The following is a 57,671-nucleotide window of genomic DNA, read 5'->3' as shown; positions in this document are numbered from 1 at the left end:
TGGATATGAAGATATATTGAATCCTTATAATATAGACCTTGAGGATTTTGATTTTGATTTAGAAAAAACTACACAGGAACCGAAGGAAAGTGTGGGAACAAAAATTGTTAATAACAATTTCTTCTATTTATACCTGAAAATACCGACTTCTAAATTATTAAAGGAATATGATATAGGTTCTTCTATAAAAGTTAAGATTGACAAAACTTATTTAACTGGAGAAATTGAAGATAAGTTTGAAGACGAGGAATTTACTAAATTATTATTATATTTTAACTCAGGTTTTAAAAATGTTGAAAAAACAAGATTTATTAAAACGCAGTTGATAAATTATGAAAAAAAATCTTTTATCCTTCCCAATTCGGCTATAGTTAAGAAAAAGAATCTTTGGGGAGTATATACGAAGACAGCATCAGGAATTGTAGAATTTAAGCCCGTTGAAATAATTAAGGAAGATGATAATGAGACCTATGTTTCAATAGGGGACAATTCTAAGATTTCCTTAGGAGGTAAAAAACATAGCACTATAATGCTATATGATGAGGTAATTTTACATCCAAATTTAGTAAAGGATAATGAATTATTAGAATAGGTGAGAATTTGAGCATTAGCGATAATATTGATAGAATAAAAAAAGATATCGAACATATAAGACAAATAAAGAACATAAACTATGATATTAATTTGATTGCAGTTTCAAAAACTGTAGATTCTGCTAGGGTTAAAGAGGCCTATGATCATGGTCAAAGGGACTTTGGAGAAAATAAAGTTCAAGAACTCATCAAGAAGAAAGAGGAATTAAAGGATTTAGATATAGATTTTCATATGATTGGGTATCTTCAAAGTAATAAAGTAAAATATTTGGTTAACAATACAAAACTAGTACACTCTCTAGATAGAAAATCTCTGTTAAAGGAGATGGAAAAAAGAGGTAGTAAGGAAGATTATACTTTTAATTGCTTGGTCCAAGTCAATTTGGCAAAAGAAGAGTCAAAATCTGGTATTTATTTAGAGGATTTGGACGAGTTTTTAAATCTTGTCGAGGACACTACTCATGTAAAAGTTCATGGACTTATGATGATAGCACCTTTTGTTGAGGATGTAGAAGAGATAAGACCATTATTTAGAAGGATGAACAATCTCTTTTTAGAGTTAAAAGACAAAGATTTTAAGAATATTTCTATGAAATACCTATCTATGGGTATGAGCCATGATTATAAGGTTGCAATTGAAGAGGGAGCTAATATAATAAGAATAGGTACGGATATTTTTGGAAAGAGAGTATATAATTAGGAGGGAATATGAGCGTATTTGATAAATTTAAAAATCTTCTAGGATTAGAAGATGATTATATTGATGAAGATTATTATGACGATGATTATATTAACAAGGACTATTATGATAAGAAGGAAGAGTTTACTGACAATCAAGAACCTGTAGTAGAATATCAGGAACCGGTTAAACCTACAACAAATAGATTTAAAAAGAGCAATGTGGTTAGTATAAATGAAAATTTTGCATCTGAAAGAGTTAAAATTTTGATTCATGAACCTATTAACTACGAGGATGCACCACCTGTTTTAGATGATATTATAGCTAAAAATGTGGTTGTGTTAAATTTAGAAATGTTAGAAATTGACGTAAAGAAGAAGACTTTCGACTTTGTTAGTGGAGGTATTTACGCTATCGACGGAAAGATACAAAAAGTTAGTAAGGATATTTTTGTTATAGCGCCGAAAGAAATTGAAATAGATGGAAAATTAAAAGATCAGATCCAAAGCAAAGGATTTTATCAATTATAATGCAAAGAGATATTGATAGGATTCTAGGCCATATCACAGATATAGATACAAAAAAGACTATCAAAAGCTTTGCTGATAGTCTATTTGTTGTTATGGACAAAGAAATTATTTATTGTACTGATTTTTTAACTCCTGGGGAACTAAAATATTGCATAAGCCTGCTAAATACTTATGGTTTTGAAGATTATATAATCTATCCAAGTAGAGAAGAATGTGAAAGAAATGTAATTATTTTACATGGTAATTACAATGTTCCAAATCCAAAAGAGTATATTAAAATTCTTTCTTTTAAAACTGAAGGGACAAAAATAAACCATAGAGATGTACTTGGGGCAATACTATCTTTAGGAGTAATGAGAGAAAAAATAGGGGATATTCTTTTCAAAAAGATAGGTCCGTTATTTTTTTAAGAAATACAATTTCAAATTTTATTCATATCAACCTGAATAAAATTAATAATTACAATGTTAAAATTAGTGAGCTTGAAGAATTTGACTTCAATGAAGTTGAGAAAAATTATATTAAGAAAAATATCGTAGTGTCATCTCTTCGCTTGGATACTATCTGTTCTGGGATAATGAACGTATCTAGAAATAAAGCGAGGGATAAGATATTAAAGGGTGATGTCAAAGTCAACTATATTGAATCTAAGATCACCCATGAAGTATTAGAAGATAAATCTTTAATATCCATACGGGGATATGGCAGGTTTAAATTTATGGAAATCTTAGGAAGAACTAAAAAAGATAATTATATCGTAGAAATTTTAAAATATGTGTAGGAGAGTCAACTTGGGATTATTAATAATTATTTTAGCTATTTTAATAGACCAAATCACTAAGTATTTGGCAATTGGACTAAAAAAGGGTTCAATCGGAATCATAGATAGTTACTTAAACCTTATCTACGTTGAAAATAGGGGTGCTGCATTTGGTATTTTGCAAGGCAAGAAGTTTTTTTTAACATTTGTAACCCTTGGGGTTATTTTGGCAATGTCTTTTTATCTCTATAAGGGATATAATAAGTTTTCTCTTATAAGTAAAATTGGATTGTCATTAATAATTGGAGGAGCTATAGGCAATTTGATAGATAGGGTTTTTAGACATTATGTAATAGATTTTATATCCGTTACATTTCCAAATGGATATGATTTTCCTGTATTTAATGTTGCGGACATCTGTGTTGTAATTGGAACGATATTTATCATTTTAGCATTTTTTACTACTAAGGATTTTGAGGGTGTTTTATGATAATATTCAATAATAGTTGGGATGAATTATTAAAAGAAGAATTTAAGAAGGATTACTATCAAAGGTTAAGAAAAATATTAATCAATGAATACAAAAATTATGAAGTGTTTCCAGACATGAACTTAATCTTTGATTCATTGAAAAAAGTCAGCTATGAAGATGTCAAAGTTGTGATTATAGGCCAAGATCCATATCATGGTCCAGGTCAAGCGCATGGTCATAGCTTTTCTGTTATGCCAAAGGTGATGATACCTCCTTCTTTAAGAAATATCTATAAGGAAATTGTAGATGATGTAGGAGGTTATATTCCAAATAATGGATATCTAATGAAGTGGGTAAACCAGGGAGTTCTTCTTTTAAATACTACTTTGACCGTTAGAAGGGGAAAGGCAAATTCTCACAGGGACATAGGTTGGCAGGTGTTAACGGATAGAATAATTGAAATATTGGGAGAAAAAAAAGACCCATTAGTATTTATTCTGTGGGGAGCTCATGCTATATCTAAAAAGCGTTTTATTCAAAATAAAAACCATCTTGTAATTCAATCACCTCATCCTTCACCCCTTTCGGCCTATAGAGGTTTCTTTGGCAGCAGACCATTTTCTAAAACAAATAGATATTTAAAAGATAATGGGTTAAATCCTATTGATTGGCAGATTGAGAACATATGAAAAAAATAAAAATACTTATTAAAGAGGATTCAAACTTATGTGAATCTAAAGATAAAACGCCCTTAGAATTTGGTCGTATTGATAAATATCTCTCAGAATATATGGAAGACTATACCCGTAGTTATATAAAATCTCTAATCAAAGCTAAAAAAGTTTTTGTTAACGATAAAATAATAAAACCATCCTATATTCTAAAGATTGGAGATTCGATAACTGTAGAGCTACCAGAGGATGACACTTTTGAAATATTGCCTGAAAATAAGCCTTTAGATGTGATATATGAAGACCAGTTTCTTGCTATCTTAAATAAACCACCACATCTTATAGTTCACCCAACACAGAGCATAAAATCTGGAACATTGGTAAATAGGCTTAAATATTGGTTTGAAAACCTATCCGATATTTATGCCCCATTTAGGCCTGGTATTGTTCATAGATTAGACAAGGATACAACAGGGCTTATTGTAATAGCTAAGGATAATGTTACACATGAAAAGCTTAAAGATATCTTCAAAGCTCGTAAAATTGAAAAACATTATGTAGCAATTGTCCAGGGTACTATTGATGAAAAGATAGTCATTGAAAAGCCTATAGGAAGGGATTTGAATAACCGAACAAAGATGGCTGTTGACGAAGAGCTAGGTAAATATGCAAAATCCATAGTTCTACCTTTGGAGTATAATGAGGATTATTCCTCGGTAGATGTAGAAATTTTAACGGGAAGGACACACCAGATTCGAGTACACTTATCTTCTATCCATCATCCCATTTTAGGAGATAGGACCTATGGACTTAAAAAAGAGAAAGTCAATGCTACAAGGCAGATGTTACACGCCTACTTTCTTAAATTTTGCCATCCTATTACAGGTAAAATGATATCTGTAGGCGCTTTACCTGGAGAGGAGTTTATTACCATTCTTAAAAAGTGTAACTTGGATAAAAATAAATTGTATAGGCATCTTGATTCCATGGAGGTAAATAATGGATAAAAATCTCGTTTTATTTTGTAATATTTTATCAATTTCAAATCCGGTAACTATAGCCTTATTAGAAAAATTTACCAGCTATAAGGAATTTATAGCTAATATACCGGATTTAAACGAAATACTTAACTTAGACAAGAGAACTGTTAATAAAATAATTAAAAATCGAGATCTCAATTTAAATGAATACCTAGAAAAGCTAAAGAAACTTGGTATATCCATGACTTTTTTTGGGGATGATGACTATCCGGAAAATCTTAACTATATAGATGATCCTCCTTTGATGTTATATTATATGGGTACTCTAAGCAAAGAAGATGGTCTAGGACTTTCCATAGTTGGATCACGAAAATGCACATCCTATGGCGCATGGGCTTGTAAGGAATTGGCTTATGAACTTTCAAGAAATAAAATTCCAATTATTTCCGGGCTTGCCTATGGTATAGATAGAATTGCACATGAGGTTAGCTTAGAAAATAATAATAGAACAGTAGCGGTTATAGGAAACGGTTTGGATATTGTATATCCATATAAGCACAAGGAGCTTTATAAAAAAATAGTAAATAATGGAGTGATTTTTTCTGAATACGCCCTGGGAGTTGAGCCTCTTCACTATAATTTTCCATATAGGAATAGAATTATATCTGGAATAGGCCAAGGCGTAGTCGTAATAGAAGCTCAAAAAAAATCTGGAACTTTAATAACTGCCAATTATGCTGCAGACCAGGGGAAGGATGTTTTTGCACTACCAGGTAATATAAATAGCTTTTATAGTGTTGGAACAAACGACTTGATAAAAGACGGTGCTAAAATAATAACGGATGTTGATGATATACTGGAAGAAATCCACTGTCCAAATAAAAAGCAAGAGGAAGTTATTCAACTGACTTTAGATGACCCGATTGAAAACAACATCATTAATTTACTTATTTCCAGTCCATGCACTTGTGATATTATTTCAAATCAGTTAGGATTACCTATAGATGAAGTCAATGCTAATTTGACAAAGTTAGAAATGAAAGGATATGTTATAGAGGAAATAGGAGGGGTTTTTTACCCTGTAGTTCAGAAAGGATAGATAGATGGCTAAAAATTTGGTTATAGTCGAGTCGCCTACAAAAGCAAAGACAATAGGTAAAATTTTAGGAAGAAACTATAAGGTAGTTGCATCTGTAGGTCACTTAAGGGATTTACCCAAGAGTAAAATGGGAATTGACATAGAAAACAACTTTGAACCTCAATATATAAATGTGAGGGGAAAAGGTGACATAATAAAAAGTATAAAAAAAGAAGCGAAAAATTCAGATAATGTATTTTTGGCAACTGACCCTGATAGAGAGGGGGAAGCCATTTCTTGGCATATATCGAATTTGCTAGGAATGGATCAAAATTCAAAAAATAGAGTAGAGTTTAATGAAATTACAAAGGACACTGTAAAAAAATCTATTAAAGAACCTAGGACCATAGATATGAGTTTAGTAGATGCTCAGCAAGCTAGGAGGGTATTGGATAGACTAGTTGGTTACGAAATCTCTCCAATACTTTGGAAAAAAGTAAAAAGTGGGTTAAGTGCAGGAAGGGTTCAGTCCGTTGCCCTTAGGCTATTATGTGAGAGGGAAAAGGAAATTAGGGACTTTAAACCTCAAGAATACTGGACTATAAGTGCAAAGCATGAAAAAGAGGGTATGGAATTTGAATCTTCTTTTTATGGCTTTTATGAAAATGGCAAGGAAAAGAAATTAGATATTAAGACTAAACAAGGAGTAGATAAAGTTATTTCTAAACTTGATAGGAATGGATTTAAAGTTGAGGATGTAAAAACTGGGACCAAAAAAAGAAATCCATATCCTCCATTTACTACTAGTACTTTACAGCAGGATGCAAATAAAAGATTAAATTTCTCTGCTTCTAAGACCATGACTCTGGCACAACAACTCTACGAAGGGATAAGTATTGGTAAAGAGGGAAATGTCGGTTTAATATCTTATATGAGAACCGACTCTACTAGAATTTCCTCAGGAACTATTTCCGATAGTCTTAAGTATATCCAAGAAAACTATGGAAAGGAATTTGCATCTAAAGGCAATCCCTATGGAAAGAACAAAAAGGGAGCACAGGATGCTCATGAGGCAATTAGACCAAGTTCCATGATGAGAAATCCAAAATCAATTGAAAGATATTTAAGTTCTGATCAATACAAATTATATAATCTCATTTGGTCAAGGACTTTAGCAAGTCAAATGACGCCTGCTAAGTATAAAACAACTTCTGTAATCATAAATAACAATAATTTCATTTTTAAAATAAATGGAAATGTTGAAGCTTTCAAGGGCTTTACTAAGGTTTATCCTATTAATGACACCAATGTAATCATACCTGAGATAAAAAAAGGTGAAGTTTTAAAGACAATGGACATATTGTCTGACCAACACTTTACAAAACCTAAAGCTAGATTTACTGAGGCTAGTTTGGTAAAGACTTTGGAAGAGGATGGTATAGGCAGACCTAGTACCTATGCTTCTATAATCAGTAGTTTAATTAAAAGAAATTATGTTGAACTCAAGCAGAAAAGATTTTTCACCACTGATCTAGGGGAGAATGTAAACTCTTTTCTCCTAAAATATTTTGATGAAATCATAAATGAAAAGTTTACTGCACAGATGGAGTCAGATCTAGATAGAATAGCTGATGATGAATTAGATTGGAAAAAGATTGTAAGTGATTTTTATAAAGATTTTGATAAACAATTGAAAAACGCAAAGAAGGATGATGATAATTTCAAAGTAGAACCGGAGAAAACAGGAGAAAAATGTCCTGAATGTGGTCACGATCTTGTAATAAAACATGGTAGAAACGGGAAATTCATAGGCTGTAGTAATTTTCCAGATTGTACTTTTACTAAGGTTATATTGAAAAAAATAGGGGTCAATTGTCCTAAATGCGGTGGCAATATCATCGAAAAAGTGTCCAAGAGGGGCAAGGTGTTTTATGGTTGTGACAATTACCCAAAATGCGACTTTGCATTATGGGATAAGCCAATTGATGAAAAATGTCCGAAATGCGGTTCAATCCTTATTCATAAGAAAAATAGAAATGTAGATGAGATACGATGTTCTAATGAAAATTGTGACTTTAAAAAATAAAAAAAGTTGCGAAATTTCTTTAAGTATGGTATTATACACGAGGAAAACACACATTTGACGATTGGAGAAGAGTTGCTTAAAAGTCCTTCTTCAAGCTGACTCAAATGGAGGTAAAAACAAGGAGGAAATATTTAATGGCAGTAGTATCAATGAAAAACCTGTTAGAAGCAGGAGTACACTTTGGACATCAAACTAGAAGATGGAATCCAAAGATGAAAAAATTTATTTTTACAGAGAGAAATGGAATCTATATTATAGATTTGCAAAAAACTGTAAAACAAGTTGAAGAAGCTTACAAATATGTAAGGGATCTTGTAGCTGATGGCGGAACTATAATGTTTGTTGGAACAAAGAAACAAGCTCAAGAAGCTATAGAAACAGAAGCTAAGAGATCAGGACAACCTTATGTAAGCCAAAGATGGTTGGGTGGTATGTTAACTAACTATAAGACCATCAAAGGAAGAATTAATCGTCTTCAAGAATTAGAAGAAATGGAAAGTAATAATACTTTTGATCTTTTACCGAAGAAAGAAGTTATTCAATTACGTCATGAAATGGAAAGACTTGAAAAATTCTTAGGTGGTATTAAAGACATGAAGGGACTACCTGATGCACTTTTCATTATCGACCCTAAAAAAGAAAAAATCGCAGTAAATGAAGCTAAGATTTTAGGTATTCCAGTAGTTGCTGTAGTAGACACAAATTCTGATCCAGACGAAGTTGACATTGCTATTCCTGGTAATGATGATGCTATTAGAGCGGTAAAACTAATTACTGGCGTTATTGCAAATGCAGTTGTAGAAGCAAATCAAGGAGCTCAACACGATGATGTGGAATCTGAGGCTTCAGAAGAAGATTCAGAAGAAACAAAAGAAGTAAATGAAGAGGGAACTGAAGAAGTAACCGATGAAGAAATCGCAGAAGTTTCCGATGAAATAAATTCTTAATCTATAGGTAAGAGTTATTCTCTTACCCTTTGTAAGTAACCGAGCACTCAAGTTTTTGAGTGCTTGATTTTCAAATATTTTAAAGGGGGAATATCAATGGCTATAACAGCATCAATGGTTAAAGAATTAAGAGATAAAACCGGTGCAGGTATGATGGACGCAAAAAGAGCGTTAGAAGAATGTGACGGAGATATAGAAAAAGCACAAGAACTTTTAAGGGAAAAGGGACTTGCTGCATCAGCTAAAAAAGCTGGTAGAATTGCAGCAGAAGGACTTGTTCAATCTTATGTTCATGGTGGAAGAATAGCTTCAATAGTAGAAATCAATACAGAGACAGATTTTGTTGCTAAAAACGAAGAATTTATACAATTCACTAAGGATATTGCTATGCAAATAACTGCTTCTGCTCCTAAGTATGTTTCTAGAGAAGAAGTTCCTGAAGAAGAAGTTGCTAAAGAAAGAGATATTTTAATTCATCAAGCTATGAATGAAAATGCTGAAAGAGGCATGGATCCTGAACGTTCTAAAGAAATTGCTCAAAAGAAGGTTGAAGGAAGATTAAACAAATTCTATGAAGAAATTTGTCTTCTTGATCAAGCTTACATTAAAGATCCTAGCATTAATATTCAAACTCTTTTAACAAATCTTATTGCGAAAATTGGTGAAAACATCAAGATTAGAAGATTTGCTAGATTTGAAGTTGGTGAAGGTTTAGAAAAAAGAGAAGAAGATTTTGCTGAAGAAGTTGCAAAGCAAATGAATAACTAATATTTTTGAAGTCGAAAGCGAGTATAATACTCGCTTTTTTTCTAAAATGAAGCACTCAAATTGCTGAGTGCTTCATTTATTGAGAAAATACACTGGAATAACTTTAACCAGTTGAATTGTAGCGGTTTTGATGATATTATTATATAGAATATACAAAGTTTTGGGAGGTAAAATTGGGATTAGCTTTTAAGAGAGCAATAATAAAATTAAGTGGAGAAGCTTTATCTGGAGGCAAGGGACATGGTCTTGATGATAAAGTCATTGAAAATATTTGCAAGTCCATTAAGGAAGTACATGAACTTGGAATGGGAATAGCGATTGTTGTTGGTGGAGGTAATTTTTGGAGAGGACGATCTTCTGAAAATATAGACAGACCTACATCCGACAATATGGGTATGTTGGGAACGGTGATTAATGCATTGAGGTTACAGGCTAGTCTAGAAAACCTCGGAGTTGACACTAGAGTTCAAACTGCAATTACTATGCAGGCTGTTGCAGAACCTTATATTAGAAGAAAAGCAATAAGGCATATAGAAAAAGGTAGAGTTGTGATTTTTGGAGCTGGTTCTGGACTTCCATTTTTCTCAACGGATACAACTGCTGCTCTGCGTGCCGCTGAAATTAAAGCAGATGTAATTTTACTTGGTAAAACTGGAACAGATGGGATATATGATAAGGACCCTAATAAGTTCGACGACGCTGTAAAATATGACAGATTAAATTATATTGAAATTATCAATCAAGGTTTGGGTATAATGGATTCTACAGCAACATCCCTTTGCATGGATAATGACATCCCAGTTTTAGTCTTTGGAATTGATAATCCTGAAAACCTTATAAGGGTTGCAAATGGCGAAAATATAGGAACGATAGTAAAAGGAGATTAATATGTATTCAAGTGTAATTAAAGATTTAGAAGATAAAATGAAGAAGAGTATCTCTTCTTATGTTGATGATTTGAAGAATATCCGTGCAGGTAGAGCAAATCCATCTCTTTTGGAAAATATATCTGTGGAGTATTATGGTACGATGACTCCAATTAACCAAGTGGCAACTATAAATGCTGCTGAGGCAAGACTTTTGACTATTCAACCTTGGGATCAAAGTGTGTTACCAGAAATTGAAAAAGCTATTCTAAAATCAAATCTTGGAATAACTCCTTCAAATGATGGTAAAATAATCAGGTTACCATTCCCTGCGTTGACAGAGGAAAGAAGAAAAGAATTGGCTAAAGTTGTAAGGGAATACTCTGAAAATGCTAAAATTGCTTTGAGGAATCAAAGAAGAGAAGCTATGGATACAGTCAAAAAAATGGAGAAGAATTCAGAGATTTCTGAAGATGAGTTAAGGGCTGCTGAAGAAGACATTCAAAAGACTATTGACAAATTCACAGCAGAGGTAGATAAGATTACGAAGAATAAAGAAGACGAGTTAATGGAAATTTAGGAGTTTAAAATTAATGGAAGAAAGCTTACTTAGTAAATTAGATTCCAATAGAATACCAATCCATGTGGGGATTATTTTAGATGGTAATGGACGATGGGCCAAAAAGCGATTTTTACCAAGGGTCGCTGGACATCGCGAAGGAATGAAAAGGGTTGTAGACATTGTTGAAGCCTCTAGTAATCTAGGGATAAAGTACCTTTCTCTATATGCCTTCTCGACAGAAAACTGGAAACGCCCAAAGGAAGAAGTAAGCGCATTAATGGATCTTCTAATAATTTATGTTGAGTCACAACTACAAAGACTAATGAATAACAATGTTATTGTTAAGACCATGGGAGATATTTCGGCATTACCAGTAAAATCAAAACAAGCTATAGAAAGAGCCTGTGAAAAAACAAAGGAAAATACTGGAATGGTTCTAAACCTTGGTTTAAATTATGGTAGTAGAAGTGAGATTGTTAGGGCTGTTGAGAAGCTAATCAACAGCCCCAAACAGATGCATGAATTGACAGAAGATTCTTTTAAAGAACTTTTATATACTAAGTCTCAACCGGATTTAGATTTACTTATTCGTCCCGGTGGTGAACAGAGGCTTAGCAATTTTATGTTATATCAAATAGCCTATGCGGAACTTTATTTTACTAATTGTCTATGGCCAGACTTTACTGCAGAAGAATTGTATAAAGCCATTTATGATTTTCAAGGTAGAAATAGGCGATTTGGAGGAATTTGATGAGTAATTTAGCTTTAAGAATTATTACTGGAATTTTTTTAGTGATTATTTTAGTAGGTTCCACTTTACAAGGGGGAATCCTTTTATTTTCTCTAATTTTATTTCTTTCTGTAGTTGGGGTATATGAATTTTATAAAATTATGAAAAATTTGGAGTATAAGCCAAATTTACTCCTGGGCATTTTATTTGCAATTGTTCTAGTTCTTATTAATTATCTAGGTTACAATAGATATGAGGGCAATGTTATAATATTGTTTTCTACAATATTGATGTTTATCATGACATTTAAAGAAAAACTAGATATTAACACTGTTTTTCTTCAAGTTTTTACACTAATATATATTCCATTGTCCTTTAGCAGGATATTATTATTAGCGGAAAGCAATTTGGTATGGTTAGTGTATATTTGTGCATGGGGCACCGACACCTTTGCATATATTGCAGGTAGTCTATTTGGGAAGCATAAGTTGGCGGAAAAAGTAAGTCCTAAAAAAACTATTGAAGGTTCCATCGGTGGTATATTAGGGGCGGTTATATTAACCCTTTTATTTGCATATTTTATGAAATTAGATAATTACATCATACTCGTGCTAGGAGCGGTTGTAGGTTCAATTATGGCCCAGTTAGGAGATCTATGTGCATCTAAATTCAAAAGGCTATCTGGAGCTAAGGACTACGGTTACGTTTTTCTTGGACATGGTGGTGTTTTAGATAGATTTGATTCAGTACTTTTTACCGCACCATATATTTACTTAATATTTTTAATGTCATAATTTCAAGGAGGGACAATGATAACAATAATTTCGTCTTTAGTTGTATTTCTTGTTGTCATATTCATACATGAATTAGGTCATTTCTTTATGGCGGTAAAGTCAGGAATTAAAGTTAATGAGTTTTCTGTAGGAATGGGGCCTAAGATTTTACAAAAGAAAAAGAATGATATCAATTACAGTTTAAGAGCTATACCAATTGGAGGCTATGTTTCAATTGAGGGAGAAGATGGTGAATCGTCGGATCCACGATCTTTTGCCAATGCTCCTGCAATAAAAAGACTGGGTGTAATAATAGCTGGTGTAATTATGAATTTTATATTGGGACTCCTAATCCTAATTATATTGAACACTTTTGCATCCTATAGGATTGTGGATGTGGTTCCAAAAAGTCCTGCAGATTTAGCAGGTATTAAACCTGGTGATAGGATAATTAGTATAATGGATAAGTCTGTAGAAAGTTCCTTGGATATTACAGAGATGATTGAAAAATCCGATGGTAATCCTATAAATTTGGAAATTGAAAATCAAGAGGGAAAGAAAACTATCTCCTTAGAGCCTGAAAGGGATAGTAAGGGTATTTATAGAATAGGAATTACCCATGGTAAATCCTATAACTCTTCAGATGCTTCGATTAAAAAGGGGATTATAAATGGTTTTAAGGATTTTAAATTCTACTTTTCTGCAATATTAAAGGGATTTGGTCAGCTTATTACGGGTAAACTATCCATGAAAGAGGTTAGTGGCCCAGTAGGAGTTGTTAAGGCAATAGGAAATTCGTTTAAGGCAGGACTGGTTACATTCCTATCTTTCATTGCTTTACTGTCAATCAATCTAGGTATATTTAATATTTTACCTTTTCCAGCATTAGATGGTGGTAGAGCTGTTTTGATACTTTTTGAAATGATAACTGGTAAGAAGTTACCAAGTGAAAAAGAAGGAATTTTAAATCTAATAGGGTTTATAATCCTATTGGGATTGATAATTGTAGTTACTTTTAAAGATATAGTCCAACTATTTTAAGAGGAGTTTAAATGAGAAATAATACTAAGCAAATTTATGTAGGTGATGTACCCGTTGGTGGAACATCACCTATTACTGTTCAATCGATGACAAATACTATTACAAGTGATATAAAAAGTACTGTAGAACAAATATTAAGACTGGAGAGTTATGGATGTGATATTTCTAGATCTGCCATTAATAGCATAGATGATGCGTTGGCTATCCCTGAAATAAAGAAGAACACTCATATTCCGATTATTGCAGATATTCAATTTGACTATAGATTAGCCCTTGAAGCGGTAAAAAATGGGGCAGATTGTCTTAGAATCAACCCTGGAAATATAGGTAGTAAAGACAGAGTTAAAGAAGTGGTTAATTGCTGCAAAGAGTACAATACTCCAATTAGAATTGGTGTAAACTCGGGAAGTATTCATCAAAAATTCATTGACAAGTACAAAGGTGTGAATTCTGATTCTCTTGTCTATAGTTGTTTAGACCAAGTTGAATATTTGGAATCCCTTGGGTTTACGAATATGAAACTAGCTTTAAAGTCTAGTGATGTAAACATGACCATTGAATCTTATAAAAAAATCGCAAAATTAACGGATTATCCTCTTCATGTGGGAATAACTGAAGCTGGTCCAAAATCCACTGGTATAATCAAATCTAGTGTTGGAATAGGTTCGTTATTAAGCCAAGGTATAGGGGATACTATTAGAGTTTCGCTAACAGCTCCACCAGAAGAAGAGGTAATTGTTGGAAGAGAGATTTTGAAATCATTAAAACTTCGCACAGAAGGAATTAATATCATATCATGTCCTACCTGTTCAAGGACTAAAATAGACCTAATAAGGATAGTTGAATTAGCAGAAAAGAAATTAAAATCCATAAACAAAAATTTGACTGTCGCTGTTATGGGTTGCGTTGTAAATGGTCCAGGTGAAGCAAAAGAAGCGGATATTGGTATAACTGGTGGAAATGGTGAAGGATTGATTTTTAAAAAGGGGAAAATAATAAAAAAGGTTCCTGAAGAGGAATTGTTGAATGAATTATTAAAAGAAATAGAAAAGATGTAGGTGTTCTATGAATTTAATAGAATTAGGCAGTAAGTTTGGTTATAATTTCAATCTTAAAGAAGAACTTGAAGTAAAACAAGTTAAATATTCTAAATACTTTGATAAAGTTGAAATTCTCCTTTCCGGGAATGTAGATGATAATTCTAGAGAAAGTATAACTTCGTTTTTTAATGAAGTTCTAAATGGTATATCAACTATAGAAATCAACTATCTTCAACATGATTCTGAGTCTGTATCTTTTGAAGATATATCAAAACTGTGTTTAACATTTTTTTCTAAGGAAGGATTTGATAGAGATGATATTAAAATTTTTTGCATCAATGAAATCTTAACAATTACACTTCCGCAAATTGCCAATGCTCCTAAGCTAGAAGAACTTGAGTTAAAATTATCTAAATTGTTGCAGGATAATAATGTTGAGATTAACTCTATGAATATCTCTTATGAAAATCTGGATGATACAACTGAAGATTTTATTGAAGGATTAAAGAGTCAGGAGAAAAAAATAGCCAAGGTAGCGGTGGATAGAATAGAGAAAAAAGAAATGGAGCAAGTAAAAGCTAAAGATGATTCTAAAAAAGAATCCTTTGGTAGAAAGATAAAGAATACTGTTACTAAGATCAGTGAGTTAGGTGATAGCTGGGATTTTGTATGTGTTGCAGGAGAAGTGTTAGATTGTAGCGAAGTTAGAACGAAAAATGATAAATATATTATATTAACTTATGATATTTATGATAATACATCATCGGTTACATGCAAAACATTTTTTCAAAGTGATAAATACGAGGAATACTCTGATATAGTAAAGCCGGGAAAATGTATCAAAGTTGAAGGAAAATACAGTTATGACAATTTTTCCAGGTCAAATATTATAAATGTTAATTCAATTGAAGTTTACAAGATGTCTAAAAGGGAAGATAAGGCAAAGGATAAGAGGGTAGAACTTCATCTCTTCAGTCAATATAGTGCTATTGATGGATTCATTAAAATTGATGAATTTATCCAACAATTGGAAGAATGGGGATATTCAGCCATAGGAGTAACAGATAAGGGAGTTGCCCAAGGTTTTCCAGAGATTAGTGAAGCGGTAAATGGGAAAAATATTAGAGCTCTTTATGGAATAGAAGGAAAAATTTTAAAGGACAACCTTAGAGTTGTGACGGATTTTCATAAAACTTTTAATAATGACAGTTTTGTGGTTTTTGATATTGAGACTACAGGTTTTTCTAAAGTAAGAGATAGAATTATAGAAATTGGAGCTGTAAAGGTTAAAGACGGAAAAATAGTTGATGAATTTAATCAACTAATAAATCCCAATGTTCAACTGCCTCAAAAGATAATTGAAATTACAAATATTACGGATTCCATGCTAATAGACAAGCCAACTATTGATAAGGTATTACCAGAATTTATGGATTTTGTGTCAGATGCAACTCTAGTAGCACATAATGCTGAGTTTGATATTGGATTCATTAGGGAAAATTGTAAAAGAGAAAAAATTGAATTTGTAAATGCTTATCTGGATACCTTAGCACTTTGTAGAGGTGTGTTCCCAAATTTAAAAAATCATAAATTGGATACAATTTCTAAACACTTAAATGTTTCACTGGAAAACCATCATAGGGCCTGTGATGATGCAATGGCTACTGCACAAATTTTTATAAAGACTTTGGAAGAGGAAACTATTTGTGAAATTAAAGATTTAACTGAGTTAAATTATATAAAGACAACTTGGCCAAAGTATAAAAACGAAAGCTATAATTCGGTTATTTATGCTAAGAATCTAACGGGGCTTAAAAATTTGTATAAGCTTATTTCTATCTCTTCGATGGAATATTTCAACAATTCTCCAGGAATACCAGAAAATCTACTTCAAAAATACAGAGAAGGCTTAATTATTGGTTCTGGTAATTTTAAAGGAGAATTATTTCAAAGCATTATCAGTGGATATCCCACAGACCATATTAATAAAGTTATGGAACAATATGACTTTATAGAAATTCAACCACCATTAAATTATCGTCCTTTAGTGGATTCTGGAAAGATTGAATCTATGCAAAAAGTGGAAATGATACTAATGGAAGTTATAGTAAGGGCAAAAGAGATTGGAAAATTAGTTGTTGCCACGTCGGACTGTCATTATTTTGAACCTAAAGATTATATTTTAAGGAATATTGTTCAATCTGCTCAGCCCTTTGTGAGAAGAGAAAATATAGAAAAATACCCTACACTATACTTTAGAACAACGGATGAAATGCTTAGGGAATTTTCTTTTTTATCTGAGGAATTAAGGCGAGAAGTGGTAATTGAAAATACCTATAAAATTAGAGATATGATTGAGGATTTCAAACCTATTCCAGATGGGACTTTTCCTCCTGTAATCGAAGGCTCGGATAAAACCTTAAAGGATATAACATATAATAGGGCAAAGGCCTTATATGGCGATCCGATTCCGGAATATGTTAAAAGCAGATTGGATAAGGAATTAAATTCTATAATTTCAAATGGGTACGCCGTTTTATATATCATTGCTCAAAAGTTGGTTAAAAAATCCAATGATGATGGATATTTAGTTGGTTCAAGGGGATCTGTAGGATCTTCCTTTGCAGCAACAATGGCGGGTATTACTGAAGTAAATCCACTATTGCCCCATTATAGATGCGGTGAATGCAAATATTCAAGGTTTATAGATGACATGAATATAGGTTCTGGATTGGACTTGCCAGATGAAAAATGTCCAGTATGTGGAGCAGATTTAATAAAGGATGGTCACAACATACCCTTTGAAGTTTTCTTAGGATTTGAAGGGGATAAGGAACCTGATATAGATTTAAACTTTGCAGGGGAATATCAACCAATTTGTCATAAATACACTGAAGAACTATTTGGAGAAGATAAGGTCTTTAGAGCAGGAACAATAGGTACAATTGCTGAAAACACAGCCTATGGATATGTAAAAAAATATATGGAAATGACGGATGCAAGCTTTTCACAAGCTGAGATAAAAAGATTGCAAAAAAAATTAGTAGGTGTTAAAAGAACCTCAGGCCAGCATCCTGGAGGGGTTATGATAGTTCCTAAGGATAAAGAAATATATGATTTTTGCCCTGTTCAACATCCTGCGGATGATATGAATAGCGATATTATTACTACACATTTCAATTATAAGGCGATATCTGGGAGAATTTTAAAACTAGACCTTCTAGGACACGATGTTCCTTCTATAATTCGTCATTTACAGGATATAACGGGTGTGGACCCATTAAATGTTCCTTTTGATGATGAAAAGACAATGAGTCTTTTTAATTCAACAGATGCATTAAAGTTCAAAGTGCCCTATGACAATTCACAAGTAGGTACCCTGGGGATACCGGAGTTTGGTACAAATTTTGTAAGACAAATGCTTATTGAAACCAACCCAACCAATATCTCTGAACTATTTAGAATTTCGGGGTTATCCCATGGTACAGATGTTTGGACTAATAATGCTCAAGAGCTGGTTAAGAATGGTATTACAACTTTAAAGAATGTAATCTCAACGAGAGATGACATTATGACCTATCTTATACAAAAGGGCCTAGAGAAAAAAAGATCCTTTACTATAATGGAGAGGGTACGAAAGGGCAGGGACTTAGATGATGAAACAGAAGATTATATGAGATCCTTTGACGTTCCAGAATGGTATATAGATTCTTGTAGAAAGATAAAATATATGTTCCCAAAGGCCCATGCAGTGGCATATGTGCTAATGAGTTATAGGATAGCATATTTTAAAGTTCACTATCCAGAAGCTTTTTATTGCACTTACTTTACTACTAAGAATGATTGTTTTCCTGGTCAGATTGTCTTTTCTGGTCTTGAAGCCATTAGAAATGAAATGGAAGATATTAGACAAAAGGGATATGGAGCAACTGCAAAGGAGAAAAATATTCTAACTGTATTAGAATTAGCAGAGGAAATGTATTGTAGGGGAATTAAGATGGATCCTGTTCAATTTCATAAATCTTTAGACTTAAACTTCACCTATGATAAGAAGGGATCGATTATTCCTCCCTTTAGAGCTTTAGAAGGAGTTTCCGATGCCCATTCTATTTCTATATACAATGAAGTATTGAAGGGAGATTTTATTTCAATACAGGATCTTATTTCTAGAACTGGAATTAACAAAGTTGCCGTGCAAGCTTTGAAAGAACATGGAACTTTGTCTGGTATGTCTGAATCAAATCAGATCAGTTTATTTTAGGTGCTACTTAGGTAGTGCCTTTTTTTATTTTCATATTAATATGTTATAATTTACTTGAACCAAAAAGGAGTGATTATCGTAGAAAGCGTAGTAAATGTCATTATAGAAGACCAAGAATTTATAACCCAGCTGTTTGATAATTTAGAATCTAAAGTAAATATAATTAGAGATGAATTCCATGTTCACATCAACCTTTTTGAAAGGGGATTGACTATAGAAGGTTCAAAGGATTATGTTACGGCTGCATCAAATTTACTTGAAGATCTCTATAACTCTTTTAAGCAAAAAAATGATGTTACAGATCAACAGATAAGATATTTCACGAAAATGATAAAGAGTGGTAAAAGTGAGATATCAAATGGGATACTTAGCAATGTAATCGTTCATAATCACAAGGGGAAACCAGTTAAGCCTAAGACCCTGGGGCAAAAGAAATATGTAGATTTAATTGCTAAAAATGATATAGTCTTTGGAATAGGTCCTGCGGGAACTGGAAAGACTTTCCTAGCAATGGCTATGGCTATTAAAGCTTTTAAAAATCATGATGTTGAACGAATTATACTTACTAGACCAGCAGTAGAAGCAGGAGAGAGTTTAGGATTTTTACCAGGTGATCTACAAGAAAAAATAGATCCATATTTAAGACCGATTTATGATGCACTTTTTGATATCTTAGGATATGATCAATATACTAAACTTGTGGAAAGAGGACTAATTGAAGTTGCACCTTTAGCCTATATGAGAGGTAGAACTTTAGATAATGCATATATTGTTCTAGACGAAGCTCAGAATACTACAAATGAACAAATGAAGATGTTTCTGACAAGAATTGGCTACGGTTCTAAGGCAATTATTACTGGGGACATCACCCAAGTAGATTTACCGAGGGGAAAGACTTCAGGTTTAAAAAATGCATCTACAATTTTAAAAAATATCAAGGGATTGGAATTTATGGAATTTGAAACTTCAGATATAGTTAGACACCCTCTAGTTCAAAAGATAATCAATGCCTATGAAAATCAAAAGGTGGATAAGGAAAATGAAAATTCTAATAGATAATAGAGATACAAAATTTGACATTCCAGATTCCATTATTGACGAATATGAAAGTGCCTTGGATTTAATACTAAAGAGTGAAAAGGTGTTTGAACCAGTAGAAGTATCTGTCTCCTTTGTAAAACCCATGGAGATTAAAGTTTTAAATAAAGAATATCGAAATAAAGATGATGTAACCGATGTTTTATCTTTTCCTACAGATATGAATATCCATATAGAAGGGGTCCCAGTTCTTTTAGGAGACGTGGTAATCTGCCTAGAACGAGCCAAGGAACAGTCCATTGAATATGGACATTCATTTGAAAGAGAGCTTGTATACCTCTTTGTTCATTCCATATTTCATCTTCTTGGTTATGATCATATTGATGAAAATGATAAGGTGCTTATGAGAAAAAAAGAAAAGATGATTTTAAAAGAAATAGGAATATTTCGAGATGAAAGACAGTAATTTTTTTAAAAACAAGAATTTGATAGAAAGTTTTAATCATGCAATCGATGGTATTATACATACCTTCAAACATGAAGATAATTTTAAAAGACATATTTTAATGTCGGTTTTGGTTGCTTTGGTAAGCTTGTTTTTTGATATGTCAAGGGTGGAAATGGCAATACTTTGCATAACGATCACCTTTGTATTATTTGCTGAGCTTATCAATACAGCTTTGGAAAATATTGTAAATTTAATTTATGAGTACTATGAACCAAGGGCAAAAATTGCAAAGGATGTTGGAGCAGGAGCGGTATTGATTTCTGCTCTTAATTCTGTATTTGTAGGATATTTCATCTTTTACGACAGAATTATCCCATTATCCAATATTGCGATTTTTAAAATTCAAAAGTCGCCTATACATTTAACATTTATTGCATTGGTTATAGTTATACTAGCTACGCTACTGTTTAAATCTTATTTTTACAAGGATAGAGGAACCCATTTAAAGGGAGGAACTGTAAGTGGCCATTCTGCAGTTGCTTTTTGTTTAGCTATGATAATCATATTTTTAGCACAAAATCCATTTGTAACTATCTTGGCTATATTGTTGGCAGTATTAGTAGCGGAGTCTAGAGTAGAAGCAAAAATACACCATATATCCGATGTGATTTTTGGAGGGATATTAGGTGTTTTAGTGGCCACTATTTTGTTCAAGCTTATTTTAATAATTTAAACGGAGGGAAAATGTTTAAATCTGGATTTGTATCCATAATAGGAAGATCTAATGTTGGAAAATCAACATTTTTAAATAAAATTTTAGGTGAGAGGATTTCTATTGTATCCAATAAACCTCAAACTACAAGAAACAATATTAAATTAATTTATACAGATGAAAAAATGCAATGTATCTTTATTGATACTCCAGGCATTCAAAAGCCTAAAAATAAATTAGGTGAATACATGTTAGAATCGGCAACATCTGCGTTTAAGGATGTAGATGTTGTTACTTATATCGTTGACAATTCAGGAATTATTGGAGAAAACGAAGAATTTATAATTTCGAAACTTAAAGAACTAAATATTCCGATTGTCCTATTGATAAATAAGACCGATATTATTTCTGAGGAAAGATGTCAACAGATTATAAAGAAATTTGAAGAAATAGGAATTTTCAAAAAAATATTACCCATATCTGCTTTAACCGGTAGAAATGTGGATGAATATTTTAATACGATATATGATTTGCTACCTGAGGGACCTTTATATTATGCTGAAGACGAGATTACCGATCAGAGTATACGTGACATTTGTTCGGAGATAATACGAGAAAAGGCTTTGCTTTTTCTTCAGGAAGAAGTGCCTCATGGGATCAACATTGAAGTCAATAAGTTTAAAAAAAGAGAGAATAAGGAACTTTATGATATAGAAGCATCTATTGTGGTGGAAAAGAAAAGTCATAAGGGAATTGTAATTGGAAAAGGCGGTTCCATGATAAAAAAAATAGGTTCAACAGCAAGGCAGGATATTGAGTTGTTTTTAGAAAGTCAAGTAAATTTAAAACTTTGGGTTAAGATTGATACGGATTGGAGAAATAGTGCTTCAAAATTAAAGCACTTTGGTTTTAATTAATGGATAATAAAGAAACTAAAATTATAGTACTTAATTATTTTAATTTAAGAGAAAAGTCTCGAATAATCAGTTGTTTTAGCCGTGACTTTGGAAAGATTGACTTAAATTTAAATTTGACTGGGCTAAATTCAAAAAATAATTTGTTAGATGTTTTTTCAGAACATTATTGTTCATTAACTGTGCGACCAGAAATAAGTATTATGCGGGAACACGAAATTATATCTTCAAATTATGGAATCGTAAAAAACCCACAAAAAAACATATTAGGTAATATTGTTTTAGAACTTTTAAGTAAAATTTATCCAAAATTATATCCAGACAGTAAGACTTACGATTTAACTAGTGTGTACTTGCAGAATATGTCACTAAAAAACAACGAAAATTTACTTACTATTGCCTATATGTTAAAATTATTAGGAATTAATGGATATAGAACTACTTTTAATTTTTCAAAAGAGGAATTGATTCAAGGTAGGAATTATTATTATAATGTAGATGAGGGTGGAATAGACTTGAAGCCTAATAACTATTCGCCAGTGGTGGTTTTAGATTATAACCAATGTAATTTAATCAAAAATCTACTTTTTGCTAAATTTGAGGAAATTCCAGATTTTGATTTTCAAGATGGATACATGCTTTTGAAAACTATTATTCAAACGATTATGAAGATATTTGAGATTGGAAAGTTAAATTCTTTATCATATTTAAGACATAAATAGGAAGGTCATTATGAAAAGAGAAATATTAATAGAGTTGGGAATTGAGGGCTTACCTTATAATCTATACGATGTAGCCGTGAATTCTCTTTTTGAATCTGTGAGGAGACGACTTAAGGATTATAAAATCCAATTCAAAGATTTAAAAATCAACTATAGCAAAAACAGAATATTAATAAATTTTTATTTTTTAGACTCAGAATACAACAAAGGCGATATAGTAAATTTTGTTAAAAATACTATTGAAAAAGTATTTATCCCTATTCGAGGATTAAAACGTTCCAATAGACTGGGAGACTATATTTTATGGGTACAAGGAGTAATTGATCAACAGTCTCTAGACTTTTCTAATTTAGAATTTCATAGGGACACAAAGGTGCCTTTTTATAAAATGAAAGATACTAAGTCCTACAGAGAGGAACTTTCCGATAATAATATAATTTTTGAAAACAAAAAGAGAAAGGAATACTTTTTACAAAAGTCAAATAAATTAGCTAAAGAACACGGTGGTGAAATACATCATGTTGATTATTTAATAGAAAAATTTATTGCAGAGTTCAATCTGCCTCATCCAATTGTAGGAGATTTTAATAAGGAATTATTAGAGTTTCCTAAAGAATTAGTAATTAGTATTCTTATAGATATATGTAATGTAGTCCCGCTATTTACCGATAGAGGGCAATTGATGCCTTACTATATTTATTGTATAGAAAAAGTCCAAAAAGAGGATGAAGAATTTCAAAAAAACAAGTTGAAAACAATCAATGATAAGTTGTCTGAAATTCTAAGTGAATGGAAATTGGTTTTAAATAGGGACTATGAAATATATTCTGAAAGAATGAAGGAAACAAAATTACCCGAAAGGGTCGGTACTCTTTTTGATAAGAGTAAAAGGTTAATGGATCTTTCTGTTATTATTGGAGATTATCTATTAGTTGGAGATGAAACTAAGGATAATGTAAAGGAAGCTGCAGAAATATCTAAATTCGACTTGACTACAAAGATTGTAATAGATTACCCTCAATTAAAAGGAGTTATAGGGTTTTTGTATTCAAAGAATAAAGGCAATAATGATATAATATCAACAGCAATTAAGAGTCATTATAAACCTAAATACTTTCACGATACAATGCCATCGACTACTACTGGTAAAATTCTAAGCTTAGCTGATAAATTGGATGAGATAACCAATTGGTTTATCTATTCTAAATTAAATGACAGTACTTCTGAGTATCAAACTTCAGAAATTAGAAGGTATGCATCAGGAATTATTAAATTGATCATTCAGAATAAATGGAGCTTAAACATTTCAACTTTAATTGACGACAATTTATATTTGTATATTAAAAATGGTAATATGGTGTTAGATACACCAGAATTGAAGACTGAAATTTATAATTTTATAATTTCAAAATTTAGAGAAGATGTTGTAAAAAATTACAATGATTATTGTAAACTGGACATGTTATTAGGTAAAAACCCTAATAATATACTTGAGACATATGAAAAATTATCAGAGGGAGATACCGATGAAAGAGAATAAAAATATCGTTATAATTTCTGATTCAACAGGGGAGACTGCTTCTGCTGTTGCGGATGCCATCAAAGTCCATTTCGATATTGAAAAAATAAATATTTTAAAATATCACAATATTATGACTAAAGAAGAAATAGATAGAATTTTTGAAACTTTAGCTGGAGAAAATTTAATCTATTCAACTATTGTTAATAGAGAGCTATTAAAATATTTAAGGAATAAATCTGCGGACAATAAATTTTTATTTGTGGATTTATTTGAAGCTCCTCTTGCTGCTGCTGAAAAATTCTTTGGCCAGGAGGCTAAGAGAGAGGTTGCATTATCTCATCAGTTAGGTGAGGAATATTTTGATAGAATTAACTCTCTTGAATTTGCAATGAAATATGATGATGGAAAGGATCCTAAAGGCATTGCACTAGCAGACATAGTTTTAATAGGGATATCAAGAACTTCTAAAACACCTCTATCCTTAAATTTGGCATTTAAGAACTATAAGGTTTGTAATATACCTCTAGTGCCTGAATTAACGCCTCCAAAGGAACTTTTTAAAGTAAATCCATCAAAGATCTTTGGACTAATAATCGATAAGAAAAAGTTAAATCAGATTAGAGAAGAAAGATTACAGTCCCTTGGAATTAATTCTTTTGCAGAGTACAGCTCTGATGATAGAATTGACAAGGAATTAAATTTTGCTAAAGAACTTTATGAAAAGTTAGGTTGTACAGTTATAGATGTCAGTAGTAAGACTATTGAAGAAACTTCTGTTGAAATAATTTCCATATTTGAAAGTAATAAACAAAAGGGTGAGTAAATTGAATAAGAAAAAGAAAATTGCCATTCCTGCTATTATATTCCTTTTTATATTTATCACGTATTTTGGTGGAGTGTATTTCTTTTCTAGATATACCTATCCTAAAACGACTATAAATGGTCAAAACATTGCGTTTAAACCTGTAAACGAGATCTTTGAGTCTAGTAGATATGAGGATTTAATTATTCTAGACAAGGATGATGTTTCATATAGGATACAACCTGAGAATTTAGGGTTTAAATCCGAATGGGAAAAAGAAATTATCCTAGATCAAAAGGAATATTTATGGCCAATTCAGATCTTTACTGATCATAATTATGAAAATAAATTGATTCGTGAAGTAAATAAAGAAAATTTGATGAAATGGCTAAATGATACAGAGCTGATAAAAGGACAAGTTGAGCCTCAAGATGCTACTCTTTCCTTCAAAGATCATAAATATGAACTTATAAAGGAAGTTGAAGGAAAGAAATTAGATATTTCTAAGTTGGTCGACAGTATTGAAAAAGCTTATTTAAATTTTGATAATCAAATTGTTTTAAGGGAAGAGTATATTAAACCGCAGATTTATGAAGAGGATTTAAAAGATAAACTTATAGCTCTCAACAAGTTGGCGGATAAAAAAATAGTTTTGGTAATGTCCGATGGAGTCGAAACGACTTTAGATGACTATGAAAAATTTATAGATGAAAAGTCCTTTGTTGTCTCAAAAGATAAAGTTAAAGATTATGTAATAGAATTGAAAAATAAATATGACAATCTAAGAAGTGAAAGAGATTTTAAAACTTTCTCTGGTGATAATATTAAGGTATCTGGTGGTAATTTCGGAATTCAAATCAACCGGGATAAGACAACAGAGGCAATATATAATACCTTGACAACAGAATCTGAAAACAAGGTTCCCATAGTATATACTAGTAAGTCAATCAACAATGGTGTTATAGGAAACACCTATATTGAAATATCCCTTGCCAGTCAAAGGATGATTTTTTATAAAAATGGGGAAGTAGTTGTCGATACACCCGTTGTAACAGGTCTTCCCAATGGTAGATACAATACTCCAAGAGGGGTTTGGGAAGTGTGGATAAAAAACAAGGATAGATATTTGCAGGGAAAAAATGCAGATGGATCCGACTATAAAAGTTGGGTAAATTATTGGATGCAAATAGATTATACTGGCGTTGGAATCCACGATGCATATTGGCAAAGCTCCTTTGGGGGCAATAGATATAAATACGCTGGAAGTCATGGGTGTATAAATACTCCTTATAAGGCTATGAAACTGATATATGACAATGCAGATATGGGAATTCCTGTAGTGGTATATTAGTGTGAATTTATCTAAAATTTAAAATAAAAGTTCCTTAGGTATACCATAGGGAACAAGGAGATAAAATTAGTTTTATAAAGCGGTTTTTAACTTACAATTGGTAGTTAAAGGCCGCTTTCTTTTCTTTTATTCTGTACTATCGCCATATTTAAGAGTAGTTTTTCCATTTCAAATTGCTTTTTTAAGTTATACAAGTTGAAAACAGTAATAAAAAATATAGAATTTGGGATGTTGACTGAAAAAATTTGTACCCAAATAGTATTTTAATATTCAAAATTTGGCAAATAAGCTTTGAACAACTCAAATAAATAGGGGTTTTTTCCTTTAAATAAACTTGAATTTTACTTTTTTGTAACAATTCTGTAACTATTCTGTAACTTTTGTTGACTTTAAAGGCCAATTCAATTACTATAATTGTAGTAGTTTTTTGGGAGGAAAAAATTAACATGAACAAAAAGAAATTAGGAGTCTCAATTGGTTTGGCTTCTGTAATTATGATTTCAGGGGTCTCTTATACTAGTGAAAACTTATCTAATATTGTTAAGGAGAGTCCTGAAAGATATGTTGAACCTATTTCAACAGTAAAAAGAAATAAAATTAATTCACATAATATTTACACTTCTGATTTAGAAGTGGCAAAAGAAAGTAGTTACTTAGAAACTTTAAGAAATTCAAGCGATATTCAGCTTGATTCTAAAGATTATAATAAAACAGAAACTACTAAACCAGTTGAAGCTAAAAATGTAGACCAAGCTGTAGCAAGCACTAATGAACAAGATAATAGTAACTCTGAATTGAGTTCTGTTTCTAGTGAAAAAGTTGTTTCTAAAACTGAAAACAATGATACAGCTCAAGTAAAAGTAGAAGAAGTTAAAGATGAAGTAGAAGTAGATATTGAGAGTTCTGAAGAGGCTGAAGAAGCTACTGAAGCTGACAACAATAATGATTCAGATATTCCAGTTGTAGAAGGAAATGAACTTGTAGCTTCTGAAAAAGATATCGTAGCTCCTACTGTAGAAATCGACGAATCAAAAATAATTGAACTACCTGTTAAGGGATATCTTACAAAAAATTTAAATGTAAGATCTTCTGGTAGAATTGGTGATAATATAATAGGATTACTTCCAGTTGGAACTGAAGTTTCTGGAATAGAGTCCAATGGTTGGATTAAAATTGATTATAAGGGTAGTCCTGCATATATCTCATATGAATATTTATCTAATTCAAAGGTTGTAGTTGAAGAGCAAAAGGAAGAACCAAAGGATAAGCCTCAAGAAGAAAAGCAAGAAGAACCAAAACAAGAGCCAAAACAAGAGCCTAAAGAAGAAACAAAACCAGTAGTTACTACAGAAAATGTTAAGGGTTGGATTACTTCTAATCTGAATTTAAGGCAAGGAAAAGGTACAGACACCAAGATATTGACTGTATTGCCAAAGGGAACAGCAGTTTCTGGTACCTTAGATAATGGTTGGGTAAAAATAACTTACAAGAATTATACAGGATATATTGCTAGATCTTTTATTTCTGACAAGGAAGTTAAGGTTGAGGCACCTAAACCAGTAGAAAGTCCTAAAACAGAAGATAATAATCAAACTGCTACAGGTTCCGCTGCATTAGATAAGATTGTAAATGGCGCTTATGGATATCTAGGATATAGATATGTGTATGCTTCAGCAAACCCTAATGTAGGATTTGACTGTTCTGGTCTTGTATACTATCTATACAAAACTCATGCAGGAGTAACTCTAAATAGAAGTTCTAGAGATCAAGCTTCTAATGGATACGCTGTTAGTAGGAACAATCTAAAAGCTGGAGACCTATTGTTCTTTGCAACATCAGGCGGTTCTAGAATAAGTCATGTTGGTATCTATGTTGGTGGTGGCAAGATGATTCATGCATCCACTCCTGGTACTGGGGTTATTTTGACTGATATTAACACAAGTTACTATGTTAATAATTATGTAACAGCAAGAAGAATCTTAGATTAATAAAAAATAAATGCAGGTGGGTTTTACCCATCTGTTTTTTTAAAATGTAAAATGTAGTTGGGGTATTAATAATAATAACCCAACTTTTTTATTGTATAATTGTTTATAATATGTAACTTTTTAGCCTATTTCTTTAGATTTTGTAATTTTTATGGATATTTTTACCTGTTAATGTTAAGATAAAGAGGGGTAAATATGATTAAAGCAAATAAAGATAAATTCATTTTAATAATTTGTATCATGCTGGCAGGTTTTTTTGGTTTTAAAAAATCTCCTATTGCAAATTCTAAAAATGAAGAATTAAATACCTTACATATTGTTAATTCATCTGAGGGATCTGAAACGAATGCCGTATCAGATATATATGTCCATATTGATGGAGAAGTAAATAAACCTGGTCTATATAAGGTAAAAAATTCCAGTAGAATAAATGATGTTTTAACAATGGCTGGTGGAACTACAGCTCTTGCAGATTTAAAGGATATAAACCTTGCAAAAAAAGTTGAAGATGAAATGAAAATATATATACCTTCAACTCAAGAAATGGTCATAGATCATGTAAGTAGCGATAATAAAGAAAGTTCTTCTAGCAAAGTAAATATTAACACTGCCGATAAAGATACTTTAAAGACCTTACCTGGAATAGGAGACACTAGGGCTGAAGAAATTATCCGATATAGAGAAGAAAATAAATTTTCTAAGCCTGAAGATTTGCAAAATATTTCTGGGATTGGGTCAAAGACTTATGAAAAACTTAAGGATTTAATTTCGGTTTATTAGAGTTTGGAGGAATTATGACAAAAAAACACGTAAAATTAACTGATTATGCAAAAACTTCTGGGTGAGCTGCCAAGTTTGGACCGGATGTCTTGGCGCAAGTTTTGCGTAAATTACCAAAAGAAAATATTACAGATGAAAGATTGTTAGTGGGGATAGAAACTTCAGATGATGCTGCAGTTTATAAATTGACAGATGATATTGCATTAATACAAACTTTGGATTTCTTTACCCCAATTGTAGATGATCCATATAATTACGGAAGGATAGCTGCTGCAAATAGCTTATCTGACGTTTATGCAATGGGAGGAGACCCTCTTATAGCTTTAAATATTGTATGCTTTCCTAGTTGCTTAGATCCTGAAATTCTATCTGAAATATTAAAGGGTGGAGCGGAAAAAGTTAAGGAAGCAAATTGTTTATTAGTTGGAGGACATACAGTTCAAGATGATGAACCGAAATTTGGTTTATCTGTAACTGGAACTGTTCATCCTGATAAGGTTTGGGCCAACTCCAATTGTCAAACAGATGATGTATTGATCATTACTAAACCAATTGGTACAGGCATTTTGAATACAGCCTTTAAAGGTGGAGTAATCGACGATACCTTAGAAAAAAATATTGTTAAGTACATGTCTTTACTTAATAAATATGCCAAGGATGTAGCTTTTAACTATCCAGTGAATAGTTGTACTGACATTACTGGATTTGGATTGGCAGGACATCTTCTAGAGATGGCAGAGGGTAGTAATAAGACAATTAATTTGGAGTTTGATAAAATCCCTATAATAGATGGTACTTTAGATATGCTAAATATGGGACTTTTGCCAGAAGGTGCATACCAAAATAGAGCTTTTATTGGCGACAAAATTAAAATTTTAAATGACAATAAAAATATTGACGTTATATTTGATCCTCAAACTTCAGGTGGATTACTATTTAGTTTGCCAGAGCGTGAAGGAAAGGCATTATTAAAAGATTTGAAAGATAATAATATAGAATCAGCAATCATTGGAAATGTGAAGGAATTTAAGGATAATTCTTTATATTTAGTTTAACTATGAAGAGGTGACTTATGGAGATAAAAATTTTAATCTCTTTTCCCGAATCAAACTACAAAGAGGAAATTCTCTACAATTTCGCTGAGGATACCAATTATTCAATTACAACTAGTGAATCAGTACAGGATACTTTAAAAAAATTCCAAAATAAAGATTTTGATATTGTTCTTTTAGATATGAAATATGAAGATGGAAATGGCCTTGATTTAAAGAAAAAGATGAATGATACAAGGGATGTTCCTACAATTTTTGTAACAAATGTAAATGATGATATCCAAAAGGTGTTAGCATTGGAATATGGAGGAGATGACTATTTAGTCTACCCTTTTAATATTTTGGAACTAAAGGCCAGGATAAGAGCAGTATTGAGAAGAACTAATAAAAAGCTAGATGGTTCTGGTGACAACTTAGAAAAAGAAAATTTAATTATATTTGATAATTATGAATTTAATGTTGTAGGTAGAAAAGTTAAGATAAATGGCGAAGATACTGATCTAACAGGTAAAGAATTCGATATTTTATTTATATTAGTTTCAAATCCTGGTATAGTGTATTCAAGAGTAGATATCGCCAAAGAAATTTGGGGGAATAGCTATGAAGGGCATCTGCGAACTGTGGATGTTCATATTAAAAGGCTAAGAGAGAAGATTGATGACGTTCAAGGTCATATTATTAGAACAAAATGGGGCAAGGGGTATTACTTTGGAAAATTAGAGGAGTAGTTATGACATTACGACAATTTGACATTAAAAATGAAGATAATATTAATGCTGTAATCAAAACAAATAAGGGCGATATATCAATTATTTTATTTCCTGATTTGGCACCTAAGACTGTTGAAAACTTTGTAAAACTTTCTAAAAAAAATTATTATGATGGAGTAATTTTTCACAGGGTGATTCATGATTTTATGATTCAAACTGGAGACCCAACTGGTACTGGTATGGGTGGAGAGAGTATTTGGGGTAAGGATTTCGAAGATGAATTTTCTACAAAATTAAGGAATTATCGTGGGGCTATTTCAATGGCTAATAGAGGTCCTAATACCAATTCCAGTCAATTTTTTATAGTTACTAAAAGGGAAGTTGAAAAAGACTTTCTAGATCAATTAAGGGATAATAATCAAAGTTTATTTTCTGAAAATATCATAGAAAACTATGATAAGCTTGGTGGTACTTTCTGGCTTGACTTTAAGCATACGGTATTTGGTCAAGTTATTGAAGGTATGGATATAGTGGAATTAATAGAGGGATCTGCTACTGATGCCCTAGATAAGCCAGAAGAAGAATGCAAAATTTTAAGCATAGAAATATTAGAATAATAAAAAGCTTCAAATTCAAAATACGAATTTGAAGCTTTTTTAACTTTTGTTTGATATTCAGATTATGATATTCTTAATTGGAAATTATTTTTCATTATTTTTAATCTATTCGAATGACAATGCTTCTTTTTGAATTGATACTGAAAAAACTAGTCCTATTGCGATTAGGTTTATTAATTGGAATGTACCGCCATAGCTAAAAAATGGAAGGGGAATACCGGTAACTGGCATAACGCCTAAAGTCATGCCTATATTTTCAAAGATATGAAATAAAAACATTGCCGCTAAACCCATGATTACCAATTTCGAAAAACTATCTTTTCTTCTATCTGCTAATTTTACAAATCTATATAATAGTCCACCATATAGCCCTATGGCTATTAGTCCGCCTACAAAACCAAACTCTTCAACCAAAACAGGAAAAATATAGTCTGTTTGTTTTTCTGGTATGAAGTTAAACTGACCCTGTGTACCCTTTAGGTAACCTTTACCAAAAAATTTTCCCGAACCAATTGCAATCCTACCTTGTAATGCCTGATAACTGGAATCTGACATATCGTGTTCAGGATTCAAAAAGGTTAAAATTCTTTTCTTCTGAAAAGGCTCCAATTGGCTGTATATTATAGGAGAAGATATTATTCCTGCACCTAAGGCTGCAAAGAAATATTTTAAATCTAATCCTGCGATAAAGAGCATAATTATTATTATAAAAACGAAAACAAAAGCTGTACCCATATCAGGTTGACCTAGTATAAGCAATACAGGTAAACCAGCAAAAGCAAGAATTTTAAGTAGGGTTTTTGGCTTATTAATATTTTTTTGATTTATTTCTAAATATCTAGCAAAGGAAAGTATAAATCCAAGTTTTACTATTTCTGCAGGTTGAAATCTGAAGGATCCTATAACAATCCAACTATTAGAACCCCATTGTTCTCTTCCAGTACCAAATATTAGAACTAAAAGAAGTAGAATATTTCCTATTATATAGATAGGAAGGTAGGACTTTTTAACAAAATCCATATCTATGCATACTATTATTATAATAGCTATAAAACCAATAACTGTAGCAATTATCTGAGATAGAATAGTCTTATGGCTTAAACTCCTAGTTGCACTATAAAGAACTATTAGTCCGAAAAATATTAGTGCTAATAGGATTATGAACAACTTTGCATCTAGTTTTCCTAAGTTTTTTTTACGTATGTTAAACATGAAATCACCTGGTGTAATTATACCACAGAATTTACAATTTATGTTTATGCTATAATATCAATGAGGTGGATTATGAAAATAGGTTTTCACGTTTCAACAAGTAAAGGATATCCTGCTGCATTGTTAAGTGCAAAGGGTATAGGAGCTACTACCTTTCAATTTTTTCCAAGTAATCCAAGGGGAAATGGACGAAGGGATATTTCAGATAAAGAAATTGATGAATTTCAGGCTTTGAGAAATCAGTATAATTTTAAAACACTAGTCAGTCATGCACCTTATATTATCAATTTGGCTTCTAATAAGAATCATGTTATTGAAAACGGACAGGATATATTAAGAAAAGATTTTGAAAGATTGAATCTTCTAGGCGTTGATAAATATGTACTACATCCAGGAAATCATGTGGGTCAAGGAATTGAGAAAGGATTGAAGTTAATCGTCAAAGGACTAAATGAAGTTCTCAGTGATAAATACGATTTTTATTTATGCTTGGAGACCATGTCTGGAATGGGTACAGAAATTGGAAGCAAGTTTGAGGAGCTATCATATCTCATCGATAATATTGAATATTCCAATGTAGGTGTCTGTCTTGACACATGCCATATGTATAGTGCTGGATATGATATCAAAAATAATTATGAAGAAGTTTTTGAGACCTTTGATAAGGTAATTGGAATTGATAAGTTAAAGGTAATTCACATAAATGATACTTTAAAAGAGCTTGGTTCAAAAAAAGATAGACATTGTATTATTGGCGAGGGGAATTTAGGATTTGACACCTTTCATAAATTTATAAACGATGAAAGATTTACAAATATTCCCTTTATCCTTGAGACTCCCAATGATATAGAAGGATATAGAGAAGAAATAAAGATTTTAAAGGACTTAAAAAATGAGTAAACATTTAAAAATTTCTGAAATTTCTAATGTTTTAGATATTTTAGAAGAAACTTTCCCAGATGCAAAGGCAGAACTTAATTATAGTTCACCCTTTGAACTATTAGTAGCAACGATACTTTCAGCTCAATGCACCGACGTTAGGGTAAATCTTACGACAGCGGAATTGTTTAAAGAACATAATACTCCTGAAAAAATGTTGGAACTATCAGAAGAACAACTGGGTAAATTTATTAAAAGTTGTGGTTTTTATAATACAAAGAGCAAAAATATTTTGTTAACGAGTAAAATACTTGTAGAGGAATACAATTCAAAAGTTCCAAATACTATGAAAGAGCTTGTACAACTTCCAGGAGTAGGAAGAAAGACTGCCAATGTAGTATTGTCCAATGCTTTTAATGTGCCTTCTATTGCAGTAGACACCCATGTATTCAGGGTTTCTAATAGAATAGGTATCGCAAATGCAACAGATGTTAAAGAGACGGAAAGACAACTTCGCAGAAGAATAGATAAAGATAGATGGAGCAAAAGTCATCATGTATTAATTTTTCATGGTAGGAGAATTTGCAAGGCTCGAAAACCACTTTGTAGTTCTTGTCCTGTAAATTCTTATTGCCTATATTACAAAAAAGAGGTTAAAAATGTATAATATAGTATTGTTAGAACCTGAAAAGCCAACAAATACAGGAAACATTGGAAGAACTTGTTATTTAACCGAGTCTAAATTACATTTAATTAGACCCTTTAAATTCAATATGGATGATAAAACTTTACGAAGAACTGGTTTAGATTATTGGAAGGATGTTGACTTAGTTATTTATGATGATTATGAGGACTTTTTAAGAAAGAATCCCAATATCAACATATACTATGCTACAACAAAAGCCAGTAAATATTATACTGATGTTGAGTTTAAAGATGGTGATTTCATCATGTTTGGAAAAGAATCTAAAGGTATACCGGAATCTATTTTAAATTTGAATCCGGATAGATGTATCAAGATTCCTATGACTAGTAAGTTAAAAAGGTCTCTAAACTTGTCGAATTCTGTTTCGATTATCCTATATGAAGCGTTAAGGCAAGGGGATTTTTTCGATTTAGAATAGGATTTGCCAAGTTTTGAAGATTATAATAAACTATAATTAGTTGATTTTTTATAACATTTTAGAAATTTTATTTGTCTAGAGTCGTAGAATTTTTGTGATTTATACAATAACGGTTTATTTTATGACATTGTATTAAAGTTATAGTGATAAATTTCCGTTTTTGGGTATAAGTTACATGTTAGTTGATAGTGTACTTATATTCATCTGAAAATTCTTTTCTAGATAAGTAATATTAATGGCAATCTACATGTAATCAATCCATCAAACGTTAAATTTAGTGACGGTTGATGAATTCAAATAAAACTTAGGAGGAATTTAATGAAAGTAGCTGTAAATGGTTTTGGTAGAATAGGAAGAGATGTTGTTAGACAATTATTTGAAAGAAATGAAGAGAATCTAGAATTAGTAGCAATTAACTTTAGTTCTGATATTCATACTATGGCTCATCTTTTTAAGTATGATTCCCTTTATGGAAAATTTGATGGAACTATAGAAGTTAAGGATGACTCCTTTGTTATAAATGACAAAGTAGTCAAAATAGTAAATGATAGAGATCCTGCAAATCTTCCATGGAAAGAATTGGGAGTTGAATTGGTTATTGATTCAACTGGAGCCTTTAAGGATGCTGAAAGTCTTGGAAAACATATCGAAGCTGGTGCAAAAAAAGTTATTTTAACTGCTCCAGGTAAGGGAATTAAAACAATCGTTATGGGGGTTAACTGCGATACTTATAATCCTGATGAAGATCATATAATTTCTAATGCATCTTGTACTACTAACTGTTTGGCACCTGTAACAAAAGTTATTGACGAAAACTTTGGAATCAAAAGAGGATTAATGACTACAATTCATGCTTATACAGGAGATCAAAATATACATGATAACAAGCATAGAGATTTGAGAAGAGCAAGGGCAGCGGCATTGAGTATGGTTCCTACTACAACTGGTGCTGCAAAGGCAGTAGCTCTTGTGCTACCTCACTTAGAAGGTAAATTGAGTGGATATGCTGTAAGGGTACCTGTTCCTACTGTTTCACTTGTAGATGTAACTTTTGAATTGGAAAAGAATGTAACAAAAGAAGAAATAAATGAAGCTATGAAGAAAGCTTCAGAAGGTGATTTAAAGGGTATTTTAGGATATTCTGACGAGCCTCTAGTTTCAATAGACTATCAAAAGGATCCAAGAGCTTCCATTTTCGATTCTGAATTGACAACAATAATTGATGACAATTTTGTAAAAGTTGTTTCTTGGTATGACAACGAATGGGGTTACTCTCAAAGAGTAGTAGACCTTGCGGTTTTAGTAGCAAAAAACTATAAATAAACATGATCGATTGGGTTTAAAACTGTAGTACCCAATTGATAACAATTAAGCCCGGCAAGTCCGGGCTCTAATAAAGTAAAGGTGATAATATGCTAAATAAAAAAACTTTAAAAGATTTAAATTTAGACGGTAAGAAGGTTTTAGTTCGAGTTGATTTCAATGTACCTATGTCTTCAGAAGGTGAAATAACCGATGATACAAGAATTAAAGCTTCTTTAGAGACCATTAAATATCTTGTAGATCATAATGCTAAGGTAATCCTTATGTCCCATTTAGGAAGACCTAAAAATGGTCCTGAAAAGAAATTTTCTTTAGAACCAGTAGCAAAGAAATTATCTGAATTAATAGGAAAAGATATAAAATTCCTTTATTCCGATAAAGTTGTAGACGAAAATGTTAAAAAGAAATGGTCAGAATTACAAAATGGAGAAATAGCTTTACTGGAAAATACCAGATTTAGATCTGAAGAAACAAAGAATGGTGAGGAATTTTCCAAAGAATTGGCTTCATTAGCTGATCTTTATGTAAATGATGCATTTGGAACTTCCCACAGGGCTCACTCCTCAAATGTAGGTGTTTCAAAATATTTAGAATCTGCCATAGGATTTTTGGTAGAAAAAGAAATTGAAGTGATGGGCAATGCACTTGAAAATCCTAAGAGACCTTTTATTGCAATATTAGGTGGAGCTAAAGTCAGTGATAAGATTGGGGTTATTGATAACCTTATCAATAAAGTTGATGGAATCTTAGTAGGTGGGGGAATGGCATGGACATTCCTTAAAGCAGAGGGATATGAAGTTGGTAAATCCCTTGTAGAAAACGACAAGTTGGATTTAGCTAAACAACTTCTACAAAAAGCTATGGAAAAAGGTGTGAAGTTCTTTTTACCAATAGACGCTATTGTTGCGGATGAGATGACTGAAGATTCTCCATCTAAAGTTATTTCAATAAAAGAATTTACACCAGAAGATTCCGCATTTGATATAGGACCTAGAACTATAGATGTTTTTGTAGAAGAGATTGAAAAGTCTAAGACTATTGTATGGAACGGCCCAATGGGAGTTTTTGAAATAGAACAATTTAGTAAAGGGACTTTTGATATTGCAAAAGCTTTGTCAAAGGTTGATGCTATCACAATTATAGGTGGTGGTGATTCAGCTTCTGCCATAGAAAAATCAGGTTATAAGGACAGTGTAACTCATGTTTCTACAGGGGGAGGGGCCTCTTTAGAATTCTTGGAAGGAAAGGAATTGCCAGGAATAGCAGCCATTTCAGACAAATAGGAGGATTTATGAGAAAACCCATAATCGCTGGAAACTGGAAAATGAATATGACAGTTTCTCAGACAGAAGAGTTTATTAATTTATTGAAGGAAAAAGAAATTTCAGGTGATGTGGAAACTATTATCGCAATGCCTTTTACATCTTTATCCAAAGCAAAAGAACTTTTAAAAGATACCAATATAAAACTTGCTTCTCAAAATATGTATTTTGAAGACAAAGGAGCTTTTACTGGAGAAATATCTCCATTAATGTTAAAAGATTTGACATCCTATGTTATCTTAGGTCATTCTGAAAGAAGAGAGATTTTCAATGAAAGTGACGAACTTTTAAATAAGAAATTAAAGTCAGCTTTAAATAATGGTTTAAACCCTATTTTATGTTGTGGTGAAACATTAGAAGAAAGGGAATCCAATCTTCAAGAAAAAAAGGTTAAAAGTCAATTATTGAAGGACTTAGAATCACTTGAAGAAAATGAACTGAAAAACCTAGTAATTGCTTATGAACCAATATGGGCTATAGGTACAGGAAAAACTGCTTCTCCTGAGGATGCAGAACAAATGTGTTCATTTATTAGAAGCACTTTAAAAGAAATGTATTCTGAAAATTTAGCAAGTTCTATTAGGATTTTATATGGTGGCTCTGTTAAGTCTGAAAATATTAAAGATATAATGGAAAAAGAAAATATAGATGGTACCTTAATTGGTGGAGCCAGCTTAAAAGTAGATAGTTTTATTCAACTAATCAATTATTAATTGGAGGTAATAATGAGTAGAATAATAGATATATACGCAAGAGAAGTCTTAGATTCTAGAGGAAATCCTACAGTGGAAGTGGAAGTTGTGACGGAAGCAGGCGGGATAGGAAGAGCAATAGTTCCATCTGGTGCATCTACTGGAGCCCATGAAGCTGTAGAACTTCGTGATAATGATGAGTCAAGATATCTAGGTAAAGGTGTTTTAACAGCTGTTGACAATGTAAATCAAGTCATTGCAGAAGAAATTATAGGCGAGGAAGTATTAGAACAAGTTCGAATTGACAATTTAATGATTGAACTAGACGGTACTGAAAATAAAGGAAAATTAGGTGCTAATGCAATTTTAGGAGTATCAATTGCAGTTGCAAAGGCAGCTGCTGATGAGATGGGATTGCACCTATATGAATATTTGGGTGGAGTAAACTCAAAGGTTCTTCCATTACCTATGATGAATATACTCAACGGTGGAGAGCACGCTGACAATAATGTAGACATTCAAGAATTTATGGTAATGCCTGCTGGTGCAGAAACCTTCAAAGAGGCCTTGAGAATGGGAGCTGAAGTATTTCACTCTTTAAAGAAAGTTCTTAAGGATAAGGGCCTAAATACTGCTGTAGGCGATGAAGGTGGTTTTGCTCCTAATTTAGCCTCCAATGAAGAAGCTTTACAAACGATAGTTACTGCTATTGAAAAAGCAGGATATAAACCAGGCGAAGATGTTTTATTGGCTTTAGATGTAGCTTCAACAGAAATGTATGAAGATGGTAAATACAATTTCAAAGGTGAAGGTATAGTTAGAACAACAGAAGAATTGATAGAATATTATGAAAAATTAGTTGAAAAATACCCAATAATATCCATTGAAGATGGACTTGCTGAAGATGACTGGGATGGATGGGTTAAGTTAACTGAAAAGTTAGGAAATAGGATTCAACTAGTTGGGGATGATCTATTCGTTACCAATGTAGAAAGGTTACGAAAGGGTATTGATATGGGAGTTTCAAATTCAATACTAATAAAATTGAATCAAATTGGTACAATCACTGAAACCCTAGATGCTATAGAACTTGCAAAAAGACATGGTTTTACTTGTGTTATATCCCATAGATCTGGAGAGACAGAAGATAGTACAATTGCAGATTTAGCTGTAGCTGTAAATAGTGGTCAAATTAAGACTGGTTCAGCTTCTAGAACCGACAGAATAGCTAAATACAATCAACTTCTTAGAATAGAGGATTATTTAGAAGATGAAGCTATATTTGAAGGAAAAAATGCTTTCTACAATATTAAATAAAATGTTTGAGTGCCGGAGTCAATCTGGCACTTTTTTTATTGAAAAATATTAGACCTGTAAACCCTTAAATTATATGAAATTGTTTGCTGTTATGTAAAATCTGATTTTTATATTATAATTGAGATGATAAAAATTGATGGAGTCGAATATGAAAAAATACAACTCAATTATAATTTTGATGATAGTTCTATTTTTAATTTTTGTAAATTATTTTTTTCAATTGGATCTAGGGGTTTTAATACCTTTATTTTTTGTGTTTTTATTCGCTTTTTTATTTTTAAAATCCAGATATATATTTTTATCTCTAGGAATAGTACTTGGAATCCTCGTGATTTACAGATATACAAATATTCATTCACAAATTGATTATAGCCAGGATAATAAATTTTTTTATGTTAGTGGAACGGTATCTAGAATATTACCTAAAGAAGAGTATACTATTCTATATATAAAAGATACGGTTTTGGATAACGAAAGCAAAGGTCCGAATATCTATTGCTATTTCTTTGGTGAATTAGAACCTAAAATTGGGGATATTGTGAAATTTAAGAATAAGATTTTTATTCCAAAAAATAAAAAAATTCCCGGAGGTTTTAATTTTTATAATTATCTATTGGCCAAGGACCTTACAAGTTACTCATATGTCGATTCATTGTCTATTGTAGGAAGAAATGAGTCAACTATTTTGAATTTACAAAGAAAATTTGATGAATTTATAAAGGATAAAACTAGCGATTTTAAAGAAAACACTGCTAGATTTTTATACTCAACTTTCACAGGACGAAATATTATATATGAAAATATAAAAGAGGATTATAGAAATCTTGGTATTTCTCATATTTTAGCAATTAGTGGTTTTCATATAATGATAATTTATTCCTTTTTGGTCTCTATACTTGAATTTATAGGAATATCTATGAGTACTAGGAAGATTTTAGGAGTATTATTTGTAGGCTTTTATTGTCTATTAATTGACTTTCCCTATTCATCCCTAAGAGCTTTTTTATTTTTAGCTATTGAGGTTTTAGCCTATCTACTTTATAAGCCAGAAGATAACAAGAAGACCATTTCTGTATCTGCTTTAATAATACTGGTGTTATTTCCAAGTAGTATTTTTGATTTGGGATTTCAACTGTCCTTCCTTGCAGTTTTAGGGATGGAATTGCTTTATCCGGTACTTAAGAATAATAAAGAAAAAGATTCTAGTTTGATTAATAGGATTTGGATTATACTATCAGTAAGTATTATGATATTTCCGCTTCAAAGTTATTATTTTAAAGAGGTCTCACCTTTTATTTTCTTAGGGAACCTATTTGTAATCCCTATTCTTACAGCGGTTACATATTTGTTTATAGTGTTTTTACTTTTAGGTTTTGTTCCGATTTTGGGATTGGTAATTAAAAATTCGATTGAGGGGATTTATAGCTTCTCAGAATATGTGATTTTAGGATTGTCACCATCTAAAGGATTTAATAGTTTTAAAATTACCTTCACTTTAATGGATATCTTGATATATTTTTCAATAATCCTAATCCTTATGTTATTGGTGTATTACAAAGAACACATCTATAAAATCATAAAAGATTATAATAAAGGCTTAATTTTTTATTTGCTAACCATTGTTACTTTAACTTTCATAATACCTGTTTTTAAACCGAAAGCACAACTAGTGATGCTAGACATCGGTCAAGGTGATTGTTTTTTACTGAAATATAATGAAAAATCCTTTTTAATAGATACTGGAGGTAAAGTAGGAGAAGGTGATAATTCCAAAGTGATTATTGATAATTTGAATTACAATAAAGTTAAGGCTCTAGATGGGATCTTTCTATCTCATCTTGATCAAGATCATATTGGAAATTTAAAATACATACTATTTAAATTTCCAAATACTAAATTATATTCCCACGTAAAAAGCTATGAAACTTTGAAAAATGAATATGTTAAAGGACCTATTAACTTGGAAGAATTACACAAAGATGATAAGCTTGTATATGATAGCTTGTCTATAAGGGTTTTAAACTCCCAGGACAAGGAAGAAGAAAATGATAATTCTTTAGTACTAAAAGTTGGAATTGGCAAACATAATTTACTCTTTACAGGGGATATTAGCAGTGAGATAGAAAAGAAAATTTTAGAAGATGATATAGCATCCCAGATTTTAAAAATCTCACATCATGGGTCAAAATACTCATCAACAGAAACTTTTATTGATAAAGTTAAGCCTATGGTTAGTTTAATTTCCGTTGGAGAATATAATTCATATAATCATCCAGATCCAAAAATAATTGATTATCTTGAAAATAACGGAATCAATGTTCTAAGAACAGATACAAAGGGCAATGGCTATGTGGATTTTTATGATGATTATTTTGTGGCATATAATTCTACTCAATATGTGAGAAATATATTTTTTTCTAATTACGGATTGGTTTTACTTGGGCTTTATGGATTATCTATATTTTATTTTTGGTATATTTTCAAAATAGGAGGTGGTACTTATCAAGAATGTAATTGTTTTACAAGGTAATGAAAATTTTCTTATAGAGGAAAAAGCTAAAGAAATTAGAAATAAAATCGTTAATGGATCTTATTCCGATTTTAATGTGTCAAGATTTGATTTCAATCATCTAGATGTTGAAGAATTCAATAATAGCGTTCAAACTTTGCCTTTGATGAGTGAAAATAAAATCGTAATTTTAGATGACGTCCTATTAGATAAGGCTTCTATTTCAAAGTTTAAAACAAAATTTGAAGATTTAATTGATGTTTTAAAAAATATTCCAGATTCTACTTACGTATTGTTAACCTCTTTTAATGACAAGCCCTTTAAAGGCAAGTTTTATAAACAATTAATTAAAATTGCAGAAGTTTATACTTTTAATAAATTAAACAAGCCTGAGCTTTCTTCATATATTTGTAAATATTTAAATATTTCCATAAAAGATAACCCTAGGGCAATCAATTTTATCGTTGAGAATAGTGGATATCTTATAAAAGAGTTAAATATAACTCTATACGATTTAAATAATGAGTTGGATAAGATAAAAAATTTAAATAAAAATTCTAAGTCAAAAGATTTAATCTCCACCTTAACTAAGATGAATACTTACAATATTTTTAATTTGACTGACAGTATTTTGGAAAAGTCTATAAACAAATCCTTGGAAGTGTTTATAAAATTGATTAAGGACAATGAAGATCCTTTTAAGATTTTTTATATGATAGTTCGAACTATACGAAACATATTAATAGTAAAAGAGGCAAGGAGACGAGGGATGAATAGTTTTCAAATTTCTAAAAAATATTCCCTTTCAAACTTTGAAGTAAAAAAAATTGAAAAACATATTAATACATGGACCTATAATAATCTTAAAGAGGCTTTACACGATTCTTATGACCTAGAGGTTAGTTTAAAAAGTCAATCCATTAAACCGAAAATACAACTACAATACTATATAATCAATCTTTGTAATTAGAATAGATTAAATCAAGCACTCAAAGACAGAGTGCTCGACAGGGAAATCAATAAGAGATAATGAAACCATTATCTCTTGAGCCTTAATCTACTATTTAGAAATGTTTAACTTTTTTGCTAATCTACTTAAATGTCTAGAAGCTGTGTTTTTGTGTATAATATTTTTAGAAGTTGCCTTTTTTAATTTTTTATCAATTAATTTTAACAATTCCTTTGCTTCATCAAATTTTTCTGAAGAGACAGCTTCTTCGAATTTTTTTGTATAAGTTTTAATTTCTGACTTTTTTACCTTGTTTTCAAGTGTTTGTCTTTGAGTAACGCCGATTCTCTTAATAGCTGATTTAATATTTGCCATTGTTTCACCTCCTGAACATAACATTGTTATTATAATATAGCAATGGGCAAAAATCAAGAAAATTTATGATATAATGTTACTGATTTCAAGGATTGCAATAAATTTTTGATATTAAATCCTACTTTAAAATAAATAAAGAGCTAATAAAAGTCAACGAGAACCTTCGGTAGGTTGGTCTACTTATTAATATAAAGTTTTAATTACTGTTGTTTAGCAATCCTTATTTACTTTCATCCTATTAATTTGAGATAGGTTTACTTAAAATTTACTTATTAGAATGGAGTATTAAATGAACATAAAAAAATCTAATATTAGAAATTTTTGCATTATAGCACATATTGACCATGGTAAGTCAACTTTGGCTGATAGGTTAATAGAAAATACTGGAACCCTTTCTCGCCGTGAAATGGAAGAACAGGTTTTAGATAGCATGGATCTTGAAAGGGAAAGAGGAATTACTATTAAATTAAAAGCTATCAAACTAAAATATAAGGCAGAAGACGGAGAAGAATATATTTTAAATCTTATTGATACACCGGGACATGTGGATTTCACCTATGAAGTTTCAAGAAGTTTAGCTGCATGTGAAGGTGCAGTTCTTATAGTTGATGCAAGCCAAGGGGTGGAAGCACAAACATTGGCAAATGTATATCTTGCTTTAGATCAAGATTTGGAAATACTACCAGTAATAAATAAAATAGACTTGCCTTCAGCGGATATTGAATTTGCAAAAAAAGAAATAGAGGAAATAATAGGCTTAGATACTGAAAATATTCCATTGATTTCAGCAAAGGCTGGAACAAATATCGACAAGGTTTTAGAAGATATAGTAAATAATGTTCCTGCACCTACAGGTAACGACGATGAGCCTTTAAAAGCTTTAATATTTGATTCCTACTATGATTCATATAAGGGAGTTGTATCATATGTTAGAGTTTTTGACGGATTTATTGAACCTGGAATGGAAATAAAAATGATGTCTACAGGAAAAACCTTTGAAGTTACTGAAGTGGGTTATAGTACTGGAAGTCCCGTTAGTACTAAATCTCTTCGTGCAGGAGATGTTGGTTTTGTAGTCGCATCAATAAAGAATGTAAGAGATTCTCAAGTTGGGGACACAATAACCTCTTTAGATAATCCTACAAAAATTCCACTACCTGGATATAAGAAGGTTACTCCTATGGTGTATTGCGGAATCTATCCGGCCGAGGGAGAAGAATATAATTCTATAAGAGAAGCATTAGAGAAATTACAAGTCAACGACGCGTCCCTAGTCTTTGAACCAGAGACTTCCCAAGCTCTAGGATTTGGATTTAGATGTGGTTTTCTAGGACTACTTCATATGGAAATAATTCAAGAAAGACTAGATAGAGAATTTGATTTAAATATCATAGCTACTGCTCCTTCTGTAATCTATAATGTAAAAAAGAAAAATGGAGAAATGATTTCTATTCAAAATCCATCAAACTTGCCTGATCCATCTGAAATTGAATATATGGAGGAACCCATAGTAGATGCAAATATAATGGCTCCTACTGACTATGTTGGTCCAATAATGGAAATTTGTCAAAACAAAAGAGGAACCTTCATCAATATGGAGTACTTAGATGAGAAGAGGGTAAATATAAATTATATTATGCCATTAAATGAGGTTATCTATGACTTTTTTGACGCTTTAAAATCCAAAACTAGGGGTTATGCATCCTTGGATTATGAATTTAAAGGATATCAAGAGTCCGATTTAGAAAAATTAGATATTTTAATCAATGGTGAATTGGTAGATGCCTTTTCTTTGATAGTGCATAGTGAGAAAGCTTATGATAGAGCGAGAAATATTGTTGAAAGACTAAAAGATGAAATCCCAAGACATCAATTTGCTGTTCCAATTCAGGCGTCTATAGGTTCTAAAATTATAGCAAGAGAAACTGTAAAGGCCCTTAGAAAAGACGTTTTAGCAAAATGTTATGGTGGAGATATTTCCAGAAAGAGAAAATTATTGGAAAAGCAAAAAGAAGGTAAAAAGAAAATGCGTCAAATTGGAGCGGTAGAAGTTCCTCAAAATGCATTTTTAGCAGTATTAAAATATGATGAAGAAAAGTAATAATAATTTAAAGGGGGATTAATGAAAAAGCTTGGATTATATATTCATATCCCTTTCTGTTCTTCCAAGTGTTTGTACTGTGATTTTCCTACTTTACCATATCAAGAAAAAAGATTCGACGAATATTTTTGTCATCTTTTTAAAGAAATAGAACTTTTTTCCGAGAATTTGGACGGTTATGAAATTGATACAATTTACTTGGGAGGAGGAACTCCAAATTATGTACCTTCTAAAAAAATAGTAGAACTAGACGGTTTATTAAGGTCAAAGTTTAACATATCTCCAGTAATAGAATATACAATAGAAGGAAATCCTGAATTTATCAATCCGGAAAAATATTTAACATATCTATCATGTGGAATCAATAGAATATCATTGGGTGTACAAACCTTTAAAGACAGACTACTTAAAAGTATTGGAAGAACGCATAGTGGAAGAGAAGCCTATCAAAAAATTTTATTGTTACAGGATTTGGGGTTTTCAAATATCAGTTTAGATTTTATTATGGGTCTGCCGAATCAAAAACTTGATGATGTAATATTTGACATGGAGCTTATCGATAAGTTGAATATTCAACATATTTCATACTACGATCTAATTATAGAGGAAAATACTAGATTTCATTATGAATATAAAAAAGGGAACCTAAACATTCCATCGGAATCCGAAAATAGAGAGATATATCATAAGGTAATTACAAAATTAAAAGAAAGTGGATTTTTTCAATATGAGATTTCTAATTTTTCTAAAATTGGTTTTAAATCTAAGCATAATCTTAAATATTGGAAAAATAAAGAGTATTTAGCTTTTGGACTAGGAGCGGCTGGATATTTTAAAGGTGTTCGCTATAATAATACCGATAATTATAAGGATTATATCAAGATCTTAGACGAAAATAGGCTTCCAATTAAAAACATTGAGAAGCTAAATGAGTTAGATAAAATCTTTGAAAAAATCATAATGAATATGAGGTTGGTGTCTGGAGTTTCCACTAAAGAACTATTAGAGGAATTTGGATATGATATTTACAAAAAGAATGGAAATCTGATTAAAGATTATGAAAAAAGAGGATTCCTAAAAATAAATGCAGATTCGATTGCCTTTACTGAAAAAGGATTTAATATTTCGAATAAGTTTTTTACAGATCTTTTGATTTAATGTTGACAAAAGATCTGTTTTGTTTTATGATTGTATTAGCACTTGAGGTTAGTGAGTGCTAACTAAAGAAAGGATTTGTTATTTAATGCCTTATTCTAATATTGAAGATAGAAAAAAAGTGATATTGGAATTTATTATAGATGAATATTTGAAAAGTTCTCTTCCTGTAGGATCGAGAACTGTTTCCAAAAATTCTAAACTAGGAGTTTCTGCAGCCACTATAAGGAATGAGATGAGTGACTTGGAGGAGTTGGGGCTTTTAGAAAAGGCTCATACTTCTTCTGGAAGAATTCCATCGAAGCTTGCTTATAAGTACTATGTGGATAATATATTGGGTTTGTTTAATAAACAAAAATCTAATGTAGAGAGCACTTCTTTAACTGTTAGAAACGAAAATCCTAGTATTAAAGGTGAAAGTGCTTTAAACTTAGCCTGCGATATCCTTTCTGAGACTACTAAATCTGTAATTGTGTCATCTTTAGAAAGATTTTATCAACCGAGGATAAAGAAAATTGAAGTCTTGAATATTAGTAAGGACACTTATGTAATTGTATCTATTCTTGATAATTTAGAGGTTTCAAGTAAAGTTTTTACTTTGAAATTTGATATAAATGAGTCAGAACTAAAAAAGATGAATTTCTTAATAAATAGGATATTGGACTTAGGTTACAGTTATAAAAAAGATCTTATAGAACTTCAAGAATTAAACGGGTTGGAAATCAACAAAGATATGATTCAATCTTTTCTCTATTTAATAAAATCGGAGTACGATAGGCTCTCTAAAATTAAAACTAAAATTACTGGCCTAACTAATATATTAGATATGCCGGAATATGAAAATTTAGAGGATATCAAATCCTTCTTAAACTTTGTTGACAATAGGGAAAATATTAAGAGGATTTTAGATAGAGAGTTATCTTCTCATATTAATGCTTTTATTGGAGAAGAAATTGGTTTTAAAGAATTAAAAGATAATAGTTTAATAGTAACTGAATTGATATTGGATAATTCTTATAAAATCAAAATTGGAGTTTTATCTCCTTTAAGGTCTGATTATAAAAAAATAATTTCAAGTTTGTATAACATATCTTGGAAATTAGTTGGTTTATAGCTTAGGAGGGATTTAATGGAATCAAAAGATGAAAGTATAAAAAACAATGAAAAGGAACTAGAAAATGATATAGAAAAAGACGATGAAAAAGTAGAAGATGAGGTTGAAAATATTTCTTCTGATAACGATGATTTAAAAGTTGATGAGGATGAAAAGGTAAAATCATTAAATGAAGAAATATCAAGTTTAAACAATTCTTTAGCACTCCTTCAAGCAGATTTTATAAACTACAAAAATAGGATAAACAAGGAAAAAGCTTTATCAATAAAGCTAGCTAATGAAGGATTGATTATGAAATTACTTCCAGTTCTAGATGATTTGGAAAGAGCCTTTGAACACTTACCAAAGGATTCTGAGTTCTCTGAAGGAATCAGTATTATAATAAGTAATTTTATTGAAATATTAAAGAAGGAAGGACTGGAAGAGATTGAGTCAACGGGTAAGCCCTTTGACCATAATTTCCATCAAGCAATATTGATGGAACCGAATGATGAAATTGAATCTGGAAATATAATTGAGACTTTCCAAAAAGGCTATGTCCTCAATGGAAAAGTTATTAGACCAAGTATGGTAAAAGTTAGTGAATAATTAGGAGGAATAAAATGGGAAAAATTATTGGTATTGACTTAGGTACAACAAATTCAGCTGTTGCTGTAATGGAAGGTGGAACAGCAAGTATCATTACTAATGTTGAAGGTAATAGAACTACTCCTTCAGTAGTTGCTTTTACTAAGGATGGGGAAAGATTAGTTGGAGAAACAGCTAAAAGACAAGCTATAACAAATCCAAATAGAACTATTTCCTCAATAAAAACTCATATGGGTTCAGACTATAATGTAAATATAGATGGCAAGGATTTAACTCCTGAAGATATTTCAGCTATGATTTTACAAAAATTAAAAACTGATGCAGAAAATTATTTGGGAGAAAAAATTACTGAAGCAGTTATAACTGTTCCTGCATATTTTACTGATAGTCAAAGACAAGCAACTAAGGATGCAGGAAAGATTGCTGGATTAAATGTAAAAAGAATTATAAATGAACCTACAGCAGCAGCCTTAGCTTATGGTCTAGATAAGGATCATGATCAACATAAAATAATGGTATATGACCTTGGTGGTGGTACATTTGATGTATCTATTCTAGAAGTTGGAGATGGAGTTTTTGAAGTACTTGCCACTAGAGGAAATAATAAATTAGGTGGAGACGACTTTGACAATGTTATAATTGACTATTTAGCAGAAGAGTTTAAAAAAGAAAATGGAATTGACTTAAGACAAGATCCTACTTCTCTACAAAGATTAAAAGACGCTGCTGAAAAGGCAAAAAAAGAATTGTCTTCTACTTTAAAGACTAATATCAATTTACCGTTCATTACAGCTATTAATGGAGTTCCAGCTCATTTAAATATGGACTTAAGCAGATCTAAGTTTGAAGAATTGACTTCACATCTAGTGGAAAAAACTGTAGAGCCAGTTAAAGCTGCATTAAAGGATGCAGGGCTTTCTTCTTCTGATATTGAATCTGTTTTATTAGTAGGTGGTTCTACAAGAATTCCTGCTGTACAAGAGTCTGTAAAAAAACTTATTGGAAAGGAACCTCAAAAGGATATGAATCCTGATGAATGTGTAGCTATGGGCGCTGCAATTCAAGGTGGGGTCTTAAGTGGAGAAGTAAAAGATTTACTACTTCTTGACGTTACTCCTTTATCTCTAGGAATTGAAACTCTTGGTGGGGTAACTACTAGACTTATTGAGAGAAACACAACAATTCCTACTAAGAAAAGTCAAGTGTTTACAACTGCTGCAGATGGTCAAACAAATGTTGAAGTTGTTGTTTTACAAGGTGAAAGGGAAATGGCAGCGGACAATACACTTTTAGGTAAGTTTACTCTAGCGGACATTCCGGCTGCTCCAAGGGGAGTACCTCAAATAGAAGTAACATTTGATATAGATGCAAATGGTATTGTAAATGTAACTGCAAAAGATTTAGGATCTGGAAAGGAACAAAAGATGACTATTTCTTCATCTACTAAATTGAGTGATGAAGAAATTAAGCAAAAGGTTGACGATGCTGCAAAATTTGCTGAAGAAGATAAAAAGAAAAAGGAATTAATCGAAAGCAAAAACAATGCGGAATCTGTAATTTATCAAACTGAAAAAACCATTAAAGATTTAGGTGACAAAGTAAGTTCCGATGAAAAATCATCAATTGAAAGTAAGATAAAAGACTTAAAAGATGTATTGACTTCAGACAATGCAGAAGATATAAAATCCAAAACAGATAATTTAACTCAAGAACTTTATAAAATGTCCGAAAAGCTATATGCTCAAAACCAAGGGGAACAAGCAAATTCAAATAATGAATCTAATGACGATGTAGTAGATGCGGACTATGAAGTTGTGGATGATGAAGAAGAAAATAACTAATATTATAGGACTGAGTTCACAACTCTGTCCTTTTCTTAAAAATCAATGAATTTTCAATTTTGATATAAGTTTAAAATAACTCCTTGAGAACTTAGTATGTTGTTGTATAAATTGGAAAAAATATGGGAAAATTCCTAAACAAATTTTTGTTTTTCATCAATCTATGATAAGATATTAAGGAAAATTTGGAGTAAATAAATCTCATTTGAAAAAATGAGATTTATTATTTGAACAATTAAGCACTCAAAATTTTGGGTGCTTGATTTTATGGAGGGAAAAATATATGAAAAACCCTTATGAGGTTTTAGGTGTAGATAAAGACTTTACAAAGGATGAATTAAAGAAAAAATATAGGAAACTTGCAAAAAAATATCATCCTGACTTAAATCCTGACAATGAAGAAGCTAAAGAAAAGTTACAAGAGATAAATGAGGCATATGCAATTTTATCAAATGATGAAAATAGAAGAAAATATGATATGTATGGAGAGTCAGCATTCAATGGTAGTGGTGGCTTTGGTGATATTAACTTTGATCTTTCAGATTTGTTTGGGGATATTTTTGGAGATGTTTTTGGTGGTGGATTTTCATCTTCTAAGAGAAGAAATTATCCTCAAAAGGGAGAAGATCTTCAAACTGTAGTAAATTTAGAGTTTGAAGAGGCTGCATTTGGCGTAAAAAAGGACATTACTTTTAGAAGAACAGAAAATTGTACTGAATGTAATGGAACAGGGGCAAAAAAGGGAACAGAAAAAAAAGTTTGTTCAAAATGTCATGGTACAGGTGAAGTAAGATATTCACAACAATCTCCTTTTGGATCCTTTATTAGAACTTCTGTTTGTGATGAATGTCACGGTACTGGTGAAATAATCGAGGAGAAGTGTCCAAAATGTCATGGAAAGAAAAAAATAGTTAGAAATAAAACTATAAATATAAATATTCCTGCAGGGGTAGATGACAATTCTGTTATTAATTTAAGAAATGAAGGTAATTCTGGTGAAAACGGAGGCCCATCAGGAGATCTTTATATTGTAATGAAAGTAAAAGAACATGACTTTTTTAAAAGACAAGGCTATGATTTATACTTCCAGATGCCAATCTCCTTTTCTCAAGCAGCTTTAGGAGACACTTTAAAAATTCCTCTATTGGATGATGTTATGGAATATGAAATTCCTGAATCTACTCAAACTGGAACGGTTTTTAAAATTAAAGGAGAGGGGATTCAAAAATTAAATACTAGTCCAGGAAATAAAGGTGATTTATACTTTGAAGTTAAAGTAATAACCCCAAAGAATTTAAACGATGAGCAAAGAGAGATTTTAAAAGAGTTTGCAGAAAAATCCAATGAAGAATTAAGCCCTAATAAAAAAGATAAAAAGACCATTTTTGAAAAGATTAAGGAGAAATTTGAAGTATGAAATGGATAGAAATCACAATTATATCTCCCTATCAATATGAAGATTTAATTTATAGCACTCTTTATGACTATAATATCTTCACTTTCGAAGTCGTTGATGACAGAACTGTTGATGAAGTTGAAAATACGAAACCTTACTGGGTTGAAATAGATAATGATTTAAAAATTGGTCAAAATAAACTCTACATTAAGACATTATTAGAGGAAAATACCGAAAACCAGGAAGGTGTAAAAAACTTGAAAAATGATCTTTTAAAGATCTCAAAAGATATTGAATTAATATATAGACAAAACTGCGAAGAATATGATTGGTCTATTGAATGGAAAAAATTTTTTAAACCCTTTGAAGTTGGCGATAAATTTGTAATAGTTCCTAGTTGGGAAGATTATGATAATATTTCAAATAAATTAATTTTGAATATTGATCCAGGTATGGCATTTGGAACAGGAAGTCATGAAACTACTTCCATTTGCCTAAGTATGTTAGAAAAATTAGATTTACAAAATAAAAAAGTATGTGACGTAGGTACTGGGTCTGGTATTTTAGCAATTGCCAGTGCAAAACTTGGGGCTGATTCTATTTTGGCCATAGATATTGATTCCCAATCTGTAAAAACTGCTAAAGAAAATGTTGATATAAACAATTGTAATGATAAAATTAAGGTGTTAAGTGGAGATTTGCTAAGTTCTACTTCTGAGAAATATGATTTAATAATCGCAAATATTTTACCCGATGTAATAATTGAATTGATACCTCAAGCTGTTGAAAAACTGAAAAATAATGGTTATTTACTTGTTTCTGGAATAATCTTAGAGAAAAAGGACATGGTTATGAAAGAACTTATAAAAAATGATTTTCAAATAGTTTTAGATATTGATAAAGGCGAATGGACAGGAATATTAGGAAGAAAGAATGTATAGATTTTTTATAGATGATTCAAACTTAAAGGACAACGAAATTTTTTTATATGGTGAGGATTTTCACCATGCTAAAAATGTTTTACGGCTAAATTTAGGTGAAAATTTAGAGCTGGTTTGTGGAGATGTTTTATATTTTGGAGAGGTTTCAGAAATTACAAAAGAAGATTTAATCATTAAGATTATGTCAAAAGAAGTACTAAAGGAAAAATTAACAACTATTAGAATGTTTCAGGGCCTTCCTAAGGGGGACAAGTTTGAATATATTATTCAAAAGGCTGTGGAACTTGGTGTTGATGAAATTATACCTTTTGAATCTGAAAGAACTATTGTAAAATATAAAGAAAAATCATATTCAAAAAAACAAGTAAGATATGAAAAGATTATAAAAGCTGCAGCCATGCAGTCTAAAAGAAATCATATCCCAAAATTACATCTACCTATAAGTTTTGATCAAATTAAAAAGTCGGAAATGGGTTTAGGATTGTTGGCTTTTGAAGCCTCTGAAAAACCTTTAAAAAATTTGTTAAGAGATAAAAAAGATATTAGAGAAATTGATATAGTGATTGGTCCGGAAGGTGGATTTTCTCAAAAGGAGGTTAGTTCTTTGGGCAACCAGGGGTTTTACTCAATATCACTGGGTAAAAGGATTTTGAGAACTGAAACGGCATCTTTAAATCTATTGTCAATAATAGGATATGAATTAGAAAGGTAAATTATGAAAAAAGTAAGTTTTTTAACTTTAGGATGCAAGGTTAATCAATACGAAACAGAAGCTATGATGGAACTATTTTCAAACAGAAATTATGAAGTTGTTTCTCAAGGAGATAAAAGTGATGTTTTTGTAATCAACACCTGTACCGTAACAAACTTAAGCGATAGAAAATCTAGGCAGGCCATCTCAAAAGTTAAAAAGTTAAATCCGAAAGCTATTATAGCTATGGTCGGTTGTTATGTACAAGTTAAACCTGAAGAAGTTGCAGACATTGAAGGTGTTAATGTCGTACTGGGGACAAATAATAAATCTCAAATTGTGGATGCTTGTGAGAAAGCCATGGAAGAAAAGATTTTGGTTAATAGGGTTGACGATATAAAAAATGACAAAGACTTTGAAGATTTAAATATCTCAAATCAATCCGAAATGACAAGAGCCTATATAAAAATTCAAGAAGGGTGTAACCAGTATTGTTCATATTGTATTATACCTTTTGCTAGAGGACCTGTTAGATCACGTGAACTCAAATCCATAAAAGAAGAAGCTTTGAGACTTGTAAATAGTGGCTATAAAGAAATAGTATTAACTGGAATTCACGTGGCTTCCTACGGTAAAGATTTCAAATCTCATTTAAGTTTGGTTGACGTTATAGAAGAAATAAGTAAAATTAAAAATTTACAAAGAATACGCCTAAGTTCTGTAGAACCAAGACTTATTACTGAAGAGTTTTTACAAAGAGTTAAGGCAACAAATAAGTTTTGTGATCATTTCCATCTTTCTCTACAAAATGGATCTAATAAGATATTACAAGCCATGAATAGAAAATATTCTGTTGAAGAATATGAAAATAAAGTTAAACTCATAAAAGATTATTTTCCTACGGCTGGTATCACAACGGATATAATTGTGGGTTTCCCAGGAGAAACAGATGAAGATTTTGCTCAAACTGTAGATTTTGTTAGAAAAATTGGATTTTCTAAAGTTCATATTTTTAAATATTCTCCAAGAGAAGGTACCGTTGCTGCAAGAATGAAAAATCAAGTGCCTGGAACTATAAAAAAAGAAAGAAGCAATAAGTTATTCGAAGTATGCGAAGAGGTCTCAAACGCGGAAAAAATGAACCAATTAGGTAAAACTTTTGAAGTGCTTTTTGAATCAAAATCTGATCATCCTGGGTTTGTAGCTGGTTATGCAACTAATTATACAAGAGTAAATGTGCCAGAAACTCAAGATTTAATCAATCATATTGAAAAAGTTGAGTTTAAAAATGTACAAAATGGGGAAGTTTTTGGTATAATTGTATAAATAGGAGGTGAAATCATGGATTGTATTTTTTGTAAAATAGCAAATAAAGAAATTGAGTCAGAGATTATATATGAAGATGATTCAGTAATAGCTTTTAATGATTTACATCCTCAATCTCCTGTACACTTTTTAGTCATTCCCAAGGTGCATATTGAATCGGCTAATGATATCGATGATAATAACAAGGATATAGTTGGACATATTTTCACAGTCATCAATAAATTAGCAAAGGAAAAGGGATTTGCTGAACAAGGTTATAGAATTGTCAATAATATTGGTAAAGACGGTGGTCAATCTGTTCATCATATCCATTTTCATGTACTTGCAGGAAGAACGTTGCAATGGCCTCCAGGCTAAATGTTGCAATATAATAATTCATAAGCTATAATATTAAAGTGTTCTGCTCAATATGAGCACTCTTTATAAAAGAGGGGAGGGGAAACCTATGCCAGAAATTAAAGTTGGTGAAAATGAATCTTTAGAAAGTGCTTTAAAAAGATTTAAAAGACAATGTGCTAGATCTGGAGTTTTGTCTGAATATAGAAAAAGAGAACATTATGAAAAACCTAGCGTAAAGAAGAAAAAGAAATCAGAAGCAGCTAAAAGAAAAAAAATAAGAAGAGGTTAATATTACCTTAAATACCCAGATTTTCTGGGTATTTTTTTAATATTACCAAATATAAAATTCCATGTTTATCTTTATTTATAAATTGGCCCTTATCCAAGTCTGGACAAACATTGATTAAAAATGTAATTTCAATTAGAATATGATTATACACATTAATTTTATGGGATTCCCTATTTTTAAATATAAATTTAGAAAGCTTTTTTAATCTATTAAATTAAGTCCTTAAATCGATTTTATGAATAGGGGATATTAAGCGCTAAATACATATATTGTTGTTATTGTTTTAAACATCTAATTGTAATTTAATGTAAGTTTTTTTATTTTAACGTTTGTATATTTTTGTATAGGGTAAAAATAAATAGGAGGTTTTTATGAAAAAGCGTGTATCGAATGTAACAACATTAATATTAACAGTTATATTTACTTTTTTAGTTGCTTTGCCAGGTGTTTCCTATGCAGCAAGTATTTCACAATTTGGAGATTCAAGGGTATTATTAAAAGGTAATTTTACAAATGATTTAATAGCCTTTTTATCTAATCCCTATGTATCAGGTCTATTATTAATTTTAGCAACTTTGCTGATTATATTTGAATTATTCTTTTCCCTAAAAGGTGTTGGAATTACTTTTTCAATTCTAGCATTAGTCTTATTTTTCTTTGGAAATTTCGCAGCAGGTTATACTAATGTTTTAGAATTAGTTTTATTTATTATCGGTGCTATACTTTTGACTTTTGAAATTTTTATTCCGGGTTTTGGAGTTGCAGGAGTTTTAGGATTTGGTTTTGTATTCTATGCTCTTTTCAATTCTATGGAGAATTCTACTATAAGTTTAATAACTGTAAGTTTAGCAACACTTATTGGATTAATTGTCTTTGTAATCATATTTAAAATGGGTTTTAGAAGCGCTCTGTTCAATAGAATAGTACTAGGAGACGAAATAAAGTCCCATAGCAGTAGCGATAAAAAAAGATTATTAGGAAAGTCGGGAGTCACTTTAACGATGTTAAGGCCTTCTGGAAAAATTTCTATAGAAGATGAAGTATATGATGCAATTACAGAAGGTGATTTTATTAGTGCTAATAAACCAGTAAAGGTTTATAAAATAGAAGGTTTTAAAATTATTGTTAAGGAGGAAATATAATGGGTTCAGGAAGCGTAACATTTATACTGATAATTGTTATAATTGTAGTTGTATTATCGTTGTTTTTCACCTTTGTACCAGTAGGTCTTTGGGTAACAGCATTCTTTGCTGGTGTTAGGGTAAAAATTTCTACCTTGATTGGAATGAGACTTAGAAGGGTTGCACCTAGTAAAATTATAAATCCGCTTATTAAGGCAACCAAAGCTGGCCTTCATTTAAGTGCAAATCAATTAGAAGCTCACTATTTGGCAGGAGGTAATGTCAATACCTTGGTTGATGCCTTAATTGCGGCACAAAGAGCGGAAATACCATTGGATTTTGATAGGGGAGCAGCAATAGATTTAGCGGGAAGAAATGTTTTGGAAGCTGTACAGGTTTCTGTAAATCCAAAAGTTATTGAAACTCCACTAATATCTGCTGTAGCCATGGATGGTATAGAAGTAATCGCTAAAGCTAAGGTAACTGTCAGGGCCAATATCGATAGGTTGGTTGGAGGAGCTGGTGAAGAAACCATTATTGCCAGAGTAGGTGAAGGAATTGTTACTACTGTTGGTTCTGCAAAAAGCCACTCTCAAGTTTTAGAGAATCCTGATTCTATATCTCAGATGGTGTTGACTAAAGGACTTGATTCAGGAACAGCCTATGAAATTTTATCAATTGACATCGCAGATGTGGATGTGGGTAGAAACATAGGCGCTAAATTACAAACTGACCAAGCTGAGGCGGATAAGAGAATTGCTCAAGCAAAAGCCGAAGAAAGAAGAGCCATGGCAGTTGCATCAGAGCAAGAAATGCTTGCGGAGATTAAACGTATGCGTTCAAAAGTTGTTGAAGCTGAATCTAGGATACCAATTGCGATAGCTAAAGCATTAGAAGAAGGTAATATCGGAATTATGGATTACTATAGAATGGAAAACATAAACTCAGATACAAAAATGAGAAATTCTATCTCTGGTGTTGATACTTCAAATAGTAATAAGGATAATAAGTAATGGGTTCTTTTTTATTTATGTTATTCGTTGGCTTTTTAATATACCAACGACTAAAAAAGGAAATGGAGTATAAGAAGAAACCAAAAAAAAATTATAATTTATCTAAAAAGAAAGATAAGAAGGAATTTAATAAGGGAAATAAAAACATTAAAGATAGTGTAAAGGTAGAGGAAAAAAGTGATAATAAATTAAAAAATAGAAATCCTCTTTCCTTAGAAAGAACTCCTCTTACTAAAGATTTAAAAACTTTCTCGGATAGTGGGATGGGTGAAGTTGAAGAGGTTAGTGATTTACTTGAGGATGAAGATTCAGAAAACCTGGGAAATAATGAAAATTTCACTATTGGTGAAAAAATCTTGAAAAATCCTAAGGATGCATTTATTTATTCTGAAATCTTCAATAGAAAATACTAGAGTTGAAAGTTATACCAAAACTTGTTATAATAAATTCCTGAATTTGACAGCAAAAAAAGAGCAAATCTCCTGTAAGCCTTACAATAGCTTGCATACAGAGGATTGCTCTTTAAATTAATTTTGCACAATGTTTTTGATTTTCGTCTTT

General features: G+C 31.3%; 57 protein-coding genes (1 of these 57 running past the window's edge). 55 read left to right on the top strand and 2 right to left on the bottom strand.

The window, feature by feature from the left end; all coding sequences use genetic code 11:
• The 32 genes from Q1K37_RS00285 to Q1K37_RS00130 all read left to right on the top strand — a co-directional run.
• Positions 1-592: the 3' portion of an HlyD family efflux transporter periplasmic adaptor subunit gene (locus tag Q1K37_RS00285; RefSeq protein ID WP_300408128.1), read on the top strand. 623 nt of this gene lie to the left of the window's left edge; the window shows 592 of its 1,215 coding nt (coding positions 624-1,215); its start codon lies off the left edge, out of view; the stop codon is at positions 590-592.
• An 8-nt stretch (positions 593-600) separates the two neighbouring features.
• On the top strand, positions 601-1,293 hold the full coding sequence (locus Q1K37_RS00280; RefSeq protein WP_300408124.1) for a YggS family pyridoxal phosphate-dependent enzyme: 693 nt from the start codon (positions 601-603) through the stop codon (positions 1,291-1,293).
• Between the two features lie 8 nt (positions 1,294-1,301).
• Positions 1,302-1,802: a cell division protein SepF gene (locus tag Q1K37_RS00275; protein WP_300408121.1), complete on the top strand. Its 501-nt coding sequence runs from the start codon at positions 1,302-1,304 to the stop codon at positions 1,800-1,802.
• The gene (locus Q1K37_RS00270) at positions 1,802-2,212 is read left to right on the top strand and encodes a YlmH/Sll1252 family protein (protein WP_300408117.1); all 411 of its coding nucleotides are present in this window, start codon (positions 1,802-1,804) and stop codon (positions 2,210-2,212) included. Before Q1K37_RS00275 ends, Q1K37_RS00270 begins: the two co-directional genes overlap by 1 nt.
• A gap of 167 nt (positions 2,213-2,379) precedes the next feature.
• A complete protein-coding gene (locus Q1K37_RS00265) occupies positions 2,380-2,583 on the top strand; it encodes a hypothetical protein (RefSeq protein WP_300408114.1) in 204 nt (67 codons plus the stop codon).
• Positions 2,584-2,593: 10 nt separating this feature from the next.
• Positions 2,594-3,052 carry a signal peptidase II gene (gene lspA / locus Q1K37_RS00260; RefSeq protein WP_300408111.1) on the top strand — a complete coding sequence of 153 codons (459 nt, stop codon included), beginning with the start codon at positions 2,594-2,596 and terminating at the stop codon, positions 3,050-3,052.
• The gene (locus Q1K37_RS00255) at positions 3,049-3,723 is read left to right on the top strand and encodes a uracil-DNA glycosylase (protein WP_300408108.1); all 675 of its coding nucleotides are present in this window, start codon (positions 3,049-3,051) and stop codon (positions 3,721-3,723) included. The genes lspA and Q1K37_RS00255 overlap by 4 nt, the downstream gene beginning before the upstream one ends.
• A complete protein-coding gene (locus Q1K37_RS00250) occupies positions 3,720-4,712 on the top strand; it encodes an RluA family pseudouridine synthase (protein WP_300408105.1) in 993 nt (330 codons plus the stop codon). The genes Q1K37_RS00255 and Q1K37_RS00250 overlap by 4 nt, the downstream gene beginning before the upstream one ends.
• Positions 4,705-5,784, top strand: a complete 1,080-nt coding sequence (gene dprA / locus Q1K37_RS00245; RefSeq protein ID WP_300408102.1) for a DNA-processing protein DprA — start codon at positions 4,705-4,707, stop codon at positions 5,782-5,784. Before Q1K37_RS00250 ends, dprA begins: the two co-directional genes overlap by 8 nt.
• Positions 5,785-5,788: 4 nt before the next feature.
• Complete coding sequence (gene topA / locus Q1K37_RS00240; protein WP_300408099.1) at positions 5,789-7,849, top strand: type I DNA topoisomerase; 2,061 nt, start codon at positions 5,789-5,791, stop codon at positions 7,847-7,849.
• 134 nt (positions 7,850-7,983) lie between these two features.
• The gene (gene rpsB / locus Q1K37_RS00235) at positions 7,984-8,796 is read left to right on the top strand and encodes a 30S ribosomal protein S2 (RefSeq protein WP_300408097.1); all 813 of its coding nucleotides are present in this window, start codon (positions 7,984-7,986) and stop codon (positions 8,794-8,796) included.
• A 96-nt stretch (positions 8,797-8,892) separates the two neighbouring features.
• The gene (tsf, locus tag Q1K37_RS00230) at positions 8,893-9,564 is read left to right on the top strand and encodes a translation elongation factor Ts (RefSeq protein ID WP_300408094.1); all 672 of its coding nucleotides are present in this window, start codon (positions 8,893-8,895) and stop codon (positions 9,562-9,564) included.
• 173 nt (positions 9,565-9,737) lie between these two features.
• Complete coding sequence (gene pyrH, locus Q1K37_RS00225) at positions 9,738-10,451, top strand: UMP kinase (protein ID WP_300408091.1); 714 nt, start codon at positions 9,738-9,740, stop codon at positions 10,449-10,451.
• A gap of 1 nt (position 10,452) precedes the next feature.
• Positions 10,453-11,010, top strand: a complete 558-nt coding sequence (gene frr / locus Q1K37_RS00220) for a ribosome recycling factor (RefSeq protein WP_300408088.1) — start codon at positions 10,453-10,455, stop codon at positions 11,008-11,010.
• Between the two features lie 13 nt (positions 11,011-11,023).
• Entirely contained in the window at positions 11,024-11,743 is a 720-nt protein-coding gene (locus Q1K37_RS00215) for an isoprenyl transferase (RefSeq protein ID WP_300408085.1), read from the top strand.
• On the top strand, positions 11,743-12,516 hold the full coding sequence (locus Q1K37_RS00210) for a phosphatidate cytidylyltransferase (protein ID WP_300408082.1): 774 nt from the start codon (positions 11,743-11,745) through the stop codon (positions 12,514-12,516). Before Q1K37_RS00215 ends, Q1K37_RS00210 begins: the two co-directional genes overlap by 1 nt.
• 15 nt (positions 12,517-12,531) lie before the next feature.
• Positions 12,532-13,536 carry an RIP metalloprotease RseP gene (gene rseP / locus Q1K37_RS00205; RefSeq protein ID WP_300408079.1) on the top strand — a complete coding sequence of 335 codons (1,005 nt, stop codon included), beginning with the start codon at positions 12,532-12,534 and terminating at the stop codon, positions 13,534-13,536.
• An 11-nt stretch (positions 13,537-13,547) separates the two neighbouring features.
• A complete protein-coding gene (gene ispG / locus Q1K37_RS00200; protein WP_300408077.1) occupies positions 13,548-14,594 on the top strand; it encodes a flavodoxin-dependent (E)-4-hydroxy-3-methylbut-2-enyl-diphosphate synthase in 1,047 nt (348 codons plus the stop codon).
• 7 nt (positions 14,595-14,601) lie between these two features.
• Entirely contained in the window at positions 14,602-18,837 is a 4,236-nt protein-coding gene (locus Q1K37_RS00195) for a PolC-type DNA polymerase III (protein WP_300408074.1), read from the top strand.
• A gap of 159 nt (positions 18,838-18,996) precedes the next feature.
• Positions 18,997-19,896 (top strand): PhoH family protein, encoded by a 900-nt coding sequence (locus tag Q1K37_RS00190; protein WP_300408562.1) that lies wholly within the window; start codon positions 18,997-18,999, stop codon positions 19,894-19,896.
• The gene (gene ybeY / locus Q1K37_RS00185; RefSeq protein WP_300408071.1) at positions 19,877-20,341 is read left to right on the top strand and encodes an rRNA maturation RNase YbeY; all 465 of its coding nucleotides are present in this window, start codon (positions 19,877-19,879) and stop codon (positions 20,339-20,341) included. The genes Q1K37_RS00190 and ybeY overlap by 20 nt, the downstream gene beginning before the upstream one ends.
• Positions 20,328-21,056: a diacylglycerol kinase gene (locus tag Q1K37_RS00180; protein WP_300408068.1), complete on the top strand. Its 729-nt coding sequence runs from the start codon at positions 20,328-20,330 to the stop codon at positions 21,054-21,056. Before ybeY ends, Q1K37_RS00180 begins: the two co-directional genes overlap by 14 nt.
• An 11-nt stretch (positions 21,057-21,067) precedes the next feature.
• Positions 21,068-21,952, top strand: a complete 885-nt coding sequence (gene era / locus Q1K37_RS00175) for a GTPase Era (RefSeq protein WP_300408065.1) — start codon at positions 21,068-21,070, stop codon at positions 21,950-21,952.
• Positions 21,952-22,671, top strand: coding sequence for a DNA repair protein RecO C-terminal domain-containing protein (locus Q1K37_RS00170; RefSeq protein WP_300408063.1), 720 nt, complete (start codon positions 21,952-21,954; stop codon positions 22,669-22,671). The genes era and Q1K37_RS00170 overlap by 1 nt, the downstream gene beginning before the upstream one ends.
• Before the next feature lie 10 nt (positions 22,672-22,681).
• Positions 22,682-24,211, top strand: a complete 1,530-nt coding sequence (locus Q1K37_RS00165; protein WP_300408061.1) for a glycine--tRNA ligase subunit beta — start codon at positions 22,682-22,684, stop codon at positions 24,209-24,211.
• Positions 24,198-25,016, top strand: coding sequence for a pyruvate, water dikinase regulatory protein (locus tag Q1K37_RS00160; RefSeq protein ID WP_300408058.1), 819 nt, complete (start codon positions 24,198-24,200; stop codon positions 25,014-25,016). Before Q1K37_RS00165 ends, Q1K37_RS00160 begins: the two co-directional genes overlap by 14 nt.
• 1 nt (position 25,017) lies before the next feature.
• Positions 25,018-26,346 carry a L,D-transpeptidase family protein gene (locus Q1K37_RS00155; protein WP_300408055.1) on the top strand — a complete coding sequence of 443 codons (1,329 nt, stop codon included), beginning with the start codon at positions 25,018-25,020 and terminating at the stop codon, positions 26,344-26,346.
• Between the two features lie 446 nt (positions 26,347-26,792).
• On the top strand, positions 26,793-28,334 hold the full coding sequence (locus tag Q1K37_RS00150) for a C40 family peptidase (RefSeq protein ID WP_300408052.1): 1,542 nt from the start codon (positions 26,793-26,795) through the stop codon (positions 28,332-28,334).
• A gap of 195 nt (positions 28,335-28,529) precedes the next feature.
• Positions 28,530-29,114 carry a helix-hairpin-helix domain-containing protein gene (locus tag Q1K37_RS00145; protein WP_300408049.1) on the top strand — a complete coding sequence of 195 codons (585 nt, stop codon included), beginning with the start codon at positions 28,530-28,532 and terminating at the stop codon, positions 29,112-29,114.
• Between the two features lie 14 nt (positions 29,115-29,128).
• Positions 29,129-30,169 carry a selenide, water dikinase SelD gene (gene selD / locus Q1K37_RS00140; RefSeq protein WP_300408046.1) on the top strand — a complete coding sequence of 347 codons (1,041 nt, stop codon included), beginning with the start codon at positions 29,129-29,131 and terminating at the stop codon, positions 30,167-30,169.
• 17 nt (positions 30,170-30,186) lie between these two features.
• Positions 30,187-30,894 carry a response regulator transcription factor gene (locus Q1K37_RS00135; protein WP_300408044.1) on the top strand — a complete coding sequence of 236 codons (708 nt, stop codon included), beginning with the start codon at positions 30,187-30,189 and terminating at the stop codon, positions 30,892-30,894.
• A 2-nt stretch (positions 30,895-30,896) separates the two neighbouring features.
• Complete coding sequence (locus tag Q1K37_RS00130) at positions 30,897-31,493, top strand: peptidylprolyl isomerase (RefSeq protein ID WP_300408041.1); 597 nt, start codon at positions 30,897-30,899, stop codon at positions 31,491-31,493.
• Between the two features lie 105 nt (positions 31,494-31,598).
• Here Q1K37_RS00130 and rodA read toward each other — a convergent pair whose 3' ends face one another.
• A complete protein-coding gene (gene rodA / locus Q1K37_RS00125; RefSeq protein ID WP_300408038.1) occupies positions 31,599-32,705 on the bottom strand; it encodes a rod shape-determining protein RodA in 1,107 nt (368 codons plus the stop codon).
• A gap of 72 nt (positions 32,706-32,777) precedes the next feature.
• Between rodA and Q1K37_RS00120 the strand changes: the two genes are divergently transcribed.
• The 9 genes from Q1K37_RS00120 (at position 32,778) to holA (ending at position 42,841) form a co-directional block, all read left to right on the top strand.
• A complete protein-coding gene (locus tag Q1K37_RS00120; protein WP_300408035.1) occupies positions 32,778-33,605 on the top strand; it encodes a deoxyribonuclease IV in 828 nt (275 codons plus the stop codon).
• Positions 33,598-34,251 carry an endonuclease III gene (gene nth / locus Q1K37_RS00115; RefSeq protein WP_300408032.1) on the top strand — a complete coding sequence of 218 codons (654 nt, stop codon included), beginning with the start codon at positions 33,598-33,600 and terminating at the stop codon, positions 34,249-34,251. Before Q1K37_RS00120 ends, nth begins: the two co-directional genes overlap by 8 nt.
• Positions 34,244-34,708 carry a tRNA (cytidine(34)-2'-O)-methyltransferase gene (locus Q1K37_RS00110; protein ID WP_300408029.1) on the top strand — a complete coding sequence of 155 codons (465 nt, stop codon included), beginning with the start codon at positions 34,244-34,246 and terminating at the stop codon, positions 34,706-34,708. The genes nth and Q1K37_RS00110 overlap by 8 nt, the downstream gene beginning before the upstream one ends.
• Before the next feature lie 318 nt (positions 34,709-35,026).
• Positions 35,027-36,031, top strand: coding sequence for a type I glyceraldehyde-3-phosphate dehydrogenase (gene gap, locus Q1K37_RS00105; protein WP_300408026.1), 1,005 nt, complete (start codon positions 35,027-35,029; stop codon positions 36,029-36,031).
• An 89-nt stretch (positions 36,032-36,120) separates the two neighbouring features.
• Positions 36,121-37,314, top strand: coding sequence for a phosphoglycerate kinase (locus Q1K37_RS00100; RefSeq protein ID WP_300408023.1), 1,194 nt, complete (start codon positions 36,121-36,123; stop codon positions 37,312-37,314).
• An 8-nt stretch (positions 37,315-37,322) separates the two neighbouring features.
• Positions 37,323-38,066: a triose-phosphate isomerase gene (gene tpiA / locus Q1K37_RS00095; RefSeq protein ID WP_300408020.1), complete on the top strand. Its 744-nt coding sequence runs from the start codon at positions 37,323-37,325 to the stop codon at positions 38,064-38,066.
• Positions 38,067-38,078: 12 nt separating this feature from the next.
• Positions 38,079-39,362 (top strand): phosphopyruvate hydratase, encoded by a 1,284-nt coding sequence (gene eno, locus Q1K37_RS00090; protein WP_300408018.1) that lies wholly within the window; start codon positions 38,079-38,081, stop codon positions 39,360-39,362.
• A gap of 148 nt (positions 39,363-39,510) precedes the next feature.
• On the top strand, positions 39,511-41,892 hold the full coding sequence (locus Q1K37_RS00085; protein WP_300408016.1) for a DNA internalization-related competence protein ComEC/Rec2: 2,382 nt from the start codon (positions 39,511-39,513) through the stop codon (positions 41,890-41,892).
• Positions 41,855-42,841 (top strand): DNA polymerase III subunit delta, encoded by a 987-nt coding sequence (gene holA, locus Q1K37_RS00080; protein ID WP_300408013.1) that lies wholly within the window; start codon positions 41,855-41,857, stop codon positions 42,839-42,841. Before Q1K37_RS00085 ends, holA begins: the two co-directional genes overlap by 38 nt.
• A 90-nt stretch (positions 42,842-42,931) precedes the next feature.
• Here the strand turns inward: holA and rpsT are convergent, their stop codons facing one another.
• Positions 42,932-43,195 (bottom strand): 30S ribosomal protein S20, encoded by a 264-nt coding sequence (rpsT, locus tag Q1K37_RS00075; RefSeq protein ID WP_300408011.1) that lies wholly within the window; start codon positions 43,193-43,195, stop codon positions 42,932-42,934.
• Positions 43,196-43,484: 289 nt separating this feature from the next.
• Between rpsT and lepA the strand changes: the two genes are divergently transcribed.
• The 14 genes from lepA to Q1K37_RS00005 all read left to right on the top strand — a co-directional run bounded on the left by lepA (position 43,485) and on the right by Q1K37_RS00005 (position 57,523).
• Positions 43,485-45,296, top strand: a complete 1,812-nt coding sequence (lepA, locus tag Q1K37_RS00070) for a translation elongation factor 4 (protein ID WP_300408009.1) — start codon at positions 43,485-43,487, stop codon at positions 45,294-45,296.
• Positions 45,297-45,317: 21 nt separating this feature from the next.
• On the top strand, positions 45,318-46,454 hold the full coding sequence (hemW, locus tag Q1K37_RS00065) for a radical SAM family heme chaperone HemW (protein WP_300408006.1): 1,137 nt from the start codon (positions 45,318-45,320) through the stop codon (positions 46,452-46,454).
• A gap of 55 nt (positions 46,455-46,509) precedes the next feature.
• A complete protein-coding gene (gene hrcA, locus Q1K37_RS00060) occupies positions 46,510-47,565 on the top strand; it encodes a heat-inducible transcriptional repressor HrcA (protein WP_300408002.1) in 1,056 nt (351 codons plus the stop codon).
• Between the two features lie 15 nt (positions 47,566-47,580).
• Positions 47,581-48,153: a nucleotide exchange factor GrpE gene (grpE, locus tag Q1K37_RS00055; protein ID WP_300407999.1), complete on the top strand. Its 573-nt coding sequence runs from the start codon at positions 47,581-47,583 to the stop codon at positions 48,151-48,153.
• 14 nt (positions 48,154-48,167) lie between these two features.
• A complete protein-coding gene (gene dnaK / locus Q1K37_RS00050) occupies positions 48,168-49,994 on the top strand; it encodes a molecular chaperone DnaK (protein WP_300407996.1) in 1,827 nt (608 codons plus the stop codon).
• Positions 49,995-50,277: 283 nt separating this feature from the next.
• Positions 50,278-51,411: a molecular chaperone DnaJ gene (gene dnaJ, locus Q1K37_RS00045; protein ID WP_300407994.1), complete on the top strand. Its 1,134-nt coding sequence runs from the start codon at positions 50,278-50,280 to the stop codon at positions 51,409-51,411.
• Entirely contained in the window at positions 51,408-52,331 is a 924-nt protein-coding gene (gene prmA, locus Q1K37_RS00040) for a 50S ribosomal protein L11 methyltransferase (protein WP_300407991.1), read from the top strand. The genes dnaJ and prmA overlap by 4 nt, the downstream gene beginning before the upstream one ends.
• On the top strand, positions 52,324-53,043 hold the full coding sequence (locus tag Q1K37_RS00035; RefSeq protein WP_300407988.1) for an RsmE family RNA methyltransferase: 720 nt from the start codon (positions 52,324-52,326) through the stop codon (positions 53,041-53,043). The genes prmA and Q1K37_RS00035 overlap by 8 nt, the downstream gene beginning before the upstream one ends.
• Before the next feature lie 3 nt (positions 53,044-53,046).
• The gene (gene mtaB, locus Q1K37_RS00030; protein ID WP_300407985.1) at positions 53,047-54,348 is read left to right on the top strand and encodes a tRNA (N(6)-L-threonylcarbamoyladenosine(37)-C(2))-methylthiotransferase MtaB; all 1,302 of its coding nucleotides are present in this window, start codon (positions 53,047-53,049) and stop codon (positions 54,346-54,348) included.
• Between the two features lie 15 nt (positions 54,349-54,363).
• Positions 54,364-54,705, top strand: coding sequence for a histidine triad nucleotide-binding protein (locus Q1K37_RS00025; protein WP_300407982.1), 342 nt, complete (start codon positions 54,364-54,366; stop codon positions 54,703-54,705).
• A gap of 88 nt (positions 54,706-54,793) precedes the next feature.
• On the top strand, positions 54,794-54,976 hold the full coding sequence (gene rpsU / locus Q1K37_RS00020) for a 30S ribosomal protein S21 (RefSeq protein WP_300407978.1): 183 nt from the start codon (positions 54,794-54,796) through the stop codon (positions 54,974-54,976).
• A gap of 371 nt (positions 54,977-55,347) precedes the next feature.
• Positions 55,348-56,118, top strand: a complete 771-nt coding sequence (locus Q1K37_RS00015; protein ID WP_300407975.1) for an NfeD family protein — start codon at positions 55,348-55,350, stop codon at positions 56,116-56,118.
• Complete coding sequence (gene floA, locus Q1K37_RS00010; protein ID WP_300407973.1) at positions 56,118-57,110, top strand: flotillin-like protein FloA; 993 nt, start codon at positions 56,118-56,120, stop codon at positions 57,108-57,110. Before Q1K37_RS00015 ends, floA begins: the two co-directional genes overlap by 1 nt.
• Entirely contained in the window at positions 57,110-57,523 is a 414-nt protein-coding gene (locus tag Q1K37_RS00005) for a hypothetical protein (protein WP_300407970.1), read from the top strand. The genes floA and Q1K37_RS00005 overlap by 1 nt, the downstream gene beginning before the upstream one ends.
• Positions 57,524-57,671: the final 148 nt, after the last annotated feature.

This window comes from Lagierella sp. (assembly GCF_029983815.1).
In the GTDB taxonomy this organism is placed as follows: Bacteria; Bacillota; Clostridia; order Tissierellales; family Peptoniphilaceae; genus Mediannikoviicoccus.
This window is presented reverse-complemented; position numbering and strand designations above follow the sequence as displayed.

Bases quoted from the DNA above. Each gene is read 5' to 3' on its own strand.
- Q1K37_RS00275 (WP_300408121.1), top strand. From the start codon at position 1,302: ATGAGCGTATTTGATAAATTTAAAAATCTTCTAGGATTAGAAGATGAT.
- Q1K37_RS00270 (WP_300408117.1), top strand. From the start codon at position 1,802: ATGCAAAGAGATATTGATAGGATTCTAGGCCATATCACAGATATAGAT.
- Q1K37_RS00265 (WP_300408114.1), top strand. From the start codon at position 2,380: ATGAACGTATCTAGAAATAAAGCGAGGGATAAGATATTAAAGGGTGAT.
- Q1K37_RS00255 (WP_300408108.1), top strand. From the start codon at position 3,049: ATGATAATATTCAATAATAGTTGGGATGAATTATTAAAAGAAGAATTT.
- Q1K37_RS00250 (WP_300408105.1), top strand. From the start codon at position 3,720: ATGAAAAAAATAAAAATACTTATTAAAGAGGATTCAAACTTATGTGAA.
- dprA (WP_300408102.1), top strand. From the start codon at position 4,705: ATGGATAAAAATCTCGTTTTATTTTGTAATATTTTATCAATTTCAAAT.
- topA (WP_300408099.1), top strand. From the start codon at position 5,789: ATGGCTAAAAATTTGGTTATAGTCGAGTCGCCTACAAAAGCAAAGACA.
- rpsB (WP_300408097.1), top strand. From the start codon at position 7,984: ATGGCAGTAGTATCAATGAAAAACCTGTTAGAAGCAGGAGTACACTTT.
- tsf (WP_300408094.1), top strand. From the start codon at position 8,893: ATGGCTATAACAGCATCAATGGTTAAAGAATTAAGAGATAAAACCGGT.
- frr (WP_300408088.1), top strand. From the start codon at position 10,453: ATGTATTCAAGTGTAATTAAAGATTTAGAAGATAAAATGAAGAAGAGT.
- Q1K37_RS00215 (WP_300408085.1), top strand. From the start codon at position 11,024: ATGGAAGAAAGCTTACTTAGTAAATTAGATTCCAATAGAATACCAATC.
- Q1K37_RS00210 (WP_300408082.1), top strand. From the start codon at position 11,743: ATGAGTAATTTAGCTTTAAGAATTATTACTGGAATTTTTTTAGTGATT.
- rseP (WP_300408079.1), top strand. From the start codon at position 12,532: ATGATAACAATAATTTCGTCTTTAGTTGTATTTCTTGTTGTCATATTC.
- ispG (WP_300408077.1), top strand. From the start codon at position 13,548: ATGAGAAATAATACTAAGCAAATTTATGTAGGTGATGTACCCGTTGGT.
- Q1K37_RS00195 (WP_300408074.1), top strand. From the start codon at position 14,602: ATGAATTTAATAGAATTAGGCAGTAAGTTTGGTTATAATTTCAATCTT.
- ybeY (WP_300408071.1), top strand. From the start codon at position 19,877: ATGAAAATTCTAATAGATAATAGAGATACAAAATTTGACATTCCAGAT.
- Q1K37_RS00180 (WP_300408068.1), top strand. From the start codon at position 20,328: ATGAAAGACAGTAATTTTTTTAAAAACAAGAATTTGATAGAAAGTTTT.
- era (WP_300408065.1), top strand. From the start codon at position 21,068: ATGTTTAAATCTGGATTTGTATCCATAATAGGAAGATCTAATGTTGGA.
- Q1K37_RS00170 (WP_300408063.1), top strand. From the start codon at position 21,952: ATGGATAATAAAGAAACTAAAATTATAGTACTTAATTATTTTAATTTA.
- Q1K37_RS00165 (WP_300408061.1), top strand. From the start codon at position 22,682: ATGAAAAGAGAAATATTAATAGAGTTGGGAATTGAGGGCTTACCTTAT.
- Q1K37_RS00160 (WP_300408058.1), top strand. From the start codon at position 24,198: ATGAAAGAGAATAAAAATATCGTTATAATTTCTGATTCAACAGGGGAG.
- Q1K37_RS00150 (WP_300408052.1), top strand. From the start codon at position 26,793: ATGAACAAAAAGAAATTAGGAGTCTCAATTGGTTTGGCTTCTGTAATT.
- Q1K37_RS00145 (WP_300408049.1), top strand. From the start codon at position 28,530: ATGATTAAAGCAAATAAAGATAAATTCATTTTAATAATTTGTATCATG.
- Q1K37_RS00135 (WP_300408044.1), top strand. From the start codon at position 30,187: ATGGAGATAAAAATTTTAATCTCTTTTCCCGAATCAAACTACAAAGAG.
- Q1K37_RS00130 (WP_300408041.1), top strand. From the start codon at position 30,897: ATGACATTACGACAATTTGACATTAAAAATGAAGATAATATTAATGCT.
- rodA (WP_300408038.1), bottom strand. From the start codon at position 32,705: ATGTTTAACATACGTAAAAAAAACTTAGGAAAACTAGATGCAAAGTTG.
- Q1K37_RS00120 (WP_300408035.1), top strand. From the start codon at position 32,778: ATGAAAATAGGTTTTCACGTTTCAACAAGTAAAGGATATCCTGCTGCA.
- nth (WP_300408032.1), top strand. From the start codon at position 33,598: ATGAGTAAACATTTAAAAATTTCTGAAATTTCTAATGTTTTAGATATT.
- Q1K37_RS00110 (WP_300408029.1), top strand. From the start codon at position 34,244: ATGTATAATATAGTATTGTTAGAACCTGAAAAGCCAACAAATACAGGA.
- gap (WP_300408026.1), top strand. From the start codon at position 35,027: ATGAAAGTAGCTGTAAATGGTTTTGGTAGAATAGGAAGAGATGTTGTT.
- Q1K37_RS00100 (WP_300408023.1), top strand. From the start codon at position 36,121: ATGCTAAATAAAAAAACTTTAAAAGATTTAAATTTAGACGGTAAGAAG.
- tpiA (WP_300408020.1), top strand. From the start codon at position 37,323: ATGAGAAAACCCATAATCGCTGGAAACTGGAAAATGAATATGACAGTT.
- eno (WP_300408018.1), top strand. From the start codon at position 38,079: ATGAGTAGAATAATAGATATATACGCAAGAGAAGTCTTAGATTCTAGA.
- Q1K37_RS00085 (WP_300408016.1), top strand. From the start codon at position 39,511: ATGAAAAAATACAACTCAATTATAATTTTGATGATAGTTCTATTTTTA.
- rpsT (WP_300408011.1), bottom strand. From the start codon at position 43,195: ATGGCAAATATTAAATCAGCTATTAAGAGAATCGGCGTTACTCAAAGA.
- lepA (WP_300408009.1), top strand. From the start codon at position 43,485: ATGAACATAAAAAAATCTAATATTAGAAATTTTTGCATTATAGCACAT.
- hemW (WP_300408006.1), top strand. From the start codon at position 45,318: ATGAAAAAGCTTGGATTATATATTCATATCCCTTTCTGTTCTTCCAAG.
- grpE (WP_300407999.1), top strand. From the start codon at position 47,581: ATGGAATCAAAAGATGAAAGTATAAAAAACAATGAAAAGGAACTAGAA.
- dnaK (WP_300407996.1), top strand. From the start codon at position 48,168: ATGGGAAAAATTATTGGTATTGACTTAGGTACAACAAATTCAGCTGTT.
- dnaJ (WP_300407994.1), top strand. From the start codon at position 50,278: ATGAAAAACCCTTATGAGGTTTTAGGTGTAGATAAAGACTTTACAAAG.
- prmA (WP_300407991.1), top strand. From the start codon at position 51,408: ATGAAATGGATAGAAATCACAATTATATCTCCCTATCAATATGAAGAT.
- Q1K37_RS00035 (WP_300407988.1), top strand. From the start codon at position 52,324: ATGTATAGATTTTTTATAGATGATTCAAACTTAAAGGACAACGAAATT.
- mtaB (WP_300407985.1), top strand. From the start codon at position 53,047: ATGAAAAAAGTAAGTTTTTTAACTTTAGGATGCAAGGTTAATCAATAC.
- Q1K37_RS00025 (WP_300407982.1), top strand. From the start codon at position 54,364: ATGGATTGTATTTTTTGTAAAATAGCAAATAAAGAAATTGAGTCAGAG.
- rpsU (WP_300407978.1), top strand. From the start codon at position 54,794: ATGCCAGAAATTAAAGTTGGTGAAAATGAATCTTTAGAAAGTGCTTTA.
- Q1K37_RS00015 (WP_300407975.1), top strand. From the start codon at position 55,348: ATGAAAAAGCGTGTATCGAATGTAACAACATTAATATTAACAGTTATA.
- floA (WP_300407973.1), top strand. From the start codon at position 56,118: ATGGGTTCAGGAAGCGTAACATTTATACTGATAATTGTTATAATTGTA.
- Q1K37_RS00005 (WP_300407970.1), top strand. From the start codon at position 57,110: ATGGGTTCTTTTTTATTTATGTTATTCGTTGGCTTTTTAATATACCAA.